59 protein-coding genes, 5 tRNA genes and 1 pseudogene (1 of these 65 cut by a window edge) are annotated in these 55,669 nt (G+C 60.7%); 60 read left to right on the forward strand and 5 right to left on the reverse strand.

Annotated features, from left to right (window positions below):
• Positions 1-142: 142 nt before the first annotated feature.
• The 50 genes and pseudogenes from birA (at position 143) to bfr (ending at position 36,642) form a co-directional block, all read left to right on the forward strand.
• Positions 143-1,102 carry a bifunctional biotin--[acetyl-CoA-carboxylase] ligase/biotin operon repressor BirA gene (gene birA, locus POF53_RS05860; protein ID WP_498966807.1) on the forward strand — a complete coding sequence of 320 codons (960 nt, stop codon included), beginning with the start codon at positions 143-145 and terminating at the stop codon, positions 1,100-1,102.
• On the forward strand, positions 1,092-1,847 hold the full coding sequence (locus POF53_RS05865; RefSeq protein WP_203649987.1) for a pantothenate kinase: 756 nt from the start codon (positions 1,092-1,094) through the stop codon (positions 1,845-1,847). Before birA ends, POF53_RS05865 begins: the two co-directional genes overlap by 11 nt.
• A 2-nt stretch (positions 1,848-1,849) precedes the next feature.
• Positions 1,850-2,275 carry a hypothetical protein gene (locus POF53_RS05870; protein ID WP_110739041.1) on the forward strand — a complete coding sequence of 142 codons (426 nt, stop codon included), beginning with the start codon at positions 1,850-1,852 and terminating at the stop codon, positions 2,273-2,275.
• Positions 2,276-2,427: 152 nt separating this feature from the next.
• A tRNA-Tyr gene (locus POF53_RS05875) sits at positions 2,428-2,511 on the forward strand.
• A 24-nt stretch (positions 2,512-2,535) separates the two neighbouring features.
• A tRNA-Gly gene (locus POF53_RS05880) sits at positions 2,536-2,609 on the forward strand.
• A gap of 28 nt (positions 2,610-2,637) precedes the next feature.
• A tRNA-Thr gene (locus POF53_RS05885) sits at positions 2,638-2,713 on the forward strand.
• A gap of 79 nt (positions 2,714-2,792) precedes the next feature.
• A complete protein-coding gene (tuf, locus tag POF53_RS05890; RefSeq protein WP_003255489.1) occupies positions 2,793-3,986 on the forward strand; it encodes an elongation factor Tu in 1,194 nt (397 codons plus the stop codon).
• Positions 3,987-4,040: 54 nt separating this feature from the next.
• Positions 4,041-4,116 (forward strand) — tRNA-Trp (locus POF53_RS05895).
• Between the two features lie 43 nt (positions 4,117-4,159).
• Positions 4,160-4,528, forward strand: a complete 369-nt coding sequence (gene secE / locus POF53_RS05900) for a preprotein translocase subunit SecE (RefSeq protein ID WP_011531879.1) — start codon at positions 4,160-4,162, stop codon at positions 4,526-4,528.
• A 63-nt stretch (positions 4,529-4,591) separates the two neighbouring features.
• A complete protein-coding gene (gene nusG, locus POF53_RS05905; RefSeq protein WP_230381384.1) occupies positions 4,592-5,071 on the forward strand; it encodes a transcription termination/antitermination protein NusG in 480 nt (159 codons plus the stop codon).
• A gap of 119 nt (positions 5,072-5,190) precedes the next feature.
• Positions 5,191-5,622: a 50S ribosomal protein L11 gene (gene rplK, locus POF53_RS05910; protein ID WP_028692261.1), complete on the forward strand. Its 432-nt coding sequence runs from the start codon at positions 5,191-5,193 to the stop codon at positions 5,620-5,622.
• The gene (gene rplA / locus POF53_RS05915) at positions 5,622-6,317 is read left to right on the forward strand and encodes a 50S ribosomal protein L1 (RefSeq protein WP_023628747.1); all 696 of its coding nucleotides are present in this window, start codon (positions 5,622-5,624) and stop codon (positions 6,315-6,317) included. Before rplK ends, rplA begins: the two co-directional genes overlap by 1 nt.
• Before the next feature lie 197 nt (positions 6,318-6,514).
• Complete coding sequence (gene rplJ, locus POF53_RS05920; RefSeq protein WP_008089133.1) at positions 6,515-7,015, forward strand: 50S ribosomal protein L10; 501 nt, start codon at positions 6,515-6,517, stop codon at positions 7,013-7,015.
• A gap of 78 nt (positions 7,016-7,093) precedes the next feature.
• Positions 7,094-7,459 carry a 50S ribosomal protein L7/L12 gene (rplL, locus tag POF53_RS05925; RefSeq protein WP_003255496.1) on the forward strand — a complete coding sequence of 122 codons (366 nt, stop codon included), beginning with the start codon at positions 7,094-7,096 and terminating at the stop codon, positions 7,457-7,459.
• Positions 7,460-7,678: 219 nt separating this feature from the next.
• Complete coding sequence (rpoB, locus tag POF53_RS05930) at positions 7,679-11,752, forward strand: DNA-directed RNA polymerase subunit beta (RefSeq protein ID WP_498966813.1); 4,074 nt, start codon at positions 7,679-7,681, stop codon at positions 11,750-11,752.
• A gap of 64 nt (positions 11,753-11,816) precedes the next feature.
• The gene (rpoC, locus tag POF53_RS05935; RefSeq protein WP_203649994.1) at positions 11,817-16,016 is read left to right on the forward strand and encodes a DNA-directed RNA polymerase subunit beta'; all 4,200 of its coding nucleotides are present in this window, start codon (positions 11,817-11,819) and stop codon (positions 16,014-16,016) included.
• A gap of 211 nt (positions 16,017-16,227) precedes the next feature.
• Positions 16,228-16,599 carry a 30S ribosomal protein S12 gene (gene rpsL / locus POF53_RS05940; protein ID WP_003255492.1) on the forward strand — a complete coding sequence of 124 codons (372 nt, stop codon included), beginning with the start codon at positions 16,228-16,230 and terminating at the stop codon, positions 16,597-16,599.
• Positions 16,600-16,705: 106 nt separating this feature from the next.
• Positions 16,706-17,176: a 30S ribosomal protein S7 gene (rpsG, locus tag POF53_RS05945; RefSeq protein ID WP_003246741.1), complete on the forward strand. Its 471-nt coding sequence runs from the start codon at positions 16,706-16,708 to the stop codon at positions 17,174-17,176.
• A 30-nt stretch (positions 17,177-17,206) separates the two neighbouring features.
• Complete coding sequence (gene fusA, locus POF53_RS05950) at positions 17,207-19,351, forward strand: elongation factor G (protein WP_232857405.1); 2,145 nt, start codon at positions 17,207-17,209, stop codon at positions 19,349-19,351.
• A 27-nt stretch (positions 19,352-19,378) separates the two neighbouring features.
• Positions 19,379-20,572, forward strand: coding sequence for an elongation factor Tu (gene tuf, locus POF53_RS05955; RefSeq protein WP_003255489.1), 1,194 nt, complete (start codon positions 19,379-19,381; stop codon positions 20,570-20,572).
• Positions 20,573-20,713: 141 nt separating this feature from the next.
• The gene (gene rpsJ, locus POF53_RS05960) at positions 20,714-21,025 is read left to right on the forward strand and encodes a 30S ribosomal protein S10 (RefSeq protein ID WP_003186070.1); all 312 of its coding nucleotides are present in this window, start codon (positions 20,714-20,716) and stop codon (positions 21,023-21,025) included.
• 80 nt (positions 21,026-21,105) lie between these two features.
• The gene (gene rplC / locus POF53_RS05965; RefSeq protein WP_011531887.1) at positions 21,106-21,741 is read left to right on the forward strand and encodes a 50S ribosomal protein L3; all 636 of its coding nucleotides are present in this window, start codon (positions 21,106-21,108) and stop codon (positions 21,739-21,741) included.
• Positions 21,742-21,753: 12 nt separating this feature from the next.
• Positions 21,754-22,356, forward strand: a complete 603-nt coding sequence (gene rplD / locus POF53_RS05970; RefSeq protein WP_003255485.1) for a 50S ribosomal protein L4 — start codon at positions 21,754-21,756, stop codon at positions 22,354-22,356.
• Positions 22,353-22,652: a 50S ribosomal protein L23 gene (gene rplW / locus POF53_RS05975; RefSeq protein ID WP_003255484.1), complete on the forward strand. Its 300-nt coding sequence runs from the start codon at positions 22,353-22,355 to the stop codon at positions 22,650-22,652. Before rplD ends, rplW begins: the two co-directional genes overlap by 4 nt.
• Before the next feature lie 14 nt (positions 22,653-22,666).
• A complete protein-coding gene (gene rplB / locus POF53_RS05980; RefSeq protein ID WP_027915105.1) occupies positions 22,667-23,491 on the forward strand; it encodes a 50S ribosomal protein L2 in 825 nt (274 codons plus the stop codon).
• 16 nt (positions 23,492-23,507) lie between these two features.
• A complete protein-coding gene (rpsS, locus tag POF53_RS05985; RefSeq protein WP_003255482.1) occupies positions 23,508-23,783 on the forward strand; it encodes a 30S ribosomal protein S19 in 276 nt (91 codons plus the stop codon).
• A gap of 11 nt (positions 23,784-23,794) precedes the next feature.
• Positions 23,795-24,127: a 50S ribosomal protein L22 gene (rplV, locus tag POF53_RS05990; protein WP_003103908.1), complete on the forward strand. Its 333-nt coding sequence runs from the start codon at positions 23,795-23,797 to the stop codon at positions 24,125-24,127.
• A gap of 13 nt (positions 24,128-24,140) precedes the next feature.
• Positions 24,141-24,815 (forward strand): annotated as a pseudogene (rpsC, locus tag POF53_RS05995) (30S ribosomal protein S3); the annotation flags it as partial.
• A 24-nt stretch (positions 24,816-24,839) separates the two neighbouring features.
• Positions 24,840-25,253 (forward strand): 50S ribosomal protein L16, encoded by a 414-nt coding sequence (gene rplP / locus POF53_RS06000; RefSeq protein ID WP_009397508.1) that lies wholly within the window; start codon positions 24,840-24,842, stop codon positions 25,251-25,253.
• A complete protein-coding gene (gene rpmC, locus POF53_RS06005) occupies positions 25,253-25,444 on the forward strand; it encodes a 50S ribosomal protein L29 (RefSeq protein WP_002555481.1) in 192 nt (63 codons plus the stop codon). The genes rplP and rpmC overlap by 1 nt, the downstream gene beginning before the upstream one ends.
• Before the next feature lie 2 nt (positions 25,445-25,446).
• Entirely contained in the window at positions 25,447-25,713 is a 267-nt protein-coding gene (gene rpsQ / locus POF53_RS06010; RefSeq protein ID WP_003255478.1) for a 30S ribosomal protein S17, read from the forward strand.
• Positions 25,714-25,736: 23 nt separating this feature from the next.
• Positions 25,737-26,105 (forward strand): 50S ribosomal protein L14, encoded by a 369-nt coding sequence (gene rplN, locus POF53_RS06015; protein WP_008089810.1) that lies wholly within the window; start codon positions 25,737-25,739, stop codon positions 26,103-26,105.
• Between the two features lie 11 nt (positions 26,106-26,116).
• On the forward strand, positions 26,117-26,431 hold the full coding sequence (rplX, locus tag POF53_RS06020) for a 50S ribosomal protein L24 (protein ID WP_003255476.1): 315 nt from the start codon (positions 26,117-26,119) through the stop codon (positions 26,429-26,431).
• Between the two features lie 20 nt (positions 26,432-26,451).
• Positions 26,452-26,991 (forward strand): 50S ribosomal protein L5, encoded by a 540-nt coding sequence (gene rplE, locus POF53_RS06025; RefSeq protein ID WP_003255474.1) that lies wholly within the window; start codon positions 26,452-26,454, stop codon positions 26,989-26,991.
• Between the two features lie 13 nt (positions 26,992-27,004).
• Complete coding sequence (gene rpsN / locus POF53_RS06030; protein WP_011531890.1) at positions 27,005-27,310, forward strand: 30S ribosomal protein S14; 306 nt, start codon at positions 27,005-27,007, stop codon at positions 27,308-27,310.
• A 209-nt stretch (positions 27,311-27,519) separates the two neighbouring features.
• Complete coding sequence (gene rpsH, locus POF53_RS06035) at positions 27,520-27,912, forward strand: 30S ribosomal protein S8 (RefSeq protein ID WP_028690236.1); 393 nt, start codon at positions 27,520-27,522, stop codon at positions 27,910-27,912.
• Between the two features lie 12 nt (positions 27,913-27,924).
• Positions 27,925-28,458 (forward strand): 50S ribosomal protein L6, encoded by a 534-nt coding sequence (rplF, locus tag POF53_RS06040; RefSeq protein ID WP_110739044.1) that lies wholly within the window; start codon positions 27,925-27,927, stop codon positions 28,456-28,458.
• Between the two features lie 10 nt (positions 28,459-28,468).
• Positions 28,469-28,819 (forward strand): 50S ribosomal protein L18, encoded by a 351-nt coding sequence (rplR, locus tag POF53_RS06045; protein WP_023629183.1) that lies wholly within the window; start codon positions 28,469-28,471, stop codon positions 28,817-28,819.
• A gap of 3 nt (positions 28,820-28,822) precedes the next feature.
• Entirely contained in the window at positions 28,823-29,323 is a 501-nt protein-coding gene (gene rpsE / locus POF53_RS06050) for a 30S ribosomal protein S5 (RefSeq protein ID WP_011531894.1), read from the forward strand.
• Between the two features lie 2 nt (positions 29,324-29,325).
• The gene (rpmD, locus tag POF53_RS06055) at positions 29,326-29,502 is read left to right on the forward strand and encodes a 50S ribosomal protein L30 (RefSeq protein WP_011531895.1); all 177 of its coding nucleotides are present in this window, start codon (positions 29,326-29,328) and stop codon (positions 29,500-29,502) included.
• A gap of 3 nt (positions 29,503-29,505) precedes the next feature.
• Positions 29,506-29,940 carry a 50S ribosomal protein L15 gene (rplO, locus tag POF53_RS06060; protein WP_011531896.1) on the forward strand — a complete coding sequence of 145 codons (435 nt, stop codon included), beginning with the start codon at positions 29,506-29,508 and terminating at the stop codon, positions 29,938-29,940.
• Entirely contained in the window at positions 29,941-31,272 is a 1,332-nt protein-coding gene (secY, locus tag POF53_RS06065; protein WP_003255459.1) for a preprotein translocase subunit SecY, read from the forward strand. It begins immediately after the preceding gene.
• A 30-nt stretch (positions 31,273-31,302) separates the two neighbouring features.
• Positions 31,303-31,419, forward strand: coding sequence for a 50S ribosomal protein L36 (rpmJ, locus tag POF53_RS06070; RefSeq protein WP_002555468.1), 117 nt, complete (start codon positions 31,303-31,305; stop codon positions 31,417-31,419).
• Between the two features lie 131 nt (positions 31,420-31,550).
• The gene (gene rpsM, locus POF53_RS06075) at positions 31,551-31,907 is read left to right on the forward strand and encodes a 30S ribosomal protein S13 (RefSeq protein WP_003255457.1); all 357 of its coding nucleotides are present in this window, start codon (positions 31,551-31,553) and stop codon (positions 31,905-31,907) included.
• Positions 31,908-31,925: 18 nt separating this feature from the next.
• Positions 31,926-32,315: a 30S ribosomal protein S11 gene (gene rpsK / locus POF53_RS06080; RefSeq protein ID WP_003255454.1), complete on the forward strand. Its 390-nt coding sequence runs from the start codon at positions 31,926-31,928 to the stop codon at positions 32,313-32,315.
• Between the two features lie 15 nt (positions 32,316-32,330).
• Positions 32,331-32,951: a 30S ribosomal protein S4 gene (gene rpsD, locus POF53_RS06085; RefSeq protein ID WP_023629185.1), complete on the forward strand. Its 621-nt coding sequence runs from the start codon at positions 32,331-32,333 to the stop codon at positions 32,949-32,951.
• 28 nt (positions 32,952-32,979) lie between these two features.
• A complete protein-coding gene (locus POF53_RS06090; RefSeq protein WP_498966917.1) occupies positions 32,980-33,975 on the forward strand; it encodes a DNA-directed RNA polymerase subunit alpha in 996 nt (331 codons plus the stop codon).
• A gap of 42 nt (positions 33,976-34,017) precedes the next feature.
• Positions 34,018-34,404, forward strand: a complete 387-nt coding sequence (gene rplQ, locus POF53_RS06095) for a 50S ribosomal protein L17 (protein ID WP_003255451.1) — start codon at positions 34,018-34,020, stop codon at positions 34,402-34,404.
• A 170-nt stretch (positions 34,405-34,574) separates the two neighbouring features.
• The gene (locus POF53_RS06100) at positions 34,575-36,014 is read left to right on the forward strand and encodes a catalase (RefSeq protein WP_203650001.1); all 1,440 of its coding nucleotides are present in this window, start codon (positions 34,575-34,577) and stop codon (positions 36,012-36,014) included.
• Between the two features lie 163 nt (positions 36,015-36,177).
• Positions 36,178-36,642, forward strand: coding sequence for a bacterioferritin (gene bfr / locus POF53_RS06105; RefSeq protein ID WP_050703558.1), 465 nt, complete (start codon positions 36,178-36,180; stop codon positions 36,640-36,642).
• A 135-nt stretch (positions 36,643-36,777) separates the two neighbouring features.
• Here the strand turns inward: bfr and uvrA are convergent, their stop codons facing one another.
• On the reverse strand, positions 36,778-39,612 hold the full coding sequence (uvrA, locus tag POF53_RS06110; protein WP_254464850.1) for an excinuclease ABC subunit UvrA: 2,835 nt from the start codon (positions 39,610-39,612) through the stop codon (positions 36,778-36,780).
• Positions 39,613-39,741: 129 nt separating this feature from the next.
• Between uvrA and POF53_RS06115 the strand changes: the two genes are divergently transcribed.
• Positions 39,742-41,136 carry an MFS transporter gene (locus POF53_RS06115; protein ID WP_203650012.1) on the forward strand — a complete coding sequence of 465 codons (1,395 nt, stop codon included), beginning with the start codon at positions 39,742-39,744 and terminating at the stop codon, positions 41,134-41,136.
• Between the two features lie 9 nt (positions 41,137-41,145).
• Positions 41,146-41,694: a single-stranded DNA-binding protein gene (locus POF53_RS06120; RefSeq protein WP_203650014.1), complete on the forward strand. Its 549-nt coding sequence runs from the start codon at positions 41,146-41,148 to the stop codon at positions 41,692-41,694.
• Between the two features lie 115 nt (positions 41,695-41,809).
• On the opposite strand, the gene POF53_RS06125 is transcribed toward POF53_RS06120, so the two are convergent.
• Positions 41,810-42,307: a GlcG/HbpS family heme-binding protein gene (locus tag POF53_RS06125; RefSeq protein ID WP_234560555.1), complete on the reverse strand. Its 498-nt coding sequence runs from the start codon at positions 42,305-42,307 to the stop codon at positions 41,810-41,812.
• A gap of 254 nt (positions 42,308-42,561) precedes the next feature.
• Here POF53_RS06125 and fdnG point away from each other — a divergent pair, with 254 nt between their 5' ends.
• The 7 genes from fdnG (at position 42,562) to POF53_RS06160 (ending at position 51,769) form a co-directional block, all read left to right on the forward strand.
• The gene (fdnG, locus tag POF53_RS06130) at positions 42,562-45,630 is read left to right on the forward strand and encodes a formate dehydrogenase-N subunit alpha (protein WP_254464852.1); all 3,069 of its coding nucleotides are present in this window, start codon (positions 42,562-42,564) and stop codon (positions 45,628-45,630) included.
• Entirely contained in the window at positions 45,630-46,580 is a 951-nt protein-coding gene (gene fdxH / locus POF53_RS06135; RefSeq protein WP_254464853.1) for a formate dehydrogenase subunit beta, read from the forward strand. Before fdnG ends, fdxH begins: the two co-directional genes overlap by 1 nt.
• Complete coding sequence (locus POF53_RS06140) at positions 46,577-47,233, forward strand: formate dehydrogenase subunit gamma (protein WP_203650023.1); 657 nt, start codon at positions 46,577-46,579, stop codon at positions 47,231-47,233. The genes fdxH and POF53_RS06140 overlap by 4 nt, the downstream gene beginning before the upstream one ends.
• Before the next feature lie 4 nt (positions 47,234-47,237).
• Entirely contained in the window at positions 47,238-48,158 is a 921-nt protein-coding gene (gene fdhE / locus POF53_RS06145; protein ID WP_498966830.1) for a formate dehydrogenase accessory protein FdhE, read from the forward strand.
• 162 nt (positions 48,159-48,320) lie between these two features.
• Positions 48,321-49,748 carry an L-seryl-tRNA(Sec) selenium transferase gene (gene selA / locus POF53_RS06150; RefSeq protein WP_232857399.1) on the forward strand — a complete coding sequence of 476 codons (1,428 nt, stop codon included), beginning with the start codon at positions 48,321-48,323 and terminating at the stop codon, positions 49,746-49,748.
• A complete protein-coding gene (gene selB / locus POF53_RS06155) occupies positions 49,703-51,667 on the forward strand; it encodes a selenocysteine-specific translation elongation factor (protein ID WP_498966832.1) in 1,965 nt (654 codons plus the stop codon). Before selA ends, selB begins: the two co-directional genes overlap by 46 nt.
• 6 nt (positions 51,668-51,673) lie before the next feature.
• Positions 51,674-51,769: transfer RNA gene (locus POF53_RS06160), tRNA-Sec, on the forward strand.
• A gap of 107 nt (positions 51,770-51,876) precedes the next feature.
• On the opposite strand, the gene POF53_RS06165 is transcribed toward POF53_RS06160, so the two are convergent.
• Both POF53_RS06165 and POF53_RS06170 read right to left on the reverse strand, forming a co-directional pair.
• Positions 51,877-52,866 (reverse strand): asparaginase, encoded by a 990-nt coding sequence (locus POF53_RS06165; RefSeq protein WP_203650039.1) that lies wholly within the window; start codon positions 52,864-52,866, stop codon positions 51,877-51,879.
• Positions 52,867-52,941: 75 nt separating this feature from the next.
• Positions 52,942-54,384 carry an alanine/glycine:cation symporter family protein gene (locus tag POF53_RS06170; RefSeq protein WP_050703570.1) on the reverse strand — a complete coding sequence of 481 codons (1,443 nt, stop codon included), beginning with the start codon at positions 54,382-54,384 and terminating at the stop codon, positions 52,942-52,944.
• A gap of 139 nt (positions 54,385-54,523) precedes the next feature.
• On the opposite strand from POF53_RS06170, the gene POF53_RS06175 reads away from it, so the two are divergent.
• Positions 54,524-55,378 (forward strand): helix-turn-helix domain-containing protein, encoded by an 855-nt coding sequence (locus POF53_RS06175; RefSeq protein ID WP_498966834.1) that lies wholly within the window; start codon positions 54,524-54,526, stop codon positions 55,376-55,378.
• A gap of 181 nt (positions 55,379-55,559) precedes the next feature.
• On the opposite strand, the gene POF53_RS06180 is transcribed toward POF53_RS06175, so the two are convergent.
• Positions 55,560-55,669: the final stretch of an alpha/beta fold hydrolase gene (locus tag POF53_RS06180; protein ID WP_498966836.1), read on the reverse strand. The gene runs 730 nt beyond the window's last position; only the last 110 of its 840 coding nucleotides appear in the window; its start codon lies off the right edge, out of view; it ends in the stop codon at positions 55,560-55,562.

A 55,669-nucleotide genomic window follows, 5' to 3' on the forward strand; every position in this document is an offset into this window, starting at 1 on the left:
GGGCCGCTACGCGCCCCTTTCGCGGCACAAGGCCGCTCCTACACAGGCATCGCGCCGGCGGCAAGCCCGGCGGTAGCCCTTTTCCTATGCAAGCCCTCGGGGCGTGGCTATCATGCCAGCCTTATTCCAAGTCGAGACTGGCATGCTGAAGTTGTTGAATCTCCTCAAGGATGGCCGGTTCCATTCCGGTGAAGCCCTGGGGGCCGCCCTCGGGGTAAGCCGCAGCGCCGTCTGGAAGCAGCTGCAGCACCTTGAGAGCGAACTGAACCTGACCATTCACAAGGTCCGTGGCCGTGGCTATCAGCTGGCAGCGCCGCTGAACCTGCTTGAATCGCAGGCAATCGCCGGGTTCTCGGAAGCTGAGGCGTGGCCGACCTTCATTCACGACACCATCGACTCCACCAATGCCGAGGGTCTGAGGCTCGCCGCGCAGGGGCAAGTCGCGCCGTTCCTGGTGCTGGCCGAGCGCCAGAGCGCCGGGCGCGGACGTCGTGGCCGCCAATGGGTCAGTCCGTTCGCCGAAAACCTCTATTACAGCCTGGTACTGCGCATCGATGGTGGCATGCGCCAGCTCGAGGGCTTGAGCCTGGTGGTTGGCCTGGCGGTCATGCGCACGCTGAAGGCGTTCGGCCTGAAGGATGTCGGGCTGAAATGGCCTAATGATGTATTAGCCAGCGGGCGCAAGATCACCGGCATCCTCCTGGAGCTGGTCGGCGATCCGGCGGATGTCTGTCATGTGGTGCTGGGCATCGGTATCAATGTGAACATGCAGGGCGGGGATCAGATCGACCAACCCTGGGCCTCCATGCGCGGCGAGACCGGACAACTGGTGGACCGTAACCGCTTGGTGGCGGAGCTCAGCCGGCAGCTGCAGCACGAGCTGGCTCGTCATCGCCGCTATGGTTTCGCCGCGTTCCAGGAAGAATGGGAGCAGGCGCACCTGTGGCAGGGGCGCAAAGTCTCGCTGGTCGCCGGCACCACTCGCGTCGATGGGGTGGCGTTGGGTGTGGATGGACAAGGCGGCTTGCGTCTCGAGGTGGAAGGTGTGGAAAAGAGCTTCAGCGGTGGCGAGCTCAGTCTGAGGTTGCGTGATGATTCTTGAGCTCGATTGCGGAAACAGCTTCATCAAGTGGCGCGTCATCCATGCGGCCGACGCCACCATCAATGGTGGTGGTATCGTCGACTCCGACCAGGCGCTGGTTGCGGCCGTCGCGGCGCTTTCATCCCTGCGCCTGATCGGCTGTCGCATGGTCAGTGTGCGCAGTGAAGAAGAAACTTCGGCGCTGTGCGCGTTGATCCTGTCTTCGTTCGGGGTCGCAGTACGCGTGGCCCAGCCGGTGAAAGAAATGGCCGGCGTTCGCAATGGCTATGAGGACTACCAGCGCCTGGGTATGGATCGCTGGCTCGGCGCACTGGGCGCCTATCACCTGGCGGGTCGCGCCTGCCTGGTCATCGACTTCGGTACCGCGGCCAAGGCCGACTATGTCGCGGCCGACGGTGAGCACCTCGGTGGGTATATCTGTCCGGGCATGCCGCTGATGCGTAGTCAGCTGCGCACCCACACCCGGCGAATCCGCTATGACGATGCCTCGGCCGAGCGTGCCCTGGGCAGCCTGGCACCGGGGCGCTCCACGGTCGAAGCGGTCGAGCGTGGTTGCGTGCTCATGCTCCAGGGGTTTGCCCGTACCCAGATCGAGCAGGCCAGGGGGCTTTGGGGTGAGGACTTCACGGTCTTCCTGACCGGGGGCGATGCGCCGCTGGTGCAGGACGCCGCACCGCAGGCGCGCATCGTGCCGGATCTGGTCTTTGTCGGCCTGGCCATGGCCTGCCCAATTGAGTCGAGGTGACTATGCGCTGGTTATTTCTGCTGTTGGTGGTGCTCAACGTCGTCTATTACGTATGGCATCAGCAGGAGGCTCCACTTAAGGTCAAGGAAGTCGCCCCGTTATCGTTGTACAAAGGCTCCCAGCAGGAAATACGCCTGCTGCGCGAGACCGGGGCCGCGGCACCGGCCAGGCGGCGCGACGAATGCCTGGTGGTGGGCGGGCTGGCCGCACGCGAGCAGCTCGATGCCCTGCGTCAGCGCCTGCTCAGCCTGGATATCGCCGCCCTGCCGGTGGTTGGGCAGCTGCCGGGAGCCGAGGGTTTCTGGCTCAAGGTAGCCCCTGAAAGCGAGCGTTTGTTGGACCCTGCGGTGCTCTCGACTCTTTCCAAGGATTTCAAAGACTTAAAACACAAAATTATTTTGTGCGAGGGTATTGCAACTGCTGAATAGCTTGATAGAATGGCGCCCGCTTCACAGGGAACACCACCGAGGTGGTAGAGCTGGAGGCGGTGTCAAAGCAGCTAAGTTTCAGATTTGATTGAAAAAATTTGAAAAAACGCTTGACACTAGGACGGCAGACAAATAGAATGCCGGCCACATCTGGAGGGATTCCCGAGCGGTCAAAGGGGACGGACTGTAAATCCGTTGCGAGAGCTTCGAAGGTTCGAATCCTTCTCCCTCCACCAGTTTTAGCGAGAGCCGCAAGCTCCGCGGGTATAGTTTAGTGGTAGAACCTCAGCCTTCCAAGCTGATGATGCGGGTTCGATTCCCGCTACCCGCTCCAAGTTTGCTGTTGTTGCACAAAGTGTTTCGCTCTTGTAGCTCAGTTGGTAGAGCACACCCTTGGTAAGGGTGAGGTCAGCGGTTCAAATCCGCTCAAGAGCTCCATATAAACAAGGCAGATATGAAAATATCTGCCTTTGTTTTATAGGCTGTATGACTATTTCTTCTGCGGAGGACTGTATCGATGGCTAAGGAAAAGTTTGATCGTTCGCTACCTCACGTTAACGTCGGCACTATCGGCCACGTTGACCACGGTAAGACCACTCTGACTGCAGCGCTGACTCGCGTTTGCTCCGAGGTTTTCGGTTCGGCAATCGTTGAGTTCGACAAGATCGACTCGGCTCCGGAAGAAAAAGCGCGCGGTATTACCATCAACACCGCTCACGTCGAGTACAACTCGACCATTCGTCACTACGCTCACGTTGACTGCCCAGGTCACGCTGACTACGTGAAGAACATGATCACCGGTGCTGCCCAGATGGACGGCGCGATCCTGGTTTGCTCGGCCGCCGATGGTCCGATGCCACAAACCCGTGAGCACATCCTGCTGTCCCGTCAGGTTGGCGTTCCGTACATCGTGGTCTTCCTGAACAAGGCTGACCTGGTAGACGACGCCGAGCTGCTGGAACTGGTCGAGATGGAAGTTCGCGACCTGCTGTCCACCTACGACTTCCCAGGCGACGACACTCCGATCATCATCGGTTCCGCTCGTATGGCCCTGGAAGGCAAAGACGACAACGAAATGGGCACTACCGCTGTCAAGAAGCTGGTAGAGACTCTGGACAGCTACATTCCTGAGCCAGTTCGTGCCATCGACCAGCCGTTCCTGATGCCGATCGAAGACGTATTCTCGATCTCGGGTCGTGGTACCGTTGTTACCGGTCGTATCGAGCGTGGTATCGTCCGCGTTCAGGATCCGCTGGAAATCGTTGGTCTGCGTGACACCACCACCACCACCTGCACCGGTGTTGAGATGTTCCGCAAGCTGCTGGACGAAGGTCGTGCTGGCGAGAACTGCGGCGTTCTGCTGCGTGGTACCAAGCGTGACGACGTTGAGCGTGGCCAGGTTCTGGTCAAGCCAGGTTCGGTCAAGCCGCACACCAAGTTCACCGCAGAAGTCTACGTCCTGTCGAAGGAAGAAGGCGGCCGTCACACTCCGTTCTTCAAAGGCTACCGTCCTCAGTTCTACTTCCGTACCACTGACGTGACCGGTAACTGCGAGCTGCCGGAAGGCGTTGAGATGGTAATGCCAGGTGACAACATCCAGATGACTGTCACCCTGATCAAGACCATCGCGATGGAAGACGGTCTGCGCTTCGCCATCCGTGAAGGCGGTCGTACCGTCGGTGCCGGCGTCGTAGCGAAAATTATTGAATAAGTAGTTGATTTACTTGATCAGGCCGGTATAATGGCCGGCCTGATACAGCGTTATAGGTCAGTAGCTCAATTGGCAGAGCGACGGTCTCCAAAACCGTAGGTTGGGGGTTCGATTCCCTCCTGACCTGCCATTCACCTCGGTGTGATGGCTTTCTTCTCACAGGATCCTCCTCGATGACTCCCAAAACTGAAGCCCAAGAATCGCGTTTTGATCTGTTCAAGTGGCTCGCTGTTGTCGCATTGGTAGTCGTTGGTGTCGTGGGTAATCAGTATTACTCCGCTTCTCCGATCCTGTATCGCGTACTTGTCCTGCTTGCCCTGGCTGCTGTCGCTGGCTTCGTTGCCCTGCAGACCGCCAAAGGCAAGTCGTTCTTTGCGCTGGCGAAGGAAGCTCGTACCGAGATCCGTAAAGTCGTGTGGCCGACCCGCCAAGAAACCACTCAGACCACGCTGATTGTCGTGGCTGTAGTTCTGGTCATGGCGTTGCTGTTGTGGGGTCTTGATTCCCTGCTCGGCTGGTTGGTCTCCTTGATCGTTGGCTAAGGGTGTCTCGTGGCTAAGCGTTGGTATGTTGTGCATGCTTACTCGGGTTACGAGAAGCATGTAATGCGCTCCCTGATCGAGCGCGTCAAGCTGGCTGGCATGGAAGACGAATTCGGCGAGATCCTGGTCCCGACCGAAGAAGTCGTTGAAATGCGCAATGGCCAGAAGCGCAAGAGCGAGCGTAAGTTTTTCCCTGGCTATGTATTGGTCCAGATGGAAATGAACGAAGGGACTTGGCACCTTGTCAAGGATACCCCTCGAGTCATGGGTTTCATTGGTGGTACCGCAGACAAGCCTGCGCCGATCACCGATAAAGAAGCTGAGGCCATCCTGCGTCGCGTTGCCGACGGCAGTGACAAGCCGAAGCCGAAGACGCTGTTCGAGCCGGGTGAAGTGGTTCGCGTCATTGACGGCCCATTTGCCGACTTCAATGGCAGTGTCGAAGAAGTTAACTACGAGAAGAGCCGCCTGCAGGTTGCAGTGCTCATTTTCGGTCGCTCCACCCCGGTGGAGCTCGAGTTCAGCCAGGTCGAAAAGGTCTAGCGGAACGCAGCATCCCATACCCCGCAGCCCTATGTGCTGCGGGGTTTTGTCGTCACTGGGATAAAACGCAAGTCATACGGGGAGCCATCAGGCGTTCGTACCCGAATTTGGAGTAGCTCATGGCTAAGAAGATTCAGGCTTACATCAAGCTGCAAGTAAAGGCCGGCCAGGCCAACCCAAGCCCACCCGTTGGTCCAGCACTGGGTCAACACGGTGTGAACATCATGGAATTCTGCAAGGCCTTCAACGCCCGTACCCAGGGTCAAGAGCCAGGTCTGCCGACTCCAGTGATCATCACTGTCTACAGTGACCGTAGCTTCACCTTCGAGACCAAGAGCACCCCTGCCTCGGTTCTGCTGAAGAAAGCTGCTGGCCTGACCAGCGGTTCGGCTCGTCCGAACACCGTCAAGGTCGGTACCGTTACCCGTGCTCAGCTGGAAGAGATCGCCAAGGCCAAGCAGGCCGATCTGACCGCCGCTGACATGGACGCTGCTGTACGCACCATCGCCGGCTCCGCCCGCAGCATGGGCCTGAACGTGGAGGGTGTGTAATGGCTAAGCTGACCAAGCGCCAAAAGGCTATCGCCGAAAAAATCGAAGCAGGCAAGGCCTACAACTTCGAAGAGGCCGCAACCCTGCTGGCTTCGCTGCCGGCCGCCAAGTTCGTCGAGTCGTACGACATCGCCGTTAACCTCGGTGTAGACCCGCGTAAATCCGACCAGGTCGTTCGTAGCGCTACTGTGCTGCCACACGGCACTGGCAAGACCGTACGTGTTGCCGTCTTCACCCAGGGTCCAGCTGCTGAAGCCGCTCTGGCTGCCGGCGCTGATCGCGTAGGTATGGACGACCTGGCTGCCGAAATGAAAGGCGGCGACCTGAACTATGACGTCGTCATCGCATCGCCTGATGCCATGCGCGTTGTGGGTCAGCTGGGTCAGGTTCTGGGTCCTCGCGGCCTGATGCCTAACCCGAAAGTTGGTACCGTGACCCCAGACGTAGCCACTGCCGTGAAGAACGCCAAGGCTGGTCAGGTTCGCTACCGTACCGACAAGAACGGTATCATCCATACCTCCGTTGGCAAGATCGGCTTCGAAGCCGGCAAGCTGAAGGAAAACGTTGAAGCCCTGATCGCTGATCTGAAGCGTATCAAGCCGGCTTCCTCGAAAGGTATCTACGTCAAGCGCGTTACCCTGAGCACCACCATGGGCCCAGGTCTGATCATCGATCAGAGCTCGCTGGACGTGTAATGCTCGGTCGGTGCGACCTGGTCGCACCGACTATTAAATTGGGGTCCCTGCCTGGCGGGGGCTATCCAAGACCGTAGGCGGCGCAAGCCTTAAACCTAAAGCCTACGCAGATGGTGCTCCCGATTCGTTCGCGAATCAGACACCAAAACGACATCCGGCTCCGGCCAGATGAAACGGTAGAAACCAGGAGTAAACCCGTGGCAATTAAACTCGAAGACAAGAAGGCCATCGTCGCTGAAGTCAACGAGGCTGCCAAAGTCGCTCTGTCCGCTGTCGTGGCTGATGCCCGTGGTGTGACTGTAAGCGCAATGACCGGACTCCGTAAAGAGGCCCGCGAGGCTGGCGTTTACGTGCGTGTCGTACGTAATACCCTGCTCAAGCGCGCTGTTGAAGGCACCGAATTCTCGATCCTCAACGACGCGTTCAAAGGCCCGACCCTGATTGCTTTCTCCAACGAACACCCGGGCGCTGCTGCTCGTCTGTTCAAAGAGTTCGCCAAGGGTCAGGACAAGTTCGAGATCAAGGCAGCTGCGTTTGACGGCAATTTCATTGCCGCCAACCAGATCGATGTACTGGCTACCTTGCCGACCCGTGACGAAGCTATCGCACGTCTGATGAGCGTTATTCAAGGCGCCACCAGCAAGCTGGCTCGTACTCTGGCGGCCGTTCGCGACCAGAAAGAAGCTGCTGCTGCCTAAGGCCGCGTAACCTCTTTCAAAATCATATGTTTAATTTGATGGCTGCGTAGGCTGTCACCCCAATACAGGATTTAAGTCATGTCCCTGACTAACGAGCAAATCATCGAAGCAATCGGCCAGAAAACCGTTCTGGAAGTTGTTGAGCTGATCAAAGCCATGGAAGAAACCTTCGGCGTTACCGCTGCTGTTGCCGCTGCTGGCCCAGCTGCTGCTGCTGCCGTTGTTGAAGAGCAGACCGAGTTCAACGTTGTTCTGGTTGAAGCCGGCGACAAGAAAGTGAACGTGATCAAGGCCGTTCGCGAGCTGACCGGTCTGGGCCTGAAAGAAGCCAAAGAGAAAGTCGATGGCGCTCCTCAGGTTGTAGCTGAAGGCGTTTCGAAAGAAGCCGCTGAAGACGCTAAGAAGAAGCTGGAAGAAGCAGGCGCCAAAGTCGAGCTGAAGTAATTTCGACTTTGCGACTCCAGTCCGAGCGTTAAGCGAAGGGCTGATGGCTGGTGGCTTATGCCACCGGCCTTTTTCCGTTATTGGCGGCCGATCAGGTCGGCCCCGATAGCGAAGTGGCAACCACCATATCGGTGGCGCAAACCATGGGGTTTGCACGATTTTCTGGCTGCTCCCGCCGGGAGATGCCAAACAAGCAGGTGACCAAGCTGGGGAATGCTGATGGCTTACTCATACACTGAGAAAAAACGTATCCGCAAGGACTTTAGCAAGTTGCCGGACGTCATGGATGTGCCTTACCTCCTGGCCATCCAGCTGGATTCGTATCGCGAATTCCTGCAGGCGGGAGCATCCAAGGATCAGTTCCGCGACGTCGGCCTGCATGCGGCCTTCAAATCGGTATTCCCGATCATCAGCTACTCCGGCAATGCTGCCCTGGAGTACGTCGGCTATCGCCTGGGCGAGCCGGCGTTCGATGTGAAGGAATGTGTCCTGCGTGGTGTGACCTTCGCGGTCCCGCTGCGGGTGAAGGTGCGCCTGATCATCTTCGACAAGGAATCGTCGAACAAAGCGATCAAGGACATCAAAGAGCAAGAAGTCTACATGGGTGAAATCCCCCTGATGACTGAGAACGGTACCTTCGTAATCAACGGTACCGAGCGTGTGATCGTGTCTCAGCTGCACCGCTCGCCGGGTGTGTTCTTCGACCACGACCGTGGCAAGACCCACAGCTCGGGCAAGCTGCTTTACTCCGCGCGCATCATCCCTTACCGCGGTTCCTGGCTGGACTTCGAGTTCGACCCGAAGGACTGCGTGTTTGTGCGTATCGACCGTCGCCGCAAACTGCCGGCCTCGGTACTGCTGCGCGCGCTGGGCTACAGCACCGAAGAAGTACTCAACACCTTCTACACCACCAACGTGTTCCACCTGTCCGGCGAGAAACTGAGCCTGGAGCTGGTGCCTCAGCGTCTGCGTGGTGAAGTTGCGGTCATGGACATCCATGACGGCAGCGGCAAGGTCATCGTCGAGCAAGGCCGCCGTATCACTGCGCGCCACATCAACCAGCTGGAAAAGGCTGGCGTGAAAGAGCTGGACGTGCCGCTGGAGTACGTACTGGGTCGCACCACCGCCAAGGCGATCGTGCATCCTGCCACCGGCGAGATCATCGCCGAGTGCAACACCGAGCTGACCACCGACCTGCTGGTGAAGATCGCCAAGGCCCAGGTTGTCCGCATCGAGACCCTGTACACCAACGACATCGACTGCGGTCCGTTCATCTCGGACACCCTGAAGATCGACACCACCAGCAACCAACTGGAAGCGCTGGTCGAGATCTACCGCATGATGCGTCCAGGCGAGCCGCCAACCAAGGACGCCGCCGAGACCCTGTTCAACAACCTGTTCTTCAGCGCCGAGCGTTACGACCTGTCGGCCGTTGGTCGCATGAAGTTCAACCGTCGTATCGGTCGCACCGAGATCGAAGGTTCGGGCGTACTGAGCAAGGAAGACATCGTCGAGGTCCTCAAGACCCTGGTCGACATCCGTAACGGCAAGGGCATCGTCGACGACATCGACCACCTGGGTAACCGTCGCGTCCGTTGTGTCGGCGAGATGGCTGAGAACCAGTTCCGCGTTGGCCTGGTGCGCGTCGAGCGCGCGGTCAAAGAGCGTCTGTCGATGGCTGAAAGCGAAGGCCTGATGCCGCAGGACCTGATCAACGCCAAGCCGGTTGCGGCGGCGGTGAAAGAGTTCTTCGGTTCCAGCCAGCTCTCGCAGTTCATGGACCAGAACAACCCGCTCTCCGAGATCACCCACAAGCGCCGTGTCTCCGCACTCGGCCCTGGTGGTCTGACCCGTGAGCGCGCCGGCTTCGAAGTCCGTGACGTACACCCGACCCACTACGGCCGTGTGTGCCCGATCGAGACCCCTGAAGGTCCGAACATCGGTCTGATCAACTCCCTGGCGGCCTATGCCCGCACCAACCAGTACGGCTTCCTGGAAAGCCCGTACCGCGTGGTGAAAGAGGGTGTGGTCAGCGACGACATCGTGTTCCTGTCGGCGATCGAAGAAGCCGATCACGTCATCGCCCAGGCTTCGGCCGCGATGAACGAGAAGAAGCAGCTGATCGACGAGCTGGTAGCCGTTCGTCACCTGAACGAATTCACCGTCAAGGCGCCGGAAGACGTCACCCTGATGGACGTTTCGCCGAAGCAGGTAGTTTCGGTCGCAGCGTCGCTGATTCCGTTCCTCGAGCACGACGACGCCAACCGTGCGTTGATGGGTTCGAACATGCAGCGTCAGGCTGTACCGACCCTGCGTGCCGACAAGCCGCTGGTAGGTACCGGCATGGAGCGCAACGTCGCCCGTGACTCCGGTGTCTGCGTGGTTGCTCGCCGCGGTGGTGTGATCGACTCGGTCGACGCCAGCCGTATCGTTGTTCGCGTGAACGATGATGAAGTCGAGACCGGTGAAGCAGGTGTGGATATCTACAACCTGACCAAGTACACCCGCTCCAACCAGAACACCTGCATCAACCAGCGTCCGCTGGTCAGCAAAGGTGACAAGGTTCAGCGTAGCGACATCATGGCCGATGGTCCGTCCACCGACATGGGTGAGCTGGCACTGGGTCAGAACATGCGCATCGCGTTCATGGCGTGGAACGGCTTCAACTTCGAAGACTCCATCTGCCTGTCCGAGCGTGTGGTCCAGGAAGACCGCTTCACCACGATCCACATCCAGGAACTGACCTGTGTGGCCCGTGACACCAAGCTTGGCCCAGAGGAAATCACCGCGGACATCCCGAACGTGGGTGAGGCTGCGCTGAACAAGCTGGACGAAGCCGGTATCGTCTACGTGGGTGCCGAAGTCGGCGCTGGCGACATCCTGGTCGGCAAGGTCACTCCGAAAGGCGAGACCCAGCTGACGCCGGAAGAAAAACTGCTGCGTGCGATCTTCGGCGAGAAGGCCAGCGACGTCAAAGACACCTCCCTGCGCGTGCCAACCGGCACCAAGGGTACCGTCATCGACGTCCAGGTCTTCACCCGTGACGGTGTCGAGCGCGACAGCCGCGCCCTGGCCATCGAGAAGATGCAGCTGGACGAGATCCGCAAGGACCTCAACGAAGAGTTCCGCATCGTCGAAGGCGCGACCTTCGAGCGTCTGCGTTCTGCCCTGAACGGCCAGGTGGTCGACGGTGGCGCGGGCCTGAAGAAAGGCACCGTGATCACCGACGACGTGCTGAACGGTCTGGAGCACGGCCAGTGGTTCAAACTGCGCATGGCCGAAGATGCACTGAACGAGCAGCTGGAAAAGGCTCAGCAGTACATCGTCGATCGCCGTCGCCTGCTGGACGACAAGTTCGAAGACAAGAAGCGCAAGCTGCAGCAAGGCGATGACCTGGCTCCGGGCGTACTGAAGATCGTCAAGGTCTACCTGGCAATCCGTCGTCGCATCCAGCCGGGCGACAAGATGGCCGGCCGTCACGGTAACAAAGGTGTGGTCTCGGTGATCATGCCGGTCGAAGACATGCCGCATGATGCCAACGGTACTCCGGTCGACGTCGTTCTGAACCCGTTGGGCGTACCTTCGCGTATGAACGTCGGTCAGATCCTCGAAACCCACCTGGGCCTCGCGGCCAAGGGTCTGGGCGAGAAGATCGACCGCATGATCGAAGAGCAGCGTAAAGCCGCTGAACTGCGCACCTTCCTCACCGAGATCTACAACGAGATCGGTGGTCGTCAGGAGAACCTGGAAGAGTTCACCGACGAAGAGATCCTCGCCCTGGCGAACAACCTGAAGAAAGGCGTGCCGATGGCCACCCCAGTCTTCGACGGTGCCAAGGAGCGTGAGATCAAGGCCATGCTGAAACTGGCAGGCCTGCCAGAAAGCGGCCAGATGGTGCTGTTCGATGGCCGTACCGGCAACAAGTTCGAGCGTCCTGTGACCGTGGGTTACATGTACATGCTCAAGCTGAACCACTTGGTGGACGACAAGATGCACGCGCGTTCCACTGGTTCCTACAGCCTGGTTACCCAGCAGCCGCTGGGTGGTAAGGCGCAGTTCGGTGGTCAGCGTTTCGGGGAGATGGAAGTGTGGGCGCTGGAAGCATACGGCGCGGCATACACCCTGCAAGAAATGCTCACAGTGAAGTCGGACGACGTGAACGGCCGTACCAAGATGTACAAGAACATCGTGGATGGCGATCACCGTATGGAGCCGGGCATGCCCGAGTCCTTCAACGTGTTGATCAAAGAGATCCGTTCGCTCGGTATCGACATCGATCTGGAAACCGAATAACACGTGACGCGAAGGGGAGTGGGGCAGGCAATGCCCGCTCCCTGCTCCGCCAGGAGGAAAGGCCTTGAAAGACCTACTGAATTTGCTGAAAAACCAGGGTCAAGTCGAAGAGTTCGACGCCATCCGCATCGGTCTGGCGTCGCCTGAGATGATCCGTTCGTGGTCGTTCGGTGAAGTTAAGAAGCCGGAAACCATCAACTACCGTACGTTCAAGCCTGAGCGTGACGGCCTGTTCTGCGCCAAGATCTTTGGCCCAGTCAAGGACTACGAGTGCCTGTGCGGTAAGTACAAGCGCCTGAAACACCGTGGTGTGATCTGCGAGAAGTGCGGCGTCGAAGTCGCCCTGGCCAAGGTTCGTCGTGAGCGCATGGCGCACATCGAACTGGCTTCGCCAGTTGCCCACATCTGGTTCCTGAAGTCGCTGCCGTCCCGTATCGGCCTGCTGATGGACATGACCCTGCGTGACATCGAGCGCGTGCTCTACTTCGAGAGCTACGTCGTAATCGACCCGGGCATGACCACCCTCGAGAAGGGTCAGCTGCTCAACGACGAGCAGTACTTCGAAGCGCTGGAAGAGTTCGGTGACGACTTCGACGCCCGTATGGGTGCCGAGGCTGTCCGCGAGCTGCTGCACGCTATCGACCTGGAGCACGAGATCGGCCGCCTGCGCGAAGAGATTCCGCAGACCAACTCGGAAACCAAGATCAAGAAGCTGTCCAAGCGCCTGAAGCTGATGGAAGCTTTCCAGGGCTCGGGCAACCTGCCTGAGTGGATGGTCCTGACCGTCCTGCCAGTACTGCCGCCGGACCTGCGTCCGCTGGTGCCGCTGGATGGCGGCCGCTTCGCGACCTCCGACCTGAACGACCTGTATCGTCGGGTGATCAACCGTAACAACCGTCTGAAGCGCCTGCTCGATCTGTCGGCGCCGGACATCATCGTGCGCAACGAAAAGCGCATGCTGCAGGAAGCGGTCGACGCCCTGCTCGACAACGGCCGTCGCGGTCGCGCCATCACTGGCTCGAACAAGCGTCCGCTGAAGTCCCTGGCCGACATGATCAAAGGTAAGCAAGGTCGCTTCCGTCAGAACTTGCTCGGCAAGCGCGTGGACTACTCCGGCCGTTCGGTAATTACCGTAGGTCCGACCCTGCGTCTGCACCAGTGCGGTCTGCCGAAGAAAATGGCCCTCGAGCTGTTCAAGCCGTTCATTTTCGGCAAGCTGGAAATGCGTGGTCTGGCGACCACCATCAAGGCCGCCAAGAAAATGGTCGAGCGCGAGCTGCCAGAGGTGTGGGACGTTCTCGCCGAAGTGATTCGCGAACACCCCGTACTGCTCAACCGTGCACCGACCCTTCACCGTCTGGGTATCCAGGCGTTCGAGCCTGTGCTCATCGAAGGTAAGGCGATTCAGCTGCACCCGCTGGTCTGCGCCGCGTACAACGCCGACTTCGACGGTGACCAGATGGCCGTTCACGTGCCGCTGACCCTGGAAGCCCAGCTCGAAGCGCGCGCGCTGATGATGTCGACCAACAACATCCTGTCGCCAGCCAACGGTGAGCCAATCATCGTTCCGTCGCAGGACGTTGTACTGGGTCTGTACTACATGACCCGCGAAGCCATCAACGCCAAGGGCGAAGGTCGCGTGTTCGCCGACCTGCAGGAAGTCGACCGCGTATTCCGCGCCGGCGAAGCCGCCCTGCACGCGAAAATCAAGGTCCGTATCAACGAGACCGTGAAAGATCGTGATGGCAGCATCACCAAGAACACCCGTATCGTCGACACCACTGTCGGCCGTGCGCTGCTGTTCCAGGTTGTGCCTGCCGGCCTGCCGTTCGACGTGGTCAACCAGTCGATGAAGAAGAAGGCGATCTCCAAGCTGATCAACCAGTGCTACCGCGTGGTTGGTCTGAAAGAGACCGTGATCTTCGCCGACCAGCTGATGTACACCGGTTTTGCCTACTCGACCATTTCCGGCGTTTCGATCGGTGTTAACGACTTCGTTATCCCGGATGAAAAAGCCCGCATCATCGGTACCGCCACCGACGAAGTGAAGGAAATCGAGAGCCAGTACGCCTCCGGCCTGGTCACCCAGGGCGAGAAGTACAACAAGGTCATCGACTTGTGGTCCAAGGCGAACGACGAAGTGTCCAAGGCGATGATGGCCAACCTCTCGAAAGAGAAGGTCATCGACCGCGAGGGCAAGGAAGTCGAGCAAGAGTCCTTCAACTCGATGTACATGATGGCCGACTCCGGTGCGCGTGGTTCGGCTGCGCAGATCCGTCAGCTGGCCGGTATGCGTGGCCTGATGGCCAAGCCGGACGGCTCGATCATCGAGACGCCGATCACTGCGAACTTCCGTGAAGGTCTGAGCGTACTCCAGTACTTCATCTCGACCCACGGTGCTCGTAAGGGTCTGGCGGATACCGCACTGAAGACCGCTAACTCCGGTTACCTGACTCGCCGTCTGGTAGACGTTGCCCAGGATCTGGTAGTTACCGAGATCGACTGCGGCACCGACCAGGGCCTGCTGATGACTCCGCACATCGAAGGCGGCGACGTTGTCGAGCCGCTGGGTGAGCGCGTACTGGGTCGTGTCATCGCCCGTGACGTGTTCAAGCCGGGCACCGAGGACGTCATCGTTCCTGCCGGTACCCTGGTGGATGAGCAGTGGGTCGAGTTCATCGAGCTGAACAGCATCGACGAAGTGATCGTGCGTTCGCCGATCAACTGCGAAACCCGCTACGGCATCTGCGCCAAGTGCTACGGTCGTGACCTGGCTCGCGGTCACCAGGTGAACATCGGTGAAGCTGTCGGCGTTATCGCTGCGCAGTCGATCGGTGAGCCGGGTACCCAGCTGACCATGCGTACGTTCCACATCGGTGGTGCTGCAAGCCGTACCTCGGCTGCCGACAGCGTCCAGGTGAAGAATGGCGGCATGGTGCGTCTGCACAACCTCAAGCAGGTCGTGCGTGCCGATGGCAACCTGGTTGCCGTATCGCGTTCGGGTGAGTTGGCCATTGCCGACGAATTCGGCCGTGAGCGCGAGCGCTACAAGCTGCCTTACGGTGCGGTGATTTCGGTCAAGGAAGGTGAGAAGGTCGAAGCTGGCGCCATTGTCGCCAAGTGGGACCCGCACACCCACCCGATCGTTACCGAGCTGAAAGGTACCGTGACCTTCGTGGGCATGGAAGAAAACATCACCATCAAGCGCCAGACCGACGAACTGACCGGCCTGACCAACATCGAGGTCCTGGACGTCAAGGATCGCCCTGCCGCAGGCAAGGAAATCCGTCCGGCAATCAAGATGGTCGACGCCAATGGCAAGGACCTGTACCTGCCAGGTACCGACGTACCTGCCCAGTACTTCCTGCCGGCCAACGCCCTCGTCGGTGTGGCTGACGGTGCCCAGATCGGTGTCGGTGACGTTATCGCGCGTATCCCGCAAGAAACGTCGAAGACCCGTGACATCACCGGTGGTCTGCCGCGCGTTGCCGACCTGTTCGAAGCGCGCCGTCCGAAGGAAGCTTCGATCCTGGCTGAAGTCAGCGGCACCATCGCGTTCGGTAAAGAGACCAAGGGCAAGCGTCGTCTGGTCATCACTCCGACCGACGGTAGTGATCCGTACGAAGAGCTGATTCCGAAGTGGCGCCACCTGAACGTCTTCGAAGGCGAACAGGTCAACCGCGGCGAAGTCATCTCCGACGGTCCGAGCGATCCGCACGACATCCTGCGTCTGCTGGGTGTGAGCGCGCTGGCGAAGTACATCGTCAACGAGATCCAGGACGTTTACCGTCTGCAAGGCGTGAAGATCAACGACAAGCACATCGAGACCATCCTGCGTCAGATGCTGCGCAAGGTCGAGATCTCCGAGTCGGGCGATTCCAGCTTCATCAAGGGCGACCAGATGGAACTGACTCACGTACTGGTCGAGAACGAGCGTCTCGCCGGCGAGGACAAGTTCATCTCGAAGTTCACCCGCGTGCTGCTGGGTATCACCAAGGCCTCGCTGTCCACCGAATCGTTCATCTCGGCGGCTTCCTTCCAGGAAACCACCCGCGTACTGACCGAAGCGGCGGTAACCGGCAAGCGCGATTACCTGCGCGGCCTGAAAGAGAACGTGGTCGTGGGTCGTCTGATCCCGGCCGGTACTGGTCTGGCCTACCACAGCGAGCGCAAGCGTCGCCGTGATGCCGACAAACCGCTGCGCGTAAGTGCCAGTGAGGTGGAAGCCGCACTGACCGAAGCGCTGAATTCCAGCGGTAACTAAGTACAGGGCAGGGCCCCGGCTGGCCTCGAGCGATCATCGGTGACATGAATTGTTGCCGATGATCGGGCGAGGAGGGCCGGGGCCTCGTCTTGACTGGGTGCAAGATCCTCCGTAGACTTTTGTACCCTTAAATTTGGTGAGGCTCCGTCTCGCCAATTTTTGGCTTTCTTGCAAGACAATAGAGTCGCAAGACAATCAGTGGAGCTAGTAGATGGCAACTATCAACCAGCTGGTACGTCAGCCGCGCAAGCGTTCGGTCGAGAAGTCCGACGTTCCTGCGCTGCAGAACTGCCCGCAGCGTCGTGGCGTGTGCACCCGTGTGTACACCACCACGCCGAAAAAACCTAACTCGGCACTGCGTAAAGTATGCCGTGTGCGTCTGACCAACGGTTTCGAGGTTTCCTCGTACATCGGCGGTGAAGGCCACAACCTGCAAGAGCACAGCGTCGTCCTGATCCGTGGCGGCCGTGTAAAAGACTTGCCAGGTGTTCGTTACCACACCGTTCGCGGCTCTCTGGATACTTCGGGCGTCAAAGGCCGTAACCAGGGTCGTTCGAAGTACGGTACCAAGCGTCCGAAGTAATCGGCCGTTTGCAGACATCCATTTTTTTGAGTCGATAAGAGTAAGGTCGGGCAGGGGTCGAAGACCCACGTCCCGGGCTAACCTGAAGACCGTTTGAGGGCTTATCATGCCAAGACGTCGTGTAGCAGCAAAACGTGAGATCCTTGACGATCCGAAGTACGGATCCCAGATCCTCGCCAAGTTCATGAACCACGTGATGGAAAGCGGCAAGAAGGCCGTAGCCGAGCGCATCGTTTACGGTGCCCTGGATACCGTCAAAGCACGCAAGAACAGCGACCCCCTGGAAATCTTCGAGAAAGCTCTCGACGCCATCGCTCCGCTGGTCGAAGTAAAGTCCCGCCGTGTCGGCGGTGCCACTTACCAGGTCCCGGTTGAAGTTCGTCCATCCCGTCGTAACGCTCTGGCAATGCGCTGGCTCGTAGACTACGCCCGCAAGCGCGGCGAGAAGTCGATGGCTCTGCGCCTGGCTGGCGAGCTGCTGGATGCTGCTGAAGGCAAAGGTGCTGCAGTCAAGAAGCGTGAAGACGTTCACCGTATGGCTGAAGCCAACAAAGCGTTCTCGCACTACCGCTTCTAATTCAAGCATCAATCATTTTGCGAGGGCTTTATGGCTCGTACTACAGCAATTAACCGCTACCGTAACATTGGTATCTGTGCCCACGTTGACGCGGGCAAGACCACCACTACCGAGCGGATCCTGTTCTACACAGGTCTGAGCCACAAGATGGGCGAGGTGCATGACGGCGCCGCGACCACCGACTGGATGGTGCAGGAGCAGGAGCGCGGTATCACCATTACCTCCGCTGCCGTTACCACCTTCTGGAAAGGTTCCGTTGGTCAGTACGACAACTACCGCGTAAACGTCATCGATACCCCCGGCCACGTTGACTTCACCATTGAAGTAGAGCGTTCGCTGCGTGTACTCGACGGCGCGGTCGTTGTGTTCTGCGGTACCTCCGGCGTTGAGCCGCAGTCCGAAACCGTATGGCGTCAGGCCAACAAGTACGGCGTTCCACGTGTTGTCTACGTGAACAAGATGGACCGTGCCGGTGCCAACTTCCTGCGTGTTGTTGGTCAGATCAAGAATCGCCTGGGTCACACCCCGGTCCCGATTCAGCTGGCCATCGGTTCGGAAGATAACTTCCAGGGTCAGGTCGACCTGATCAAGATGAAGGCTATCTACTGGAACGACGACGACAAAGGCACCACCTACCGCGAGGAAGAAATTCCTGCGGACATGCTCGAGCTGGCCGAAGAGTGGCGCGCGAACATGGTGGAGGCTGCTGCTGAAGCCAACGAAGAGCTGATGAACAAGTACCTTGAAGAAGGTGAGCTGACCGTCGAAGAGATCAAGGCAGGCCTGCGCGCGCGCACCCTGGCCAGCGAGATCGTTCCGGCTGTCTGCGGTTCGTCGTTCAAGAACAAGGGCGTTCCCCTGGTTCTCGACGCCGTTATCGAGTTCCTGCCTGCTCCGACCGAGATCCCTGCAATCCAGGGTATCAACCCGGACGACAAGGACCTGGATAAAGAAGATCCGGCTGTTCGTAAAGACGAGCGTCACGCAGACGACAACGAGCCGTTCTCGGCTCTGGCCTTCAAGATCGCGACCGACCCGTTCGTAGGTACTCTGACCTTCGTTCGCGTCTACTCGGGTGTTCTGAAGTCCGGTGACTCCGTGATCAACTCGGTCAAGGGCAAGAAAGAGCGCGTTGGTCGTATGGTGCAGATGCACGCCAACCAGCGTGAAGAGATCAAGGAAGTGCTCGCTGGCGACATCGCGGCGCTGATCGGCATGAAAGATGTGACCACCGGCGAAACCCTGTGCGACATCGACAAGCCAATCATCCTTGAGCGTATGGACTTCCCTGAGCCGGTTATTTCGCTCTCCGTCGAGCCGAAAACCAAGGCTGACCAGGAGAAGATGGGTATCGCTCTGGGCAAGCTGGCCCAGGAAGACCCGTCGTTCCGCGTCAAGACCGACGAAGAGACTGGCCAGACCATCATCTCGGGCATGGGTGAGCTGCACCTGGACATCCTCGTTGACCGCATGAAGCGCGAGTTCAACGTCGAAGCCAACATCGGCAAGCCTCAGGTTTCGTACCGCGAGAAGATCACCAAGTCCAACGTCGAGATCGAAGGCAAGTTCGTCCGTCAGTCGGGTGGTCGTGGTCAGTTCGGTCACTGCTGGATCCGTTTCTCGGAGCCAGATCAGGACGACAAGGGCAACATCACCGAAGGTCTGGTGTTCTCCAACGAAGTCGTTGGTGGTGTGATTCCTAAGGAATTCATTGCCCCGATCCAGAAGGGTATCGAAGAACAGATGAAAAACGGCGTTGTTGCCGGTTATCCTCTGATCGGCCTGAAGGCCGCGGTATTCGACGGTTCGTACCACGACGTCGACTCCAACGAAATGGCGTTCAAGATCGCTGCTTCGATGGCAACCAAGCAACTGGCCCAGAAGGGCGGTGGCGTGGTCCTCGAGCCGATCATGAAGGTCGAAGTTGTAACCCCGGAAGACTACCTGGGTGACGTGATGGGTGACCTGAACCGTCGTCGTGGTCTGGTCCAGGGTATGGATGAGTCGGTCTCCGGCCGCGTCGTCCGTGCTGAAGTTCCGCTCGGAGAGATGTTCGGTTATGCGACCGACGTTCGTTCCATGTCTCAGGGTCGCGCAAGCTACTCCATGGAATTCTCCAAATACGCCGAAGCTCCGTCGAACATCGTCGAAGCACTCGTTAAAAAACAAGGCTAATCCCCTTTAGGCAAGAGGTTCACTGTCGTGGCTAAAGAAAAATTTGATCGTTCCCTTCCGCACGTTAACGTTGGCACCATCGGCCACGTTGACCACGGTAAGACCACTCTGACCGCAGCTCTGACTCGCGTTTGCTCCGAAGTTTTCGGTTCGGCAATCGTTGAGTTCGACAAGATCGACTCGGCTCCGGAAGAAAAAGCACGCGGTATCACCATCAACACCGCTCACGTTGAGTACAACTCGACCATTCGTCACTACGCTCACGTTGACTGCCCAGGTCACGCTGACTACGTGAAGAACATGATCACCGGTGCTGCCCAGATGGACGGCGCGATCCTGGTTTGCTCGGCCGCCGATGGTCCGATGCCACAAACCCGTGAGCACATCCTGCTGTCCCGTCAGGTTGGCGTTCCGTACATCGTGGTCTTCCTGAACAAGGCTGACCTGGTAGACGACGCCGAGCTGCTGGAACTGGTCGAGATGGAAGTTCGCGACCTGCTGTCCACCTACGACTTCCCAGGCGACGACACTCCGATCATCATCGGTTCCGCTCGTATGGCCCTGGAAGGCAAAGACGACAACGAAATGGGCACTACCGCTGTCAAGAAGCTGGTAGAGACTCTGGACAGCTACATTCCTGAGCCAGTTCGTGCCATCGACCAGCCGTTCCTGATGCCGATCGAAGACGTATTCTCGATCTCGGGTCGTGGTACCGTTGTTACCGGTCGTATCGAGCGTGGTATCGTCCGCGTTCAGGATCCGCTGGAAATCGTTGGTCTGCGTGACACCACCACCACCACCTGCACCGGTGTTGAGATGTTCCGCAAGCTGCTGGACGAAGGTCGTGCTGGCGAGAACTGCGGCGTTCTGCTGCGTGGTACCAAGCGTGACGACGTTGAGCGTGGCCAGGTTCTGGTCAAGCCAGGTTCGGTCAAGCCGCACACCAAGTTCACCGCAGAAGTCTACGTCCTGTCGAAGGAAGAAGGCGGCCGTCACACTCCGTTCTTCAAAGGCTACCGTCCTCAGTTCTACTTCCGTACCACTGACGTGACCGGTAACTGCGAACTGCCGGAAGGCGTTGAGATGGTAATGCCAGGTGACAACATCCAGATGACTGTCACCCTGATCAAGACCATCGCGATGGAAGACGGTCTGCGCTTCGCCATCCGTGAAGGCGGTCGTACCGTCGGCGCCGGCGTCGTAGCCAAAATCATCGAGTAATCACTCGACCGATTGAAAAAACCCCCGCTCAGCGGGGGTTTTTTTTATTGGGTTGACACTAAATTGGGGCGTCTATAGAATCACGCCTCCTTTTAGCGGGCGTAGTGCGTCCGTTGGGAACAGCCTGGAGTCTGAAATCCAATGCAAAATCAGCAAATCCGTATCAGGTTGAAGGCTTTCGACCATCGCCTGATCGACCAATCCACCCAGGAAATCGTGGAAACCGCGAAACGTACTGGTGCACAAGTGCGTGGTCCAATTCCACTGCCTACCCGCAAAGAGCGTTTCACCGTTCTGGTCTCCCCGCACGTCAACAAAGACGCGCGTGATCAGTACGAGATTCGCACTCATAAGCGTGTTCTGGACATCGTCCAGCCAACGGATAAAACCGTTGACGCGCTGATGAAGCTTGATCTGGCGGCCGGCGTGGAAGTGCAGATCAGCCTCGGCTAAGACTTCGGTCTGGTCGTGTAACGCTCTGAAATGGGCGGCCATAGCGGGTGAAAGCCCCGTACACTCATGAGGTTTACAACATGACTATTGGTGTAGTCGGTCGAAAAGCGGGTATGACCCGTATTTTCACCGAAGAAGGTGTCTCCATTCCGGTCACGGTCATTGAGATCGAGCCGAATCGCGTCACCCAGTTCAAAACCGAAGAAACTGATGGCTACCGTGCAGTGCAAGTCACTGTCGGCGAGCGTCGTGCTTCGCGCGTGACCGCCGCTCAGGCAGGCCACTTTGCCAAGGCCAACGTTGCCGCTGGTCGCGGTGTCTGGGAGTTCCGTCTTGAAGAAGGCGATTTCCAGGCTGGCGATCTGATCAAAGCTGAACTCTTCACTGCAGGCCAGCTGGTAGACGTAACCGGTCAGTCCAAAGGTAAAGGCTTCGCCGGTACCATCAAGCGTTGGAACTTCCGTGGTCAAGATAACACCCACGGTAACTCCGTATCGCACCGTGTCCCTGGCTCCATCGGCCAGTGCCAGACTCCTGGTCGTGTATTCAAGGGCAAGAAAATGTCCGGTCACATGGGCGCCGAGCGCGTGACTGTTCAGTCCCTGGAAGTAGTACGCGTAGACGCTGAACGCAACCTGCTGCTGATCAAGGGTGCCGTTCCAGGCGCTACTGGCGGCGACGTGGTCGTGCGTCCGGCTGTCAAGGCTCGCGGGTAAGGGGAAACTGACATGCAACTTAATGTAAATGACGCTCAGGCGATCGAAGTTTCCGAACTGACTTTCGGTGGCGAATTCAACGAGACGCTGGTTCACCAGGCAGTCGTAGCCTACATGGCTGGCGGTCGTCAGGGCACCAAGCAGCAGAAGACCCGTTCTGACGTGGCCGGTGGCGGTAAGCGCCCATGGCGTCAGAAAGGTACTGGCCGTGCTCGTGCCGGTACTACCCGTGGTCCGATCTGGCGTGGCGGTGGTGTAACCTTCGCAGCTCGTCCTCAAGATCACTCGCAGAAGCTCAACAAGAAGATGTACCGCGCAGCCCTGCGCTCCATCCTCGCTGAGCTGGTGCGTAGCGACCGTCTGGTCGTGGTTCAGGACTTCGCTGTCGAAGCACCGAAAACCAAGGATCTGCTGAACAAGCTGAACGGCATGGGTCTGAGCGACGTTCTGATCGTTTCCGACGCTGTTGATCAGAACCTGTACCTGGCTGCTCGCAACCTGCCGCACGTCGACGTACGTGACGTTCAAGGTTCCGACCCGGTCAGTCTGATCGCATACGAGAAAGTGTTGATCACTGTCTCGGCCGTGAAGAAATTCGAGGAGCTGCTGGGATGAACCAGGAACGCGTATTCAAAGTCCTCCTTGGCCCGCACGTTTCCGAGAAGGCTACCGTTCTGGCTGAGAAAAAAGGCCAGTTCGTATTCAAGGTTGCTACCGATGCGACCAAGCTGGAAATCAAGAAAGCTGTCGAAGGCCTGTTCAACGTAAAAGTTGAAAACGTGTCGACTGTCAACGTTCTGGGTAAAACCAAGCGTACCGCACGTGGTCTGGGCAAGCGTAATGACTGGAAGAAGGCGATCGTCTCCCTTCAGCCAGGCCAAGATCTCGATTTCAGCAGCAGTGCTGAGTAAGGAAGGGGTGCATCATGGCAATCGTTAAATGCAAACCGACTTCCCCTGGCCGCCGTTTTGTGGTCAAGGTGGTCAACAAGGAGCTGCACAAAGGCGCTCCTCACGCACCGCTGCTCGAGAAAAAATCGAAGTCTGGTGGTCGTAACAACAATGGCCGCATCACCACTCGTCACGTTGGTGGTGGTCATAAGCAGCATTACCGTCTGGTCGACTTCCGTCGCAACGATAAAGATGGCATTCCAGCCACTGTCGAGCGTATCGAATACGATCCGAACCGTACTGCTCACATCGCCCTGCTGTGCTACGCAGACGGCGAGCGTCGCTACATCATCGCCCCTAAAGGCGTGAGTGCTGGCGACCAGCTGATCGCAGGTGCCCTGGCCCCAATCAAGGCCGGTAACTCCCTGCAACTGCGCAACATCCCAGTAGGTAGCACCATTCACGGCATCGAACTGAAGCCGGGTAAAGGTGCTCAGATCGCTCGTTCCGCTGGTGCTTCCGCTCAGCTGATCGCGCGTGAAGGCGTCTACGTGACTCTGCGTCTTCGCTCTGGCGAAATGCGTAAAGTACTGGCTGAGTGCCGTGCGACCCTGGGCGAAGTCTCGAACTCCGAGCACAGCCTGCGTTCGCTGGGTAAAGCTGGTGCCAAACGCTGGCGCGGCGTTCGCCCAACCGTTCGTGGTGTTGCCATGAACCCGGTTGACCACCCGCATGGTGGTGGTGAAGGTCGTACCTCCGGTGGTCGTCATCCGGTATCGCCATGGGGCTTCCCAACCAAGGGTGCTAAAACCCGTGGTAATAAGCGTACCGACAACATGATCGTCCGTCGTCGCAAGTAACTAGAGGGATACGACAGTGCCACGTTCTCTGAAAAAAGGTCCTTTTATCGATCTTCACCTGCTGAAGAAGGTCGAAGTGGCGGTGGAGAAGAATGATCGCAAGCCAGTTAAAACCTGGTCGCGTCGTTCGATGATCCTGCCACAAATGGTCGGTCTGACCATCGCCGTACACAACGGTCGTCAACATGTCCCAGTTCTCGTGAACGAAGACATGGTCGGCCACAAACTGGGCGAGTTCGCCGGTACCCGCACCTACCGCGGGCACGTGGCTGACAAGAAAGCCAAGCGTTAAGGGGTAAGGAAATGGAAGTAGCCGCTAAGTTGTCGGGCGCTCGCATCTCCGCCCAGAAAGCCCGCTTGGTCGCCGACCAGATCCGCGGGAAGAAGGTGGGCGAAGCGCTCAACCTGTTGGCCTTCAGCAGCAAAAAAGCCGCTGAAATCATGAAGAAAGTCCTCGAGTCGGCCGTTGCCAACGCCGAACACAACGAAGGCGCAGACGTTGATGACCTGAAGGTCTCCACCGTCTTCGTCAACGAAGGGCGTTCGCTGAAGCGCATCATGCCACGTGCCAAAGGCCGTGCTGATCGCATCGTCAAGCGGTCTTGCCATATCACTGTCAAGGTTGCGGACAAGTAACGGAGTCGATCAGATGGGTCAGAAAGTACATCCCACTGGCATTCGCCTGGGAATCGTCAAGGAGCACACCTCCGTCTGGTATGCAGACGGCGCTACTTACGCAGATTACCTGTTGAAGGATCTGAAAACGCGTGAGTACCTCCAAGACAAACTAAAAAGCGCGTCCGTAAGCCGTATCGATATTCATCGTCCGGCTCAAACTGCACGCATCACCATCCACACCGCTCGTCCCGGTATCGTTATCGGCAAGAAAGGTGAAGATGTTGAGAAACTGCGTCAGGACCTGACCAAGCAGATGGGTGTGCCTGTGCACATCAACATCGAAGAGATCCGCAAGCCGGAACTCGACGCCATGCTGGTTGCTCAGAGCGTTGCCCAGCAGCTGGAGCGCCGCGTTATGTTCCGTCGCGCCATGAAGCGCGCCGTGCAGAACGCCATGCGTATTGGTGCCAAGGGCATCAAGATCCAGGTGAGCGGTCGTCTCGGCGGTGCCGAGATCGCACGTACCGAGTGGTATCGCGAAGGTCGTGTGCCTCTGCACACCCTGCGTGCCGATATCGACTACAACACCTACGAAGCTCACACCACCTACGGTGTGATCGGTGTGAAGGTTTGGATCTTCAAAGGCGAAGTAATTGGTGGTCGCCAGGAAGAGCTGAAGCCTCAAGCACCAGCGCCTCGTAAAAAAGCTGCTAAGTAAGGGGTACGCCAAATGTTGCAACCAAAGCGTACAAAATTCCGCAAGCAGATGACCGGCCACAACCGTGGTCTGGCACTGCGCGGTAGCAAGGTCAGCTTCGGCGAGTTCGCTCTGAAAGCTGTTGCTCGCGGTCGCCTCACCGCCCGCCAGATCGAGTCGGCACGTCGTGCCCTGACCCGTCACGTAAAACGTGGCGGCAAGATCTGGATCCGTGTCTTCCCGGACAAGCCGGTTACCAAGAAGCCTCTCGAGGTTCGTATGGGTAAAGGTAAAGGTTCCGTGGAATACTGGGTTGCCCAGATTCAGCCAGGCAAAGTCCTGTACGAAATCGAGGGTGTTTCTGAAGAGCTGGCGCGCGAAGCTTTCGCCCTGGCCGCTGCAAAGCTGCCTCTCGCCACCTCCTTTGTTAAGCGGACGGTGATGTGATGAAAGCGAATGAACTTCGTGAAAAATCCGCACAGCAACTGAATGAGCAACTGCTCGGCTTGCTGCGCGACCAGTTCAATCTGCGCATGCAGAAAGCAACTGGCCAGTTGGGGCAGTCGCACCTGCTCTCGCAAGTTAAGCGTGACATCGCTCGCGTGAAAACTGTGCTCAACCAGCAGGCAGGTAAGTGATCATGGCTGAAGCTGAAAAAACCGTCCGTACGCTGACTGGCCGTGTCGTCAGCGACAAAATGGACAAGACCATCACCGTTCTGATCGAGCGTCGCGTAAAGCACCCGATCTACGGTAAATACGTTAAGCGTTCGACTAAGCTGCACGCGCACGACGAAGCCAACCAGTGCAAGATCGGCGACAAGGTTTCCATCCGTGAAACCCGTCCGCTGGCCAAGACCAAGTCCTGGGCACTGGTTGAAGTCCTCGAACGCGCTGTTGAAGTCTAAGGGCTAGGGGTCGGAGAAATTTTATGATTCAGACTCAATCCATGCTCGATGTGGCCGATAACAGCGGCGCTCGTCGCGTCATGTGCATCAAGGTGCTCGGCGGTTCCCACCGTCGTTACGCCGGCATCGGTGACATCATCAAAGTAACCGTCAAGGAAGCAATTCCGCGCGGCAAGGTCAAAAAAGGCCAGGTGATGACCGCTGTTGTCGTCCGTACCCGTCACGGTGTACGTCGCGCTGACGGTTCCATCATTCGTTTCGACGGCAACGCTGCTGTTCTGCTGAACACCAAGCAAGAGCCGATCGGCACTCGCATCTTCGGGCCAGTGACCCGTGAACTTCGTACCGAGAAGTTCATGAAGATCGTCTCGCTCGCCCCAGAAGTGCTCTAAGGAGATCCGACATGCAAAAGATTCGTCGTGACGACGAGATCATCGTGATCGCCGGCAAAGACAAAGGTAAGCGCGGTAAGGTGCTGAAGGTTCTGGCTGATGACCGCCTGGTCATCGGTGGTGTGAACCTGGTCAAGCGTCATACCAAGCCTAACCCGATGGCGGGCGTCCAGGGCGGTATCGTCGAGAAAGAAGCGCCTCTGCACGCTTCCAACGTTGCCATCTTCAACGGCGAAACCAACAAGGCTGACCGCGTTGGTTTCAAAGTAGAAGACGGTAAGAAAATTCGTGTCTTCAAGTCGACCCAAAAAGCGGTTGATGCTTGAACACTGCTAGGTAGAAGACCATGGCACGACTGAAAGAGATTTACCGGAACGAAATCGCTCCTAAGCTTAAGGAAGAACTTAAGCTGTCGAACGTGATGGAAGTTCCGCGCGTTACCAAAATCACCCTGAACATGGGTCTGGGCGAAGCGATCGGCGACAAGAAAGTCATCGAGCACGCTGTTGCCGACCTGGAAAAGATCACCGGTCAAAAGCCGGTCGTGACTTTCGCTCGTAAATCCATCGCGGGCTTCAAAGTCCGTGAGGGCTGGCCGATCGGCGTCAAGGTGACCCTGCGTAGCGACAAGATGTACGAATTCCTGGACCGCCTGCTGGCGATCTCCCTGCCTCGGGTTCGCGACTTCCGCGGCCTGAATGCCAAGTCCTTCGATGGCCGTGGCAACTACAGCATGGGCGTGAAAGAGCAGATCATCTTCCCGGAAATCGACTACGACAAGATCGATGCTCTGCGCGGTTTGGACATCACCCTGACCACCACTGCTCGTTCGGACGACGAAGGCCGCGCTCTGCTGCGTGCTTTCAAGTTCCCGTTCCGCAACTGATTGGAGTAGGAAAATGGCCAAGAAGAGCATGAAAAACCGCGAGCTGAAGCGTCAGCTCACGGTAGCCAAGTTCGCTAAAAAGCGCGCTGAGCTGAAAGCGACCATCGTCAACCTGAACGCCTCTCCAGAAGAGCGTTTCGCTGCCGTTGTCGCTCTGCAGAAGCAACCACGTGACGCCAGCGCCTCGCGCCTGCGTAACCGTTGCCGCCTGACCGGTCGTCCGCACGGTGTATACCGTAAGTTCGGCCTGGGCCGTAACAAGCTGCGCGAAGCCGCCATGCGCGGTGACGTGCCAGGTCTGGTCAAGGCCAGCTGGTAATCCCGGTTGGCGTGACGCCGGCGCGAGGGGAGCAATCTTCCGACCGTCGGTGACCTCGCAACGAAACAAGCCCCTATATGGGGCTTGTTTCGTTTCTGCCTTGTGTCTAGAATGACCGGCTCACCTGAGCCTGGGTTTTTTGCCCTGCCTGCTCGGGTGGTTGTGATAGCCGCAAGGCTAATAATTCTTGTATCAGGAGCATCTAGCCCATGAGTATGCAGGACCCGTTAGCGGACATGCTAACTCGCATCCGTAATGCCCAGATGGCTGAAAAGTCTGTCGTAAGCATGCCTTCTTCCACCCTGAAGGTCGCGGTTGCCAAAGTACTGAAAGACGAAGGCTACATCGCCAGCTACGAAGTGACCGGCGAAGCCAAGCCTTCCCTGTCGATCGAGCTGAAGTACTTCGAAGGCCGTCCGGTCATCGAAGAGCTGAAGCGTACCAGCCGTCCTGGCCTGCGCCAGTACAAGGCCGTTACCGAGCTGCCGAAAGTACGTGGCGGCCTGGGCGTGTCTATCGTCTCCACCAACAAAGGTGTGATGACTGACCGCGCTGCGCGCGCTGCCGGTGTCGGCGGCGAAGTTCTGTGCACAGTGTTCTAAGGGGAGATAGGCATGTCTCGCGTCGCTAAGAACCCCGTTAAGCTGCCAGCAGGCGTCGAAGTCAAATTCGCCGGCCAGCAGCTTTCGGTGAAGGGTGCCAAGGGCACTCTCGAACTGAACGTTCACTCGTCTGTTGAAGTTACCGAAGAAGCTGGTGAGCTGCGTTTCGTTGCTCGCAACGGTGACCAGCAAGCTCGCGCCATGGCCGGTACTACCCGCGCCCTGGTGAACAACATGGTCCAAGGCGTAAGCCAAGGCTTCGAGCGCAAGCTCCAGCTGGTCGGTGTTGGTTACAAGGCTCAGGCTAAAGGCACCGTCCTGAACCTGGCTCTGGGCTTCTCGCACCCAGTGGATTACGAACTGCCAGCCGGTATCACCGCTGAAACCCCAAGCCAGACCGACATCCTGATCAAGGGTATCGACAAGCAGCTGGTGGGTCAGGTGGCCGCTGAAGTCCGCGGTTTCCGTCCGCCAGAGCCTTACAAGGGCAAGGGTGTGCGTTACGCGGATGAAGTAGTCCGTCGTAAAGAAGCCAAGAAGAAGTAGGGCCTAGCAAATGACCGACAAAAAAGTTATTCGACTGCGTCGCGCTCGCAAAGCACGCCTGAAAATGCACGAGCTCGAAGCCGTGCGTCTGTGCGTGTTCCGCTCCTCGCAGCACATCTATGCCCAGGTCATCTCGGCCGACGGCAGCAAGGTTCTGGCAAGCGCCTCGACCTTGGACAAAGAACTGCGTGATGGCGCCACCGGCAACATCGACGCGGCCACTAAGGTTGGCAAGCTGGTAGCTGAGCGTGCGAAAGCCGCCGGTGTATCTCAAGTTGCCTTTGACCGTTCCGGCTTCAAGTACCACGGCCGCGTCAAGGCGCTGGCTGATGCTGCTCGTGAAGGCGGGCTGGAGTTCTAAGTTATGGCAAATAACGATCAAAAGCGCGACGAAGGCTACATCGAGAAGCTGGTTCAAGTTAACCGCGTAGCCAAAACCGTTAAAGGCGGCCGTATCTTCACCTTCACCGCGCTGACCGTGGTAGGTGATGGCAAGGGTCGTGTTGGCTTTGGCCGTGGCAAATCGCGCGAAGTACCTGCCGCGATCCAGAAAGCCATGGAAGCTGCTCGTCGCAACATGATTCAGGTTGACCTGAAGGGCACCACCCTGCAGTACGCCACCAAGGCCGCCCACGGCGCCTCGAAGGTCTACATGCAGCCTGCCTCGGAAGGTACCGGTATCATCGCCGGTGGCGCAATGCGTGCCGTCCTGGAAGTTGCTGGCGTTCAGAACGTCCTGGCCAAGTGCTACGGTTCGACCAACCCGGTGAACGTGGTTCACGCCACCTTCAAGGGTCTGAAAGCCATGCAATCCCCTGAGTCCATTGCTGCCAAGCGCGGCAAGACTGTCGAGGAGATCTTCTGATCATGGCAACCGTAAAAGTAACGCTGATCAAGAGCGTCTCGGGCCGTATCCCTAACCACAAGCTGTGCGTCAAGGGTCTGGGTCTGCGTCGCATCGGTCACACTGTAGAAGTCCAGGATACTCCCGAAAACCGCGGGATGATCAACAAGGCCTACTACATGCTGAAGGTCGAGGGTTAATCGATGAAACTCAATGATCTGAGTCCAGCGCCGGGTTCCCGTCGCGAGAAGCACCGTCCGGGCCGTGGTATCGGTAGCGGTCTGGGTAAGACCGGTGGCCGTGGCCACAAGGGTCAGACCTCCCGTTCCGGTGGCTCCATCGCTCCAGGCTTCGAAGGCGGTCAACAGCCGCTGCACCGTCGCCTGCCGAAGTTCGGCTTCGTTTCCCTGAAAGCCATGGACCGCGCAGAAGTGCGTCTGTCCGAGCTGGCCAAGGTGGAAGGCGATCTGATCACCGTTCAGTCCCTCAAGGACGCCAACGTGATCGGCCAGCACGTACAGCGCGTGAAAATCATGCTGTCGGGCGAAGTCACTCGCGCAGTCACCCTCAAGGGTATCGCCGTCACCAAAGGTGCACGTGCGGCTATCGAAGCAGCTGGCGGCAAGTTCGAGGAATAAATGGCTAAGCAAGGTGCTCTCTCTTCGCTCGGTAAGGGCGGGATGTCGGAACTCTGGGCTCGTCTGCGTTTTCTGTTCATGGCGATCATCGTCTATCGGATTGGCGCGCACATCCCAGTGCCAGGCATTAACCCGGACCGTCTCGCGGATCTGTTCCGGCAGAATGAGGGGACCATTCTTAGCTTGTTCAACATGTTTTCCGGCGGCGCGCTGGAGCGCATGAGCATCTTTGCACTGGGGATCATGCCGTACATCTCGGCATCGATCATCATGCAGCTCATGACCGCTGTCAGCCCGCAACTGGAGCAGTTGAAGAAGGAAGGTGAAGCTGGCCGTCGCAAGATCAGCCAGTACACCCGCTACGGCACCGTTATCCTGGCGCTGGTTCAAGCCATTGGCATGTCCATTGGCCTGGCCAACCAGGGCGTGGCGTTTTCTGCGGGCCTGGGCTTCCATGTCGTCGCTGTCTCCACCTTCGTGGCGGGCGCGATGTTCATGATGTGGCTCGGCGAGCAGATTACCGAGCGCGGTGTGGGCAACGGTATCTCGATGTTGATCTTCGCGGGTATCGTTGCCGGTCTTCCGAGAGCAATCGGGCAGTCTTTCGAGTCTGCACGCACAGGCGATATCAACATCTTCGCCCTGGTCGCAATCGGTTTGCTGGCAGTAGCGATTATCGGTTTCGTGGTGTTCATTGAGCGTGGTCAGCGTCGTATCGCCGTTCACTACGCCAAGCGTCAGCAGGGCCGCAAGGTCTTCGCTGCGCAGACCAGCCACCTGCCGCTGAAGGTGAACATGGCGGGCGTAATTCCGGCCATTTTCGCGAGCAGCATCTTGCTGTTCCCGGCTTCGCTGGGTGCCTGGTTCGGTCAGTCCGAAGGTATGGGCTGGCTGCAGGACATCTCGCAGTCGATCGCTCCTGGTCAGCCGTTGAACATTTTGCTGTTTAGTGCAGGGATCATTTTCTTCTGCTTCTTCTACACAGCGTTGATGTTCAACCCGAAAGACGTAGCGGAAAACCTGAAGAAGTCCGGTGCCTTTATTCCGGGCATCCGTCCTGGTGAGCAGTCGGCGCGCTACATTGATGGCGTCCTGACCCGTCTGACCATGTTCGGTGCTCTTTACATGATGGCCGTCTGCCTTCTGCCCCAGTTCCTGGTGGTGGCAGCAAACGTGCCGTTCTACCTTGGCGGGACCTCGTTGCTGATTGTGGTAGTGGTTGTGATGGACTTCATGTCCCAAGTACAATCGCACCTCGTTTCGCACCAGTACGAATCCCTGATGAAGAAAGCCAACCTGAAAGGCTACGGCGGCAGCGGTCTGCTGCGCTGATTTAGCCCCCTAAGGTTCGAGGAGTCGGTAATGAAAGTTCGTGCATCGGTGAAAAAGCTGTGCCGCAACTGCAAGATCATTCGACGCGAAGGCGTCGTGCGCGTGATCTGCAGCGCGGAACCGCGTCACAAGCAGCGCCAAGGCTGAGTGTGATCCGCGCTTCAAACCCAGCAGCTAGTGTGCTGCTGGGTTGATTATTCGTTTCTACAGCGATATTATCTCGCGCCCTATTTCTTGGCTTCCGGGGCGTAGGTAGCTGTCAATTGGAGTCCCACTGAATGGCCCGTATTGCAGGCGTCAACATTCCAGATAACAAGCATACTGTTATCTCGCTGACCTACATCTATGGTGTCGGTCGCACTACCGCGCAGAAAATCTGTGCGGACGCTGGTGTGAATCCAGCCGCAAAGATCAAGGATCTGAGCGACGAGCAAATCGAAACCCTGCGTGGCGAAGTTGCGAAGTTCACCACCGAAGGTGACCTGCGTCGTGACATCAACATGAAGATCAAGCGCTTGATGGACCTGGGTTGCTACCGCGGCCTGCGTCATCGTAAAGGTCTGCCGGTTCGCGGTCAGCGCACCAAGACCAACGCACGCACCCGTAAGGGCCCGCGTAAGCCGATCCGCAAGTAATCGCCCAGGAATATAGACATGGCAAAACCTGCTGCTCGTCCTCGTAAAAAAGTCAAAAAGACAGTGGTTGATGGCATCGCCCACATCCATGCGTCTTTCAACAACACCATCGTGACCATCACCGACCGTCAGGGCAACGCACTGTCCTGGGCTACTTCCGGTGGTTCGGGTTTCCGTGGTTCGCGCAAATCCACCCCGTTCGCAGCCCAGATCGCTGCTGAGCGTGCTGGTCAAGCTGCGCTGGAATATGGTCTGAAGAACCTCGACGTCAACGTCAAGGGTCCAGGTCCAGGTCGTGAATCCGCCGTTCGTGCACTGAACAGCTGCGGCTACAAGATCGCCAGCATCACCGACGTGACGCCAATCCCGCATAACGGGTGCCGTCCGCCGAAGAAGCGTCGCGTGTAATCAGGAGACAGATAAATGGCACGTTACATTGGTCCAAAATGCAAACTGTCTCGCCGTGAAGGCACTGACCTGTTCCTGAAGAGCGGCGTTCGCGCTCTGGAATCGAAGTGCAACATCGAAGCAGCCCCAGGTATCCACGGCCAGCGCCGTGGCCGTCAGTCCGACTACGGTACCCAGCTGCGCGAGAAACAAAAAGTCCGTCGTATCTACGGTGTTCTGGAGCGTCAGTTCCGCGGTTACTACCAGGCTGCAGCCTCGAAAAAAGGCGCAACCGGTGAGAACCTGCTGCAACTGCTCGAGTGCCGTCTGGATAACGTCGTCTACCGTATGGGCTTCGGCTCGACTCGTTCCGAGTCGCGTCAGCTGGTTTCGCACAAAGCGATCAGCGTCAACGGTAAGACTGTGAACATTCCATCCTACCAAGTTCGTCCGGGTGACGTGGTCTCGGTTCGCGAGAAGTCGCTGAACCAGCTGCGCATTGTTCAAGCCCTTGAACTGTGCGCCCAGCGTGGCCGCGTTGAGTGGGTAGACGTGGATGCTGCTAAAAAGTCGGGCGTTTTCAAGAACGTTCCTGCTCGCAGCGACCTGTCCGCCGACATCAACGAAAACCTGATTGTCGAGCTCTACTCCAAGTAAGGGCTAGAAAATAGGTGCATCCATGCAGATTTCGGTAAATGAGTTTCTGACACCCCGTCACATCGACGTGCAGGTTGTCAGTCCAACCCGCGCCAAGATCACGCTCGAGCCTCTCGAGCGTGGCTTCGGCCATACCCTGGGCAACGCGCTGCGCCGCATCCTGTTGTCCTCCATGCCTGGCTGTGCAGTAGTCGAGGCCGAGATCGACGGCGTACTCCACGAGTACTCCGCGATCGAAGGTGTTCAGGAAGACGTCATTGAAATCCTGTTGAACCTGAAAGGCCTGGCTATCAAACTGCACGGTCGTGACGAAGTTACGCTGACCTTGTCGAAAAAGGGTTCGGGGGTGGTTACCGCTGCCGATATTCAGCTGGATCACGATGTCGAGATCGTCAACCCCGATCACGTAATCGCGAACCTGGCGTCCAACGGCGCCCTGAACATGAAGCTCACCGTAGCTCGTGGTCGCGGTTACGAGCCGGCCGACTCCCGTCAGACCGACGAAGACGAAAGCCGCAGCATTGGCCGTCTCCAGCTGGACGCTTCGTTCAGCCCGGTGCGTCGTATCGCCTACGTGGTCGAGAACGCCCGTGTTGAACAGCGTACCAACCTGGACAAGCTGGTCATCGATCTGGAAACCAACGGTACCCTGGATCCTGAAGAGGCTATCCGTCGTGCCGCGACCATCCTGCAACAGCAGCTGGCCGCGTTCGTCGACCTCAAAGGTGACAGCGAGCCAGTTGTGGTTGAGCAGGAAGACGAGATCGATCCGATCCTGCTGCGCCCGGTTGACGACCTGGAACTGACCGTACGTTCGGCCAACTGCCTCAAGGCGGAGAACATCTACTACATCGGCGACCTGATTCAGCGTACCGAAGTAGAGCTGTTGAAGACTCCTAACCTGGGCAAGAAGTCCCTGACTGAAATCAAGGACGTCCTGGCCTCCCGTGGTCTTTCCCTCGGCATGCGCCTCGACAACTGGCCGCCTGCAAGTCTTAAGAAAGACGACAAGGCGACTGCCTGATCGTCGTAATCACCGAACGTAGTGTTTGGTAAGGAATGAATCATGCGTCATCGTAAAAGTGGACGTCACCTGAGCCGTACCAGCTCTCACCGCAAGGCTATGTTCCAGAACATGGCAGTGTCGCTGATCGAGCACGAGCTGATCAAAACCACCCTGCCGAAAGCCAAGGAACTGCGCCGCGTTGCCGAGCCGCTGATCACCCTGGCCAAGGAAGACAGCGTTGCCAACCGTCGTCTGGCCTTCGACCGTACCCGTTCGAAGTCCGCCGTTGGCAAACTGTTCAACGACCTGGGCAAGCGTTACGCCACCCGTCAGGGCGGCTACCTGCGCATCCTGAAGTGCGGTTTCCGCGCTGGCGACAACGCGCCTATGGCGTACGTCGAGCTGGTTGATCGTCCGGTCGGTGGTGCTGTAGAAGCTGCCGAGTAAGACGTTCTGTCTGCTGCAAAGAACCGGGCCTAGGCCCGGTTTTTTGTTGCCTTATAAATTGTTATTTTCTATTGATGTAAGTCAGGTAATGAATTTGTTCTTGTAACATGGGTCGACAATACTCTCTCCAAGCCGATTAGCCGGCAGTTCAAGACCGATCAGGAGAGCCCATGAGCAAGATTCTCACCACCGCAAGCGGCGCGCCCGTAGCCGACAACCAGAATTCCCGTTCCGCAGGCCCCCGTGGCCCGCTGCTGCTCGACGATTTCCACCTGGTCGAGAAGCTCGCCCACTTCAACCGCGAGAACATCCCTGAGCGTCGCGTGCACGCCAAGGGCTCCGGCGCCTACGGTACCTTCACTGTCACCCGCGATATCACTGAACTCACCAGTGCCAAGCTGTTCGACAGCATCGGCAAGCAGACCGAGACGTTCCTGCGCTTCTCCACCGTGGGCGGCGAACGCGGCTCGGCGGACACCGAACGCGACCCGCGAGGTTTCGCGGTGAAGTTCTACACCGAGGAAGGCAACTGGGACATCGTCGGCAACAACACCCCGGTGTTCTTCATCCGTGATCCGCTGAAGTTCCCCGACTTCATCCACACCCAGAAGCGTCACCCGCAGAGCAACCTGAAGAACGCGCAGATGATGTGGGACTTCTGGTCGCATTCGCCCGAGGCGCTGCACCAGGTCACCATCCTGTTCTCTGATCGAGGCATCCCGGACGGCTACCGTCACATGCACGGTTTCGGCAGCCACACCTACAGCCTGATCAACGCCAAGGGTGAGCGCACCTGGGTCAAGTGGCACTTCAAGACCCAGCAAGGTATCAAGAACCTGGCGCCGGCCGAGGCCGCCCGCCTGGCGGGCAGCGACCCGGACTACGCCCAGCGCGACCTGTTCCAGGCCATCGAGCGTGGCGACTTCCCGCGTTGGAGCGTGTGCATCCAGGTGATGAGCGAAGCCGAGGCCGCCAGCCGTGACGAGAACCCCTTCGACGTGACCAAGACCTGGTCGCAGAAGGACTACCCGTTAATCGAGGTCGGCGTGCTGGAGCTCAACCGCAACCCGCTCAACTACTTCGCCGAAGTCGAGCAGGCGGCGTTCGGGCCCAGCAACATGGTGCCCGGGGTCGGCCTGTCGCCGGACCGCATGCTGCAGGGCCGGGTGTTCGCCTATGCCGATGCTCACCGCTACCGCGTAGGCACCAACCACCAGCACTTGCCGGTCAATGCACCACGCTGCCCGGTGCACAGCTACCAGCGCGATGGCTCCATGGCCACCGGCGCCTACGGCAGTGCTCCGAACTACGAGCCCAACAGCTACGCGGACGCGCCGAAGCAGTCGCCGCGCCATGCAGAACCGGCATTGGCCCTGAACGGTTCGGCGGACCGCTACGACCACCGCGAAGACAACGACTACTACAGCCATGCCGGCGCGCTGTTCCGCCTGATGAGCGATGAGCAGAAGGCGCTGTTGATCGGCAACATCGCCGGCACCATGGCTGGCGTCAGCGAGGATGTCGTCCAGCGTCAACTGCAGTACTTCTTCAAGGCAGATCCTGCCTACGGAGAAGGCATCGCCAAGGCCTTGGGCGTGAACCTCGCCTAAGTCGAAGTGATAACAAGAACCGCCCTCGTTTGGGCGGTTTTTCAATGAATATCACTACTGTTTAGCCGATTATTTGCTTCTAATTGCGCGTTTTTCAGTGACCGCGAACAAAACCTGGTTCACACTATGTCCCATAGACGTATTCACAGGGAGAATCAGGGCGATGCAAGGTCACCCGGACGTAATCAACTACCTCGTCACGTTGCTGAAGGGCGAACTGGCAGCACGCGATCAGTACTTCATTCACTCGCGGATGTACGAAGATTGGGGCTTGGGCAAGCTCTACGAGCGTATCAACCACGAGATGGAAGAAGAGACGCAGCACGCCGATGCCCTGATGCGCCGTATCCTCATGCTCGAAGGCACCCCGGACATGCGCGCCGATGACCTGCACGTTGGCAGCACCGTGCCGGAAATGATCGAGGCCGATCTGAAGCTCGAGTACAAGGTCCGCGCCGCGCTGTGCAAGGGCATCGAGCTGTGCGAGCTGCACAAGGACTACATCAGCCGCGATATCCTGCGTGCGCAGCTGGCCGATACTGAAGAAGATCACACCTACTGGCTGGAGAAGCAGCAGGGGCTGATCAAGGCCATTGGCCTGGAGAACTACCTGCAGTCGCAGATGTAAAAGCTTGGGGCTGCCTTGCAGCCCTTTCGCGGCACGAGGCCGCTCCTACAGGCGATCGCGTAATCTTTTGATTGACGCGTTCAAATGTAGGAGCGGCCTTGTGCCGCGAAAGGCGCGCAAAGCGCCCCTAATGCCTCAAGCCCGATCCCGCTCCAGCAGCGGCTTCAGGTAATGCCCGGTATACGACTGCTTCTTCTCGGCCAGTTCCTCCGGCGTACCGCAGGCAATGATCTGCCCACCCTTGGAGCCACCCTCCGGCCCCAGGTCCACCAGCCAGTCGGCAGTCTTGATCACATCCAGGTTGTGCTCGATCACCACCACGGTATTGCCGTGGTCACGCAGGCGGTGCAGCACGTCCAGCAGTTGCTGGATATCGGCGAAGTGCAGGCCGGTGGTCGGTTCGTCGAGGATATACAGGGTCTTGCCGGTGTCGCGCTTGGACAGCTCGCGTGACAGCTTGACCCGCTGCGCCTCGCCACCCGACAGGGTGGTCGCCGATTGTCCCAGCTTGATGTACGACAGGCCGACATCCATCAGCGTCTGCAGCTTGCGCGCCAGGGCCGGGACCGCGTCGAAGAACTCGCGGGCATCCTCGATGGTCATTTCCAGCACCTCGTGGATGTTCTTGCCCTTGTACTTGATCTCCAGGGTTTCGCGGTTGTAACGCTTGCTCTTGCACACGTCGCAGGGCACGTAGATGTCCGGCAGGAAGTGCATTTCCACCTTGATCAGGCCGTCACCCTGGCAGGCCTCGCAGCGCCCGCCCTTGACGTTGAACGAGAAGCGCCCCGGGCCGTAGCCACGGGAGCGCGACTCCGGCACGCCGGCGAACAGCTCGCGGATCGGCGTGAAGATGCCGGTGTAGGTCGCCGGGTTGGACCGAGGCGTGCGGCCGATCGGGCTCTGGTCGATATCCACGACCTTGTCCAGGTGCTGCAGGCCATCGACGCTGGCGTGCGGCGCGGCCTCCAGGCTGCTCGCGCCGTTGAGCGCGGTGGCGGCGAGGGGGAACAGGGTGTTGTTGATCAGCGTCGACTTGCCCGAGCCGGACACGCCGGTCACGCAGGTCAGCAGGCCGATCGGCAGCTCCAAGTCAACGTTCTGCAGGTTGTTGCCGCGCGCGCCCTTGAGCTTGAGCGACAGCTTCTTGTTGCGCGGGGTGCGCTTGGCCGGAACGACGATCTTCTTGCGCCCGGACAGGTATTTGCCGGTCAGCGAGTCGGGGTGCGCCATGACCTCCTCGGGCGAGCCCTCGGCGACGATCTGGCCGCCATGCACGCCAGCGCCCGGGCCGATATCCACCACGTAGTCGGCCAGACGGATGGCGTCCTCGTCGTGCTCGACCACGATCACTGTGTTGCCCAGGTCGCGCAGGTGGTTGAGGGTGGCCAGCAGGCGGTCGTTGTCCCGCTGATGAAGACCGATGGACGGTTCATCGAGGATGTACATCACTCCCACCAGGCCGGCGCCGATCTGGCTGGCCAGGCGGATACGCTGGGCCTCGCCGCCGGACAGGGTATCGGCGCTGCGGTCCAGCGTCAGGTAATCGAGGCCGACGTTGACCAGGAACTGCAGGCGCTCGCAGATCTCCTTGAGGATCTTCGCCGCGATCTCGCCACGGCGGCCGGTCAGGGTTAGGTCGCTGAAATAGTTGCTGGCTTCACCGATCGGCAGGTTGGTCACCGCCGGCAGGGTCTTCTCGCCCACCCACACATGCCGCGCCTCACGGCGCAGGCGGGTGCCGCGGCAGTCGGGGCAGGGCTGGGTGCCGAGGAACTTGGCCAGCTCTTCGCGCACGGTGGCCGATTCGGTCTCGCGGTAGCGGCGCTCGAGGTTGGGCACGATGCCTTCGAAGGGGTGCGAGCGCTTGACGATGTCGCCACGGTCGTTGAGGTACTTGAAATCGACGCTCTGCTTGCCGCTGCCCTGCAGGATGACCTTCTGGTGCTCGGCCGACAGCTCGCCGAACGGTTCCTCGAGACTGAAGCCGTAGTGCGCGGCGAGTGAGCCGAGCATCTGGAAGTAATAGACGTTGCGCCGGTCCCAGCCACGTATCGCGCCTTCGGCCAGGGTCAGCTCGGCGTTGACCAGGCGCTTGGTGTCGAAGAACTGCTTCACCCCCAGACCGTCACAGGTCGGGCAGGCGCCGGCCGGGTTGTTGAAGGAGAACAGCTTGGGCTCCAGCTCGCTGATCGCATGGCCGCACACCGGGCAGGCGAAGCGCGCCGAGAAGATCACGTCCTCGCCGTCCTCGTCGTCCATCGGCGCGACCAGGGCGATGCCGTCGGCCAGCTTGAGCGCGGTCTCGAACGATTCGGCCAGGCGCTGCTGCAGGTCGGCGCGGACCTTGAAGCGGTCGACCACCACATCGATGCTGTGCTTCTTCTGTTTATCCAGCTTGGGCAGTTCGTCGAGCTCGTAGAGCTTGCCGTTGACCCGGGCGCGGACGAAGCCCTGGGCGCGCAGTTCGTCGAACACCGCCAGGTGCTCGCCCTTGCGCTCGCGGATCACCGGAGCCAGCAGCATCAGCTTGCTGCCTTCGGGCTTTTCCAGCACCAGGTCGACCATCTGGCTGATCGTTTGCGCTTCCAGCGGGATATCGTGGTCCGGGCAGCGTGGAGTACCGACGCGGGCATAGAGCAGGCGCAGGTAGTCGTAGATCTCGGTGATGGTGCCAACGGTCGAGCGCGGGTTGTGCGAGGTCGACTTCTGCTCGATGGAGATCGCCGGCGACAGGCCTTCGATGGTGTCGACGTCGGGCTTTTCCATCATCGACAGGAACTGCCGGGCATAGGCCGACAGCGATTCGACGTAACGGCGCTGGCCTTCGGCGTACAGCGTGTCGAACGCCAGCGAGGACTTGCCGGATCCGGACAGGCCGGTGATCACGATCAGTTTGTCCCGAGGCAGGGTCAGGTCGATGTTCTTCAGGTTGTGGGTACGCGCCCCACGGATCAGGATCTTGTCCACTACGGCCTCGCTCGGCGGGCATAAACAAAGGAGTATACGGCGCGCTGCCATTACGCGGCAAAGCGTCGCGTATATGCCGCCAAGGCGTCGGACTGATAGAATCGCCGCCGGTTCACACGAGGTTAATCCATGCACGACACCCACAACGAGCGCATGAGTGGCAGCGAAACCCGCGCCGCCAGCGGCCTGGCCCTGGTCTTCGCCTTTCGTATGCTGGGCATGTTCATGGTACTGCCGGTGCTGGCCACCTACGGCATGGACCTGGCCGGTGCCACGCCTGCGCTGATCGGCCTGGCCATCGGTGCCTACGGCCTGACCCAGGCCGTGCTGCAGATTCCGTTCGGGGTGATTTCCGACCGCATCGGCCGCCGTCCGGTGATCTACGTGGGGTTGATCATCTTCGCCCTGGGCAGCGTGCTGGCGGCCCAGGCCGATTCCATCTGGGGTGTGATCGCCGGGCGCATCCTGCAGGGCGCGGGGGCCATTTCCGCGGCGGTGATGGCGTTGCTCTCCGACCTGACCCGCGAGCAGCACCGGACCAAGGCCATGGCCATGATCGGCATGAGCATCGGCCTGTCGTTCGCCGTGGCGATGGTGGTCGGCCCGCTGTTGACCCGCGCCTTTGGCTTGTCAGGATTGTTCCTTGCCACCGCAGGACTTGCCCTGGTCGGCATCGGCCTGATCGCCTTCGTCGTGCCCAATTCGCACAATGTGTTGACCCATCGCGAGTCCGGTGTCGCCCGTCAGGCTCTAGGTCCGACCCTGCGCAATCCGGACCTTCTGCGCCTGGACATCAGCATCTTCGTGCTGCACGCGATCCTGATGGCCAGCTTCGTGGCGCTGCCCCTGGCCTTCGTCGAGCGCGGCGGGCTGCCCAAGGAGGAGCACTGGTGGGTGTACCTGACCGCGTTGCTGGTTTCATTTTTTGCAATGATCCCCTTCATCATCTACGGGGAAAAGAAGCGCAAGATGAAACGCGTGTTGCTCGGCGCGGTCAGTGTCCTGCTGCTGGTGGAGGTGTTCTTCTGGCAGTGGGCTGACAACTTGCGCGGACTGGTGATCGGCACCGTGGTATTCTTTACTGCATTCAACCTGCTGGAGGCATCCTTGCCTTCGCTGGTCAGCAAGGTGTCACCTGCCGGTGGCAAGGGGACGGCGATGGGGGTGTACTCCACCAGCCAGTTCCTCGGCGCCGCGCTGGGAGGCATCCTCGGTGGCTGGTTGTTCCAGCACGGTGGCTTGAGCATGGTGTTCCTGGGATGCGCGGTGTTGTGCGTCCTGTGGTTGCTCACTGCGTTGCGCATGAATGAGCCGCCGTACGTGACCAGCCTGCGCATGCCGCTGACGCCTGAAGCGGTCCGGGAAGCCGGGCTGACCGAGCGCCTGATGGCCGTGCCGGGTGTGACCGACGCCGTGGTGGTGGCAGAAGAAGCCGCCATCTATATCAAACTGGATACGAAAATTTTGGACCGTGCGACCCTCGAGCGTCTGGTGAACCCAGCCTCTGCGGCGTGCGAAGCCTAGGAGAACGTTATGGCCCGTGGGGTTAACAAAGTCATTCTGGTCGGTACCTGCGGTCAGGATCCCGAAGTCCGCTACCTGCCCAACGGTAACGCCGTGACCAACCTGAGCCTGGCCACCAGCGAGCAGTGGACCGACAAGCAGTCGGGCCAGAAGGTCGAGCGTACCGAGTGGCACCGTGTGTCGCTGTTCGGCAAGGTCGCCGAGATTGCCGGCGAGTACCTGCGCAAGGGTTCGCAGTGCTACATCGAGGGCAAGCTGCAGACCCGCGAGTGGGAAAAGGACGGTATCAAGCGCTACACCACCGAGATCATCGTCGACATCAACGGCACCATGCAGCTGCTCGGCGGGCGTCCGCAGGGTCAGCAGGGTGGTGGCGACCAATACAACCAGGGTGGTGGTAACAACTACAACCAGGGTGGCCAGCAGCAACAGTACAACCAGGCTCCTCGTCAGCAGGCCCCGCGTCCGCAGCAGGCGCCACAGCGCCCGGCGCCGCAACAGCCGGCCCCGCAGCCAGCTGCTGACTTCGACAGCTTCGACGACGATATTCCGTTCTGATCCATTCCTGGGGCACCCATGGCGCCCTTGTGGAACGAAGTTGTAACAAGAAACCCGCTTCATGCCTGAAGCGGGTTTCTTTTTGTCTGGGCAACCAGGCAGGCGCCTGCCAGGATCAGCCCTCTTCGAGTGCCGTCCTTGCAAATTGGGCGTCCAGTTCCGGCGTCGCTCCGCTGATACCGATTCCACCGATATGCCTGCCGTTGACATCCATGATCGGCAGTCCGCCTTCCAGCAGGGTGAATCCGGGCAGCGAGGCGTACGGATTGGCTGGCAACGCGGCGCTGCGCTCGCCAAGCGAGCGGGACGACAGCGGGAAGCGGGCGGATGTCTCGGCCTTGAGCTGCGCAACCTGGATGCTGCCGCTGCTGGTGCCATCCATGCGCTGGAAGTACTTCAGGTTGCCGTGGTTGTCGACGATGCTGATGACGATGGCGACGCTTTGGGCGCGGGCGGCACGCTCGGCGGCATCGGCCATGGCCCGTGCTCGCTCGGCGGTGATCTGCAACGCGGCGGGAGGGGCGTGATCATCGCCTCCTGTTGCCGCCATGCTGGGTTGAGCGAGTACTGGGATGCCGATCAAAAGTGTGGTCAAGAGGTGCTTGATGTTCATGCCTGCGGTCCTCCTCCATGTGTGATCCATCAACCTAACAGGCACAGAATGTGTCGTGGCGTAGTCCATTTCCGGTAGCAATGTAGGATTTGTATGGGGGAGAAGGCGATTTGCCTCGCGCCTGATCCAGATCATCGCACTTTGCAGATTCTTGACTAGGCTTAACCGTTGGCGGTCTCTGTCCACCGCCACCGTGAAGTCCCTGAGGCGCCGGCCAAGTCCCGTGCGCCCGAGAACCTGATCAGGAGTGCACGATGGATCTCAACCGTCGGCAATTCTTCAAGGTCGCCGCCGTCGGCCTTGGAGGCTCGAGCCTCGCGGCGTTGGGCATGGCCCCGACACCCGCGTTCGCCGAGCAGGTGCGCCACTTCAAGCTGGCGCATACCAAAGAAACCCGTAACACCTGTCCTTACTGCTCGGTCGGCTGCGGCCTGATCATGTACAGCCAGGGTGACGCGGGCAAGAACGTCAAACAGAACATCATCCACATCGAGGGCGACGCGGACCATCCGGTCAACCGCGGCACCCTGTGCCCGAAAGGCGCTGGCCTGCTGGACTTTATCCACAGCCCCAGCCGCCTCAAGTACCCCGAGGTGCGCAAGCCGGGCAGCAGCGAGTGGACCCGCATCGACTGGGACGAAGCCCTCGATCGTGTCGCCGACCTGATGAAACAGGACCGCGACGCCAACTTCATCGAGAAGAATGCCCAGGGCCAGACGGTCAACCGCTGGCTCACCACGGGCTTTCTCGCCGCGTCCGCCGCTTCCAGCGAAGCGGGTTACATGACGCACAAGGTGATCCGTTCGCTGGGCATGCTGGGGTTCGATAACCAGGCGCGTGTCTGACACGGCCCGACGGTGGCAAGTCTTGCCCCGACGTATGGCCGTGGCGCGATGACCAATCACTGGTCTGATATCGCCAACGCAAACCTGGTCCTGGTGATGGGCGGCAACGCCGCTGAAGCGCACCCGTGCGGCTTCAAGTGGGTGACCGAAGCCAAGGCGCACAACAAGGCGCGGCTGATCGTGGTCGACCCGCGGTTCACCCGTACCGCCTCGGTGGCCGATTATTACGCGCCGATCCGTACCGGCAGCGACATCGCCTTCATGGGCGGGCTGATCAACTACCTGCTGAGCAACGACAAGATCCAGCACGAGTACGTGCGCAACTACACCGACGTGTCGTTCATCGTCAAAGAGAACTATGGCTTCGAGGACGGGCTGTTCAGCGGCTACGACGCGGCCAAGCGCGTGTACGCCGACAAGTCCGGCTGGGGCTACGAGCTGGGCGAGGACGGTTTCGCCAAGGTCGATCCGACCCTGCAGCACCCGCGTTGCGTCTACCAGCTGATGAAGCAGCACTACAGCCGCTACACGCCGGAGCTGGCGAGCATGACCTGCGGCATGCCCCAGGACCAGATGATGAAGATCTGGGAAGAGATCGCCACCTGCTCGGTGCCGGGCAAGACCATGACGATTCTCTACGCCTTGGGCTGGACCCAGCACTCCATCGGCGCGCAGATCATCCGCAGCGCGGCCATGGTGCAGTTGCTGCTGGGCAACGTCGGCATGCCGGGTGGCGGGGTCAACGCCCTGCGCGGTCACTCCAACATCCAGGGCCTGACTGACCTGGGGCTGCTGTCGAACTCGCTGCCGGGTTACCTGACCCTGGCCGGTGATGCCGAGCAGGACTACACCGCCTACATCGACAAGCGCGCCTCCAAACCGCTGCGCCCGGGGCAGCTGTCGTACTGGCAGAACTACGGCAAGTTCCACGTCAGCCTGATGAAGGCCTGGTACGGCGCTAACGCCACCGCCGCCAACAACTGGGGCTACGACTGGCTGCCCAAGCTCGACGTGCCGGCCTACGACGTGCTGCGCATGTTCGAGATGATGGGCCAGGGCAAGGTCAACGGCTACATGTGCCAGGGCTTCAACCCGATCGCCGCGCTGCCGGACAAGAACCGCGTCACCGCGGCCCTGGCCAAGCTCAAGTGGCTGGTGATCATGGACCCGCTGGCCACCGAGACCTCGGAGTTCTGGCGCAACGCCGGCCCGTTCAACGACGTCGACACCGCCAACATCCAGACCGAGGTGATCCGCCTGCCCACCACCTGCTTCGCCGAGGAGGACGGCTCGCTGGTCAACAGCAGCCGCTGGCTGCAGTGGCACTGGAAAGGCGCCGACGGTCCGGGCGAGACCCGTACCGACGTGCGCATCATGAGCGAGCTGTTCCTGCGCCTGCGCAAGCGCTATCAGGCCGAAGGCGGCGCCTACCCCGACCCGATGCTCAACATCAGTTGGCCGTACAAGGTGCCTGAAGAGCCTTCGCCCGAGGAGTTGGCCAAGGAGATGAACGGCTGGGCGGTCAGCGACCTCACCGACGCCACCGGTGCCACGCTCAAGGCCGGCCAGCAGCTGGCCGGCTTCGCCCAGATGAAGGACGACGGCAGCACCGCGTCCGGCTGCTGGATCTTCGCCGGCAGCTGGACCGAGCAGGGCAACCAGATGGCCCGGCGCGACAACAGCGACCCGTACGGCATGCACCAGGTGCAGAACTGGGCCTGGGCCTGGCCGGCCAACCGGCGCATCCTCTACAACCGTGCCTCCAGCGACCCGCAAGGCAAGCCGTGGGACCCGGAGAAGAAGCGCCTGGTGTGGTGGAACGGCAAGGCCTGGACCGGCACCGACGTGCCGGACTTCAAGGTCGACTCGCCACCGGAAGCGGGGATGAACCCGTTCATCATGAACCCCGAGGGCGTGGCGCGGTTCTTCGCCATCGACAAGATGGCCGAGGGGCCGTTCCCCGAGCACTACGAGCCGTTCGAGACGCCGATCGGCATCAACCCGCTGCATCCGCAGAACAAGAAGGCCACCAGCAACCCGGCCGGGCGGATCTTCGATTCGGTGTGGGACACCCTCGGCACCCACGACGAGTTCCCCCATGCGGCGACCACCTACCGGCTGACCGAGCACTTCCACTTCTGGAGCAAGCATTGCCGGCTCAACGCCATCGCCCAGCCCGAGCAGTTCGTCGAGATCGGCGAGGTGCTGGCGAACGAGAAGGGCATCAAGGCTGGCGACCGGGTGCGGGTATCGAGCAAGCGCGGACATATCGATGCGGTGGCGGTGGTGACCAAGCGGATCCGTCCGCTGCAGGTCAACAACCAGACCGTGCACCAGATCGGCATCCCGTTGCACTGGGGCTTCACCGGTGCCACCCGGCATGGCTACCTGACCAACACCCTGGTGCCGTTCCTCGGTGACGGCAACACGCAGACACCGGAGTCCAAGTCGTTCCTCGTCAAAGTGGAGAAACTCTGATGGCCAGCCAAGACATCATCGCCCGCTCGGCCACCACCACCGTACCGCCCTCGGTACGCCAGCAGCAGGAAGTCGCCAAGCTGATCGACACCACCAAGTGCATCGGCTGCAAGGCCTGCCAGGTGGCGTGCTCGGAATGGAACGAACTGCGTGACGAGGTCGGCCACAACCACGGCACCTACGACAACCCCCAGGACCTCAGCGCCGAGACGTGGACCCTGATGCGCTTCACCGAGCACGAGCGCGACGACGGCAACCTGGAGTGGCTGATCCGCAAGGACGGCTGCATGCACTGTGCCGAGCCAGGTTGCCTGAAGGCCTGCCCGAGCCCGGGGGCGATCATCAAGCACGCCAACGGTATCGTCGACTTCAACCAGGACCACTGCATCGGTTGCGGCTACTGCATCACCGGCTGCCCGTTCAACATCCCGCGCATCTCGCAGAAGGATCACAAGGCGTACAAGTGCACCCTGTGTTCCGACCGCGTGAGCGTGGGCCTGGAGCCGGCCTGCGTGAAGACCTGCCCGACCGGGGCGATCGTCTTCGGCAGCAAGGAGGAGATGAAGGTGCATGCCGACGAGCGCATCGTCGACCTGAAGTCGCGGGGATACGAGAACGCCGGGCTGTACGATCCGGATGGCGTCGGCGGCACCCATGTGATGTACGTGCTGCACCACGCCGACACGCCACGGATCTACGCCGGCCTGCCGGACCAACCGGTGATCAGCCCGCTGGTGGGGCTGTGGAAGGGCTTCAGCAAGCCGCTGGCGCTGCTGGCCATGGGCGCGGCGGTGCTGGCCGGGTTCTTCCACTATGTACGCGTGGGCCCGCAGCGGGTCGAGGAGGACGAACACCCGGCGCCTGTGGATAACACGGTCCACCCGGTGGACCCGGCGGTGCATGTCTATGATCCGAACCGCCCGGGCGGGCAGGGGGAGCAGCGGCCATGAACGACAACAAGCCTATCCTGCGCTACAACGCCAACGAGCGGAGCAACCACTGGGTCGTGGCGATCCTGTTCGTGCTGGCCGGCCTCTCGGGGCTGGCGCTGTTCCACCCGGCGCTGTTCTGGCTCAGCCACCTGTTCGGCGGCGGGCCGTGGACGCGGATCCTCCACCCGTTCATCGGCGTGGCCATGTTCGTGTTCTTCCTCGGGCTGGTGCTGCGCTTCTGGCGCGCCAACTTCATTACCGCTAACGACCGCCTGTGGCTGCGCCGCATCGACCGGGTGATGCTCAACAAGGAAGAGGGCGTGCCGCCGATCGGCAAGTACAACGCCGGGCAGAAGCTGCTGTTCTGGACCTTGCTGGCCTGCATGCTGGTGCTGCTGGTCAGCGGCGTGGTGATCTGGCGCGCGTACTTCAGCCATTGGTTCGGTATCGACGTCATTCGCCTGTCGGCGCTGCTGCATGCCCTGGCGGCGTTCGTGCTGATCCTCAGCATCATCGTGCACATCTATGCCGGGATCTGGATCAAGGGCTCGATCGGCGCCATGCTGCATGGCTGGGTCAGCCGCGCCTGGGCACGCAAGCACCATGAACTCTGGTACCGGGACGTGACCGGCGACAAGACGCCGCACAACCACGGTGGAAAAGAAGGATGACCGTTTGAGCACGATTCTCGAACCTGGGCAGATCGAAGCGTCGGCGGTAATGCCACCGTTTCTGCACCTGCCCGCCGCGCACCTTTTCGAGGTGCGCGCCGCCCGGCTGGAGCAACTGGCCGAGGGCAATGCCCTGGGCGATTACCTGCGGTTGATGGCACGGCTGTGCCGGATTCAGCAGCAGCTTGTGGATAACCCACCGGCCGGCCTGCCCGTGGCCGAGGAGCGCCGGCGCCTGTGCATAAGTCATGGCCTGCCGCCGCTGGCGGCCGACAGCCTGGTGCGTGAAGGGCCGTGGCTGGTCTGGTTGCAGGCGTTGCTCGAGCATTTTGCGGCGGAGCCTGATGGGCCGCTGGCGGACGCGCTGGGGACGTTGCGTGGCAGCGATGAGACGCAACGCAAAGGCTGGGGCATTGCCCTGCTCGGCGGCCAGTACGACGCAGTGCCGGCCGCGCTGGTGCCCTTTATCGGCGCCGCGTTGCAGGCGGCGTGGTCCAGCTGGCTGCTGGCTTTGCCTGCGCCTGAGCTCAAACCCGCCGGCAGCCTGGCCCAGTGCCCGGCCTGCGGCTCGCCGGCGATGGCCGGGGTGGTGCGCAATCGTGGCAAGCACAATGGCCTGCGCTACCTGGCCTGCTCGCTGTGTGCCTGCGAATGGCATGTGGTGCGGGTCAAGTGCGTGTACTGCGAGTCGAGCAAGGACCTGCGCTACAGCAACCTCGAGGATGACCGCCACGCGCCAGGCAAGGCGCCGCTGCGTGCCGAGTGCTGCCCGGGGTGCCAGAACTACCTCAAGCAGTGCTACCTGGAGAACGACGCTGCGGCCGAGCCGTTGGCCGATGACCTAGCGAGCCTGGCGCTGGACATGCGCCTGGACGTGGAGGGTTTCCATCGGTTGGCGCCGAACCTGCTGCTGGCGCCGGGGTAGGGGGTAATTGTCTACACTGCTACACCGAGTTGCCTTCTTCGCGGGACAAGCCCGCTCCTACAGGTACAGCGCTGGTTTCGACGCCAACGCGCTTCCTGTAGGAGCGGGCTTGCCCCGCGAAAGGGCCGGAACAGACAACGGATCAGTCAAAGGTAGTACCGAATGTCTTCAACCCTCGCCAGCGACACCCCACGCCTGCCCTCCATCGACACCCTGCTGCGCCACCCAGCCTGCGCCCCACTGATCGACCGCCACGGTCGTGACGCCACGCTGGCCGCCCTGCGCCAATTGCTCGACGACCTGCGCGAGCCTGCTCGCCTCGGCCAACTGAGTGCCGCCGAACTGACCGCCGAAGTTCTCCTGGGCCGAGCCGGCGAACGCCTGGCCATCCAGCAACGCAGCCAGGTACGTCGGGTGTTCAACCTCACCGGCACGGTGCTGCACACCAACCTCGGCCGGGCCTTGCTGCCCGAGGAAGCGGTCGACGCCATGCAGACCGCCGCCCGCTACCCGCTGAACCTGGAGTTCGACCTCAACACCGGCAAGCGCGGCGACCGCGACGACCTGATCGAAGGCCTGCTCCGTGAACTGACCGGCGCCGAGGCCGTCACGGTGGTCAACAACAACGCCGCCGCCGTGCTGCTGGCGCTCAACAGCCTGGGCGCACGCAAGGAAGGCATCATCTCCCGTGGCGAACTGATCGAGATCGGCGGCGCCTTCCGCATCCCCGACATCATGGCCCGCGCCGGCGTGAAGCTGCATGAGATCGGCACCACCAACCGCACCCACGCCCGCGACTACGAAGGCGCGATCAACCCGCGCACGGGGCTGCTGATGCGTGTGCACTGCAGCAACTACAGCATCCAGGGTTTCACTACCCAGGTGCCCACTGCGGAACTGGCGCGCATTGCCCATGCACATGAGCTGCCGCTGCTCGAAGACCTGGGCAGCGGCAGCCTGCTCGACCTGACCCGCTGGGGCCTGCCGGCCGAGCCGACCGTGCGTCAGGCCCTGACCGATGGGGCCGACATCGTCACTTTCAGTGGCGACAAGCTGCTCGGCGGGCCGCAGGCGGGGATCATCGTCGGGCGCAAGGAGCTGATCGCGAAGATCAAGAAGAACCCGCTCAAGCGTGCCCTGCGGGTGGACAAGATCACCCTCGCGGCGCTCGAAGCGGTGCTGGCGCTGTACCGCAATCCGGACCGCCTGGCCGAGCGCCTGCCGAGCCTGCGCCTGCTCACCCGGCCCCAGCCCGAAATTGCCGCCCAGGCCGAGCGCCTGGCGCCTGAACTGGCCGCGCGGCTGGGGGCGCAATGGGCAGTCAGCGTCGAACCAGCCCTGGGCATGATCGGCAGCGGCAGCCAACCTGTGGCGCGCCTGCCCAGCGCGGCCTTGTGCCTGCGTCCGCAGGTGTCGAAGAAACTGCGTGGGCGCAGCCTGCATGTACTGGAGCGGGCGCTGCGTGACCTGCCGGTGCCGGTACTGGGCCGCATCGACGACGATGCCCTGTGGCTCGACCTGCGCCAGCTGGACGACGAGGCCCAGTGGCTGGCGCAGCTGCCGAGGTTGCAACTGGGGCCAGTGCAGTGATCGTCGGTACCGCCGGCCACATCGACCACGGCAAGACCGCGCTGCTCCAGGCCCTGACCGGCCAGGCCGGCGACACGCGCCAGGAGGAGCGCGCCCGGGGCATGACCATCGACCTCGGCTACCGCTATGCCGCGCTGGCCGAAGGTGCTCCGCTGACGGGTTTCATCGATGTGCCCGGCCATGAGCGTTTTATCCACAACATGCTCGCCGGCGCCCATGGCATTGATCTGGTGCTGCTGGTGGTCGCCGCCGACGACGGGGTGATGCCGCAGACCCGCGAGCACTTGTCGATCATCGAGTTGCTGGGCATTCCCCAGGCGCTGGTAGTCATCAGCAAGTGCGACCGGGTCGAGCCGCAACGCTTGGCCGAAGTCCAGGCGCAAGTCATCACGCTGCTGGCGCCCGGGCCATACGCCGGGGTACCGCAGTTCCCGGTGTCGAGCCTGAGTGGCGAGGGTATCGACGCCTTGCGCGAAGCGTTGCTGGCCGCCGAGGCCCAGGTGCGTCGACGCAGTGTGCGGGGCGGATTCCGCCTGGCCGTGGACCGCGCCTTCGCGGTGTCCGGGGCGGGCGTGGTGGTCACCGGGACGGCCCTGGCCGGGCAGGTCAGCGCCGGTGACACGCTGTTGCTGGGCAAGGCCGGCAAGCCGGTGCGGGTGCGTGGCCTGCATGCGCAGAACCAGGCGGCGCTGGTGGCCGAGGCCGGGCAGCGGGTCGCGTTGAACATCAGCGCTGAACGGCTGGCGGCAGAGCAGGTGCACCGGGGCGACTGGCTGGTGCCGCAGTGGCTGCATGCACCGAGCGTGCGGGTCGATATCGATTTCACCTTGCTGCCGGGCGAGACCCGGACGTTCGAGCATTTCAGCGCGGTGCATGTGCACCTGGGGACCCAGGATGTCACGGCCCGTGTTGCGTTGTTGGAGGGTGAACGGCTCGGCGCCGGCCAGCGCATGTTCGCCCAGTTGCTGCTCAACGCGCCGTTGCAGGCGGTGCATGGCGATCGGCTGGTGCTGCGCGACCAGCGCGCCCAGCGCACCCTCGGCGGTGGCCGCGTGCTCGATCCCTTTGCGCCGAGCCGACAGCGACGCAGCGAGGTACGCCTGCGCCAGCTGCAGGTACTGCGTGATGTCACTGAACTGGAGCAGGCCCTGCCGGCGTTGCTCGAAACTGCACCCGGCGGGCTCGATCCGCAGCGCCTCGAGCGCCAGTTCAACCGTCTGCGCGAGACCTGGCAGTTGCCGGAGGATGTGCAGGTTATCGCCACCCGCCAGGGCCAGTTGCTGTTCTCACGCCAGCAGTGGCATTCACTCAAGCAGCAGGTGCTGGCGCGGCTGGCGCAGTTCCATGAACAGGAGCCCGACCAGCTTGGCCCGGACCGCGACCGCCTGCGCCGCTTTACCGCGATGCCGCTGGAGCGTCCGGCGTTTGTCAGCCTGCTGGATGAGCTGCTGGGCGAAGGGGGGATCAGCAGCAGTGGTCCGTGGCTGCATCTGCCTGGGCACAAGGTTCAGTTGAGCGAAGCCGATACTGCACTGTGGGAGCGCTTGCTGCCGCGCTTGCTGGCGGGTGAGTTCGATCCGCCCTGGGTGCGTACGCTGGCTGCCGAGGAGCGCTGCGAGGAGGCCGAGGTGCGCCTGCTGCTGCGCAAGCTCGCCCGCCTGGGCCTGTTGCACCAGGTGGTGCGTGACCTGTTCTACCCGGAGGTGACGCTAAGGCGCATGGCAGAGCTGTTGTTGCAGCAGGCCGAGGCATCGCCGATAGTGCAGGTTGCGGCGTTTCGCGATATGTTGGGCATCGGTCGCAAGCGCAGTGTGCAGATACTCGAGTACTTCGACCGCGTTGGCCTGACCCGGCGGGTCGGCGACCAGCGGCATATCCGCGTCGACAGCGCCCTGGCCCAGTTGCAACGCGGGCCCTGATTTCAAGGAAGGCAATCGCGCCCGGTGGCGCGGCCGGGCTTCAAACCCGGTTGGGGACGGCAGCCGTTCCCGGGCAGGTTCGACTCCCGCTGCCTTCCGCCACTTTTCCAGATGCTGAAACGATCGCGGGGCAAGCCCGCTCCCACGATGCCCTGGGCAGGCTTGTGGGAGCGGGCTTGCCCCGCGATGGCGAACGGAAGATCTACAGGTCAGGCGCGCTCGCCGCACAGGTCCAGCGCGAACCAGTGCTCCGCCGCCTGCACATCCAGCCCCGCGCCCAGCAACGCAAACAGCTTGCCCAGCGCGGCCTCGCGGGTCATGCCACCGCCACTGACAAGTCCGGTGTCACGCAGCCGGCTGCCAGCGGCATAGGTGTCGAACACCACCGAACCTTCCGGACACTGGCTGATGGCGACAATCATCACCCCGCCCTGACGGGCGTCATGCAGGACATCGAGCAGCGCCTGGTCGTCGGACGGCCCGGTACCACTGCCATAGCACTCCAGCACCAGCCCCTGGATACCGCTGTCGAACAAACCACGCAGGTGCTCGGCAGCCAGGCCCGGGAACACCGGCATGACCGCCAGCTTGACCGTCTGGCGCGGCTGGCGATAGTCCAGGCGGGCCGGCAGTTCTGGAGCGCGCTCGCCGTCACGGTGGCGGGGCAGCACGGTGAAGGCGTCGAACGCCTCGCTGCGCAGCTTCGAAGCGCGGCAGCCGTGCAGCAACTGACCGTGGAAGTACAGCTGCACGCCGTCCTCCAGGCCGTTTTCGAACAGGTTCAGGGCTCCGACAAGGTTGGCCCAGGCATCGCTGTCCGGCGCGCCGGCCGGCAGCATGGAACCGGTCAACAGCACCGGCGCCGGCAAACCCAGCAGCAGGAACGACAGGGCCGCGGCGCTGTAGGCCAAAGTATCGGTGCCATGCAGCACCAGCACGCCATCGTGGCCGTCACGCTCGACCGCCTCGACGATGGCGTCGCGCATCGCCAGCCAGTTGGCCTGTTGCATGTTGGCGCTGTCGATCAGCGGGTTCAGCTCACGCAGCGACCAGTGCACCTTCGGCGCATCGCCGCAGGCGGCGAAATGTTCGCGCATGCGCGTTTCAAAGCCACCGGCCGGCGCGAGGCCTTCGGCGGTCTGCAACATGCCGATGGTGCCACCGGTATAGAGGACGAGAAGATTCTTGACTGCACGCATGGGAATTTTCCGTAGCGATGTAGCGAAAGAAAGGGCAGCCGCCCACGGACGGGGCGGCTGGGGCAGGGGAGAATATCAGCGCTGAGCGTGCGCCTGAACGGCGGCTTTGTCAGTGGCTGTTTCAGCCTGCGGATTGGCCGGCCAGGCGGCACGGTCCAGGTCCAGGTCGGTGAACTTGCTGGAGTCGAACACCGGCTGCTTGATACCGGCCTTGCGCTGTGCGTCGTAGTCGCGCATGACGCGCAGGCCGACCTTGAACAGCATGGCCAGGGCGATCAGGTTGACGAACGCCAGGCAGGTCATGGTGATGTCGGCGAAGGCGAACACGGTCGACAGGTCCTGCGTCGAACCCCACACCACCAGCGCCAGCACCAGGCCGCGGAAGGTCATCAGCACGGCGCGGTTGCGGCTGAGGAACTGCAGGCTGTTCTCGCCCAGGTAGTAGTTGTAGAGAATGCAGGTGAAGACGAACAGCGACAGCGCGACGCTGACGAACACGCGGCCCCAGTCACCGACCACGGCGGCCAGCGAGTTCTGGGTCAGGACGATGCCGTCACCTTCGAAGCCCGGGGTGTAGAAGCCCGACAGCAGGATCAGCAGCGCGGTGCAGGTGCAGATCACGAAGGTGTCGAGGAACACGCTGAAGGCCTGGACCACGCCCTGGGCGCCAGGGTGTTTCACGGCGGCCACGGCGGCGACGTTCGGCGCGCTGCCCAGGCCTGCTTCGTTGGCGAACACGCCACGCTTCACGCCCATGACGATGGCGCTGCCCAGCAGGCCAGCGAACGCAGGGTCGAGGCCGAAGGCGCTCTTGAAGATGGTTTCCAGCATGGCCGGGACGTGTTCGATCTGGGTGCCGATCACGTACAGGGTCACGCCGATGTAGGCCAGGGTCTTGACCGGTACCAGCAGATCGGACACCGCGGCGATGCGCTTGATGCCGCCGATGAAGGTCAGGGCCAGCAGGGCTGCCAGGACGATACCGGTGTGCTTCGGATCGAAGGCAAAGGCGTTCTGCAGCGAGTGGGTCACGGTGTACGACTGCAGGCCGATGAAGGCGAAGCCGTAGGTGACCAGCAGCAGGATCGAGAACACGATCGCCATGCTTTTCAGCTTCAGGCCGTGCTGGATGTAGTACGCCGGGCCGCCGCGGTACAGGCCGTCGCCATCGGCGCGCTTGTAGACCTGGGCCAGGGTGCACTCGAAGAAGCTGCTGGACATGCCCACCAGCGCGGTGACCCACATCCAGAACACGGCGCCCGGACCGCCGAGGGTCACGGCGATACCGACACCAGCGATGTTACCGGCGCCGACACGGCCGGCCAGGCTCAGCATCAGGGCCTGGAACGAGCTCAGTTGGCCTGCCTGGCCGCGAAGGGATTCCTTGAAGACACCGAACATATGGCCGAAATGGCGGAACTGGACGAACCGCGAGCGGATCGTGAAGTAACTGCCGAGACCGACAATCAGCACGATGAGAAGCTTCCCCGAAAGGAAATCGTTGAGTGCTTCGAGCATTGGGAAATGACCTCGATTCTTATTCTTCGCGTGGAAAGACCAGCGGGCGGCAGGCGCACCGCTTTTCATTGGGGGCGCATGGTTGGCTATGACAACTGTGGTTACAATTTCGCGGGTTGCTCCATTTTGGTGCGACTTGATGCTAGAATGGCGTCACTCGCATCATCCGGACCCGCGCATCATGGGCGATCACTTCGCTATCAACCTCAAATTGGCCTGCAGTCACTACCGCTCTATCTCCGAGGTTTGCCGGCAGCTGTCGATCAATCGCGCGCAGTTCAACAAGTACCTGAGCGGCCAGAGCCGCCCGACGGCCTACAACCTCAAGCGCATCGGCGACTTCTTCGGCGTCGAGGATTACGAGCTGGGTCTGCCGCCCGAGCAGTTCGCCCGCTTGATCGGCGCACGCAACCAGGATCAGCGGGTCGGCTTCCAGGACGACCCGATCAGCGAACTGTTCAAGCCGCTGCATAAAGAAGCCGGCAACCTGTCGCGCTATTGCGGCTATTACTTCGAATACTCCAACTGCATGTCGGTGCCGGGCTCGATCCTGGTGTCGCTGGTGCACCTGTGGGAGGAGCGCGGCAGCTTTTTGTTCGAGCGCCAGGAACGCCAGGAGCGCAGCAGCGGCCTGGACCAGCACGCCGAGGTGCGTTGTCGCTACCTCGGCGCGGCGTTCCAGCTGCAGGACCGGATGTTCCTGATCGACTACGAGTCGCTCACCCTCAACGAGATGAGCCAGACCGTCCTCATTCCCAGCTTCAAGAGCCGCATCAGCCGCCTGAACGGCCTCAAGACCGGGGTCTCCAGCGGTGACCGGCGCAATCCGGCGTGCACCCGGGTGGTGTGGGAATACCTGGGCGAGGAGATCAACCGCATCAACGCCTTCCGGCAGATCAAGCTGTACCGCCCGGACGATCCGCGCATCGACGACGACATCCGCGACCGGTTGAGCGCGGGGATGGTCAGCAACGGGTTGTTCGAGATCGAATAGCCATGTCGCACAGGGAGCCATGATTGCGCGGCCAGCGCGCATCCTGTGGGAGCGGCTTTAGCCGCGAAGCAAGCGACGCGGTGTATGGCACCGGCTTCGCCGGTGTTCGCGGCTAAAGCCGCTCCCACAGGTCCCTGCTAAATCAGTAATTCATGTGCAGATCCATGAAAAGCGGGCAGGACTAGTCGAGAATGAACGCCGCCACCGCATCGGCCACCTGGTCCGCCACCTCGGGCCGGTCGCGCAGGTGCGCGGCGATGCCGTGGTCGCAGTCGGTGAGCATCAGGCATT

It is taken from the genome of Mitsuaria sp. RG, assembly GCF_028369275.1.
GTDB lineage: Bacteria > Pseudomonadota > Gammaproteobacteria > Pseudomonadales > Pseudomonadaceae > Aquipseudomonas > Aquipseudomonas peradeniyensis.

What these genes read in the sequence shown, in the direction of transcription:
- rplQ (WP_003255451.1), top strand. Translation starts at nt 34,018, where the DNA reads ATGCGTCATCGTAAAAGTGGACGTCACCTGAGCCGTACCAGCTCTCAC.
- rpsN (WP_011531890.1), top strand. Translation starts at nt 27,005, where the DNA reads ATGGCCAAGAAGAGCATGAAAAACCGCGAGCTGAAGCGTCAGCTCACG.
- POF53_RS05865 (WP_203649987.1), top strand. Translation starts at nt 1,092, where the DNA reads ATGATTCTTGAGCTCGATTGCGGAAACAGCTTCATCAAGTGGCGCGTC.
- rplP (WP_009397508.1), top strand. Translation starts at nt 24,840, where the DNA reads ATGTTGCAACCAAAGCGTACAAAATTCCGCAAGCAGATGACCGGCCAC.
- POF53_RS06100 (WP_203650001.1), top strand. Translation starts at nt 34,575, where the DNA reads ATGAGCAAGATTCTCACCACCGCAAGCGGCGCGCCCGTAGCCGACAAC.
- rpsQ (WP_003255478.1), top strand. Translation starts at nt 25,447, where the DNA reads ATGGCTGAAGCTGAAAAAACCGTCCGTACGCTGACTGGCCGTGTCGTC.
- rpoB (WP_498966813.1), top strand. Translation starts at nt 7,679, where the DNA reads ATGGCTTACTCATACACTGAGAAAAAACGTATCCGCAAGGACTTTAGC.
- rpsK (WP_003255454.1), top strand. Translation starts at nt 31,926, where the DNA reads ATGGCAAAACCTGCTGCTCGTCCTCGTAAAAAAGTCAAAAAGACAGTG.
- rpmJ (WP_002555468.1), top strand. Translation starts at nt 31,303, where the DNA reads ATGAAAGTTCGTGCATCGGTGAAAAAGCTGTGCCGCAACTGCAAGATC.
- POF53_RS06170 (WP_050703570.1), bottom strand. Translation starts at nt 54,384, where the DNA reads ATGCTCGAAGCACTCAACGATTTCCTTTCGGGGAAGCTTCTCATCGTG.
- rpmD (WP_011531895.1), top strand. Translation starts at nt 29,326, where the DNA reads ATGGCAACCGTAAAAGTAACGCTGATCAAGAGCGTCTCGGGCCGTATC.
- POF53_RS06125 (WP_234560555.1), bottom strand. Translation starts at nt 42,307, where the DNA reads ATGAACATCAAGCACCTCTTGACCACACTTTTGATCGGCATCCCAGTA.
- fdxH (WP_254464853.1), top strand. Translation starts at nt 45,630, where the DNA reads ATGGCCAGCCAAGACATCATCGCCCGCTCGGCCACCACCACCGTACCG.
- rplK (WP_028692261.1), top strand. Translation starts at nt 5,191, where the DNA reads ATGGCTAAGAAGATTCAGGCTTACATCAAGCTGCAAGTAAAGGCCGGC.
- rpsH (WP_028690236.1), top strand. Translation starts at nt 27,520, where the DNA reads ATGAGTATGCAGGACCCGTTAGCGGACATGCTAACTCGCATCCGTAAT.
- rplO (WP_011531896.1), top strand. Translation starts at nt 29,506, where the DNA reads ATGAAACTCAATGATCTGAGTCCAGCGCCGGGTTCCCGTCGCGAGAAG.
- tuf (WP_003255489.1), top strand. Translation starts at nt 2,793, where the DNA reads ATGGCTAAGGAAAAGTTTGATCGTTCGCTACCTCACGTTAACGTCGGC.
- POF53_RS06115 (WP_203650012.1), top strand. Translation starts at nt 39,742, where the DNA reads ATGCACGACACCCACAACGAGCGCATGAGTGGCAGCGAAACCCGCGCC.
- secY (WP_003255459.1), top strand. Translation starts at nt 29,941, where the DNA reads ATGGCTAAGCAAGGTGCTCTCTCTTCGCTCGGTAAGGGCGGGATGTCG.
- selA (WP_232857399.1), top strand. Translation starts at nt 48,321, where the DNA reads ATGTCTTCAACCCTCGCCAGCGACACCCCACGCCTGCCCTCCATCGAC.
- birA (WP_498966807.1), top strand. Translation starts at nt 143, where the DNA reads ATGCTGAAGTTGTTGAATCTCCTCAAGGATGGCCGGTTCCATTCCGGT.
- rpmC (WP_002555481.1), top strand. Translation starts at nt 25,253, where the DNA reads ATGAAAGCGAATGAACTTCGTGAAAAATCCGCACAGCAACTGAATGAG.
- rplB (WP_027915105.1), top strand. Translation starts at nt 22,667, where the DNA reads ATGGCAATCGTTAAATGCAAACCGACTTCCCCTGGCCGCCGTTTTGTG.
- rplR (WP_023629183.1), top strand. Translation starts at nt 28,469, where the DNA reads ATGACCGACAAAAAAGTTATTCGACTGCGTCGCGCTCGCAAAGCACGC.
- rplD (WP_003255485.1), top strand. Translation starts at nt 21,754, where the DNA reads ATGCAACTTAATGTAAATGACGCTCAGGCGATCGAAGTTTCCGAACTG.
- rplC (WP_011531887.1), top strand. Translation starts at nt 21,106, where the DNA reads ATGACTATTGGTGTAGTCGGTCGAAAAGCGGGTATGACCCGTATTTTC.
- rplV (WP_003103908.1), top strand. Translation starts at nt 23,795, where the DNA reads ATGGAAGTAGCCGCTAAGTTGTCGGGCGCTCGCATCTCCGCCCAGAAA.
- rplX (WP_003255476.1), top strand. Translation starts at nt 26,117, where the DNA reads ATGCAAAAGATTCGTCGTGACGACGAGATCATCGTGATCGCCGGCAAA.
- rplA (WP_023628747.1), top strand. Translation starts at nt 5,622, where the DNA reads ATGGCTAAGCTGACCAAGCGCCAAAAGGCTATCGCCGAAAAAATCGAA.
- rplE (WP_003255474.1), top strand. Translation starts at nt 26,452, where the DNA reads ATGGCACGACTGAAAGAGATTTACCGGAACGAAATCGCTCCTAAGCTT.
- fusA (WP_232857405.1), top strand. Translation starts at nt 17,207, where the DNA reads ATGGCTCGTACTACAGCAATTAACCGCTACCGTAACATTGGTATCTGT.
- rpsG (WP_003246741.1), top strand. Translation starts at nt 16,706, where the DNA reads ATGCCAAGACGTCGTGTAGCAGCAAAACGTGAGATCCTTGACGATCCG.
- POF53_RS05870 (WP_110739041.1), top strand. Translation starts at nt 1,850, where the DNA reads ATGCGCTGGTTATTTCTGCTGTTGGTGGTGCTCAACGTCGTCTATTAC.
- rplN (WP_008089810.1), top strand. Translation starts at nt 25,737, where the DNA reads ATGATTCAGACTCAATCCATGCTCGATGTGGCCGATAACAGCGGCGCT.
- rplF (WP_110739044.1), top strand. Translation starts at nt 27,925, where the DNA reads ATGTCTCGCGTCGCTAAGAACCCCGTTAAGCTGCCAGCAGGCGTCGAA.
- rpsM (WP_003255457.1), top strand. Translation starts at nt 31,551, where the DNA reads ATGGCCCGTATTGCAGGCGTCAACATTCCAGATAACAAGCATACTGTT.
- rpsJ (WP_003186070.1), top strand. Translation starts at nt 20,714, where the DNA reads ATGCAAAATCAGCAAATCCGTATCAGGTTGAAGGCTTTCGACCATCGC.
- nusG (WP_230381384.1), top strand. Translation starts at nt 4,592, where the DNA reads ATGCGCTCCCTGATCGAGCGCGTCAAGCTGGCTGGCATGGAAGACGAA.
- rpsD (WP_023629185.1), top strand. Translation starts at nt 32,331, where the DNA reads ATGGCACGTTACATTGGTCCAAAATGCAAACTGTCTCGCCGTGAAGGC.
- POF53_RS06120 (WP_203650014.1), top strand. Translation starts at nt 41,146, where the DNA reads ATGGCCCGTGGGGTTAACAAAGTCATTCTGGTCGGTACCTGCGGTCAG.
- bfr (WP_050703558.1), top strand. Translation starts at nt 36,178, where the DNA reads ATGCAAGGTCACCCGGACGTAATCAACTACCTCGTCACGTTGCTGAAG.
- rplL (WP_003255496.1), top strand. Translation starts at nt 7,094, where the DNA reads ATGTCCCTGACTAACGAGCAAATCATCGAAGCAATCGGCCAGAAAACC.
- rpsL (WP_003255492.1), top strand. Translation starts at nt 16,228, where the DNA reads ATGGCAACTATCAACCAGCTGGTACGTCAGCCGCGCAAGCGTTCGGTC.
- POF53_RS06175 (WP_498966834.1), top strand. Translation starts at nt 54,524, where the DNA reads ATGCTAGAATGGCGTCACTCGCATCATCCGGACCCGCGCATCATGGGC.
- rpsE (WP_011531894.1), top strand. Translation starts at nt 28,823, where the DNA reads ATGGCAAATAACGATCAAAAGCGCGACGAAGGCTACATCGAGAAGCTG.
- POF53_RS06165 (WP_203650039.1), bottom strand. Translation starts at nt 52,866, where the DNA reads ATGCGTGCAGTCAAGAATCTTCTCGTCCTCTATACCGGTGGCACCATC.
- POF53_RS06140 (WP_203650023.1), top strand. Translation starts at nt 46,577, where the DNA reads ATGAACGACAACAAGCCTATCCTGCGCTACAACGCCAACGAGCGGAGC.
- rplW (WP_003255484.1), top strand. Translation starts at nt 22,353, where the DNA reads ATGAACCAGGAACGCGTATTCAAAGTCCTCCTTGGCCCGCACGTTTCC.
- secE (WP_011531879.1), top strand. Translation starts at nt 4,160, where the DNA reads ATGACTCCCAAAACTGAAGCCCAAGAATCGCGTTTTGATCTGTTCAAG.